Below are 55952 nucleotides of genomic sequence, written 5' to 3'. Positions count from 1 at the left end.
CCTGGTCGAAGCGGGAAACGGGACGACTGCCCGACGCCTCGGCGGCGGGGAGCCTGCTGCTGAGGGAGAGCGCGAGCCCCATGCAGGCGAGGAGCGGGGCGAAGAGAACCAGGGGTCGGGCGGCGTCGCTGCCCAGGGAAGGAAGATTGACCAGCGTGTCACCGGCTGCCGCGGTCAGCGCGGCGTAAGCCGCGAGAGCGGCGGCGAGGACCGGGATCCGTCGCGTTCTCAGCCACATGCGCATCGGATCACTCTTCCGTCTTGACGACGGTCGGCATGGTCTCTGGAGCAGGTTTGCACTGCTGAAGCAACGTGACGTTGCGCGTGAACCACGCCAGTTGGTGGTCAGGAGGCAGCTTCGTTTCTCTGTCCACGACGGTCATCACTTGGGGGTCGGCGGCCAACTTCTGACCGTGCTGGCTCTGGATCTCGTCAACGCTCATGCCGGCCGTGACCATGAGCCAGGCCGCGAGCGTGCCCGCATGGCCGCTTCGGACGTCGGACGTGTCGGGACACGGCGGGATTGGTGGCAGCGCCGACGCCGCGATGCTTGCCTTCATGTCCACGTCGCCCATATCCCGGTAGAGGAACAGTCTCCACGTCTGCGTATCGATGTCGGCTGCCTCGGAGACGAACGCGAGTTCCTTCGGCGGCCCCAGGCCTGCGTCGACGAGGCGCGGCACGACCTCTTTCGCGGCATCGGTCAGCGGCTTCAGGCTGTCGGCCGCCTCTACGGGGACGCAGATCCTGGGGGAATCGCCCGTGCACACGGGCGGGTCGGTGCGGGGGTGCAGCGGCGGGTCACCATTCCAGTCGCGCACGGGCAGTATGGCTGAGACCGTGAACACGCTCAGGCAGATCACGGATGCGGCAGTTGCGGCGCCGACGCGTACGACGCGGTGGCGACGCCACCGGGCGATCTCGGCACTGACCAGGACAGCGGCCAGGATGCCCGTGGCCAGCACCATCGGTACGGCGAGTGCCACCGGGTTCGTGGTGGTGGTGAGGTCCCCGTAGGGGGCGTCGAGCCATCCGGTGAGTTCCCGCAGCCACATCGGGTCGACGATCGTGACGGGCATCACGAGGCACAGGTAGTCGACGACGAGAATCAGTGGTGTGGCCAGAACGCGCGGCAGCAGCATGCCGAGCCCGTAGCCGAGGACGGTGTGGACGGTGATGAGGTACCCGGCCATGGCCAGCACGCCCAGGTGCGGCCAGTCATGTGCCGCGCCGGTCGCCAGGCGCACGGTCAGCAGGCACACCACGACCGCCGCCACTCCGAGGAGTGCCACGGGCCACAGTGCGCTGATCGCAATCGCGTATCTGCCTCGCACGGGCGCCAGCCGATGGACCTCTGCCCTCCTCAGCCGCCCGGCCTCCCAAGCCGCGAAGGCGGCGCAGGCGGGGGCGTAGAAAGGGAGGGTGTGCCCGACCAGAGCAGTGTTGCCGGCCCAGTAGGCCGGTGCGTTCGCGGCCTCATGACTGCTGACGAGCCACACCCACGCGAAGACCAGAGGAGCGACCCAGGCGACGCTGGTGGTCCGCAGTGCTGTTGCTATGCGCATGCGGCCCCCTCCTCCTGGACAGTGACGTAGTAGGCGGCTTCCGCGAGGCGGCCCGGCGCGGTGCCGTGCGGGGCCAGGGCATGGAACTCGCGTACCGCACCGGCGAAGCGGACGGTGCCGCCGTTGAGCACGACGACGTGGTCGTAGGTGTCCTCCAGATCGGCGACATCGTGAGTGGAGAGCAGTACATGCTGGTCGAGTCCGCCGAGGATCTCGTGGAAGACGCGTCGCTGGCGCGGGTCCATGCCGGCGGTCGGCTCGTCGAGCAGAAGGACTTCGGCCTCGTGCACCAGTGACTGCGCGACGCCGACCCGGCGCTGCTGCCCGCCGGACATCCGGCGGACCTTCCGGTCGGCGAAGTCGGCGAGTTCGACTCGCTGGAGAGCGCCGAGAGAGGCGTCCCAGGCGTCTCGGCGATTCATGCCTTTCAGCCAGCCGACATAGGCCACCTGTTCGCGGGCGGTCAGCCGGGGAACCGACTCGATGTGCTGGGGCAGCCAGGCAATGCGCCGGCGGTATTCGGCAAGGTCGCCGCGCCGGTCACTCCTCCGCCTGCCGTACGCGACGGTGCCGGACTGCGGGCGCAGCACTGAAGCAGCCAGGGACAGGACCGTCGACTTGCCGGCGCCGTTGGGGCCGAGGAACACGGTCCGGCCGGGCGGGAAGGCGAAGGTGAAGTCCTGGATGACCGGACTGCGGCGGCGATAGCCGAACGCGGCCGAGTGGAAGCCGATGGGCATGGTGCGTGCTCTCTGATGGGGGGTAGCCCGCACCGGCTCGGTGCGGGCCCTGACATACCTCAAATCACCACATGTGGACGCGTGTCACGTTCAGCGTCGGTCCGCTGCCGCTAGTCGTGCTTGAGTTCACCGCCTTGATCTGGAACATGAGGTCATTGCCCTTGCGCCCGGTCCACTCTCCGTGGGACTGGCCTCCGCTGAAGCAGGCGGTGAAGGTCTTTGTCTCCCAATACTCGTTCGGGGAGGTGTAGTTGTAGTTGATCAGCTGAACCTTGGTCGACTCGGTGACATAACCGTGGTCCGAGGTTTTGCAGTCGAAGAAGTCGATGATCGTCGGGGCTGTCGCGATGTCGGTCTTGCTGGACTGGAAGCCGGGCCGCACGCCCTTGAGGTAGCTGTCGATGGCCTGTACCGAGACTCCCCCCTCCCCCACGGCAAACGCGGCGGGTGCGACGACGAGCGGCAGCACGGCGGCACAGGCCACAACCGCCGCGGTCTTGCATATGCTGCGAGAAGAACGCATGGATCACTCCTAGGTGTGATGGCGTTTGCGAGGCCGATCGGCCTCGCCGCCCCTTCCGGGAGTACGGCCCGGAGGGGGCGCCCAAGCCTCCCCCGTGGTCCAGACCACACGGAAGCGCTTTCTGGCGAACTTGATACACTTGTAATCAACTTGCGCTCAAACATGGGTAGTTGCTTCACAGGAACTTGTTGATCAGCGCCGAGTGTGAAGCTGTCAGTAGCGGGCCTGGTGGACGCGTCGGCGCTCCTGTCCGAGATGGAATGCCCCGTAGGCGTCGATGTTGCCGTGGCTGTACAGGGCACGGAGTTTGAGGACGGCTCAGGCCCCTGAGAGGCCCATCAGGCGCCGGTGATGGCGAGGCGGCCGCCATGAGGTGGCGGCAGATGCCATCCTCCATGCCGCTGACGATCGGCCAGCCCCACGTCGAGCGCGGTGTAGTGAACGAGGAACTCGTCACCGAGCTCGTCCCGCTGCTTGAAGCCGTTCCGCCGGTGCGGGGCAAGCGTGGCCGACCCCGGCGACGTCCGGACGTGGTGCTGGGCGACCGTGGCTACGACCACGACAAGTACCGTCGTCTGGTCCGGAACCTCGGTGTGAAGCCGCTGATCGCCCGCCGGGGCACCGACCACGGCTCCGGGCTTGGAACCTAACGCTGGGTCGTGGAGCGCGCGTTCGCCCACATGCACTGGTTCCGCCGCCTGCGGATCCGCTGGGAGATACGCGACGACATCCACGAAGCCTTCCTCACCCTCGGATGCGCACTCATCTGCTGGCGACGCCTGAACTCAGCTGTCGCCCGCTAGTTGCAGAGTGCGGGTGACACCCGCGATGACGGCGGTCGTCAGCACCCAGCCGAAGGCGATCAGCAGGTAAGCCAGCCACTGGAGGCTGACGTTCGACCAGTACCAGGCCGCGCGCTGCCCCAGGCCACCAATGGGGATCAAGAGGTCGAGTGTGTGGACGAGGGGCTGGAAGGGGGCGCCTTGCCCTCGTTGGACCGGGTTGGGTGAGTGAGCGCCGAAGGACAGCGTGCCCAGCAAAGTCAGCGCGAGGAGCCGAACGCCGGCAAGCCAGGGGCGGTAGCCGTAGCCGACGGTGACGTCGAGCAGGTGCCCCCCACGCCCGCGCCGCCGGATGCAGCGTGCTGCGGCGGTGACGCTGCTTGGCCAAGAGCACCCGGCGGGCATCGTCGTCGTGGCCGGCCTTCCGGTACCAGCTCGTCAACTGCTCATAGGGCTGTGGGTTGTAGCCGGGGCTGCGTCGTATCCACTCCACTCGGTATGCCACAGAGTGTCGACGCCCCATCGCCTCCCGTCGTTCGCCCACCTCGACCGCCTTGATGGAGCCGTAGACGAAGCCGTCCGGCTCCACCACGTCCGGTCAGCTGTGCTCGTTGTCGTGGAGGTACGACTCCTGCGCGCCCCGCACGTCCACGGTGCTGGACGGCGGTCGGGCGAGGGTGAAGTCGAAGTCGGCCACCTGCATCAAGAGGCCGGCCAGGACCGTGCCGTCACCGCCGGGTGCTGCGTTCAGGACGGCTCCTTCGAAGGTCAGGTTGTTCGAGACCCGGACACCCCGCAGCCTCACAGTCCCATCCGCGGTGAAGGGGGGCGCGAAAGGTCCTACCGGCGGCCGGCAAGGACGAATCAGCCGTTGGCGAGCGCCTTCACCCGGTCCAGCGCCCCGTTGAACCTGTCGTGGTCGCCGACGGTCGGGCCGGACGAGGTGTACTGCCACATGGTGTAGTAACCCCAGCCGGCCGGCAGCGTGCCGGCGGTCGAGGCGTAGCGGGCGATCCACAGGGGATTCTTGCTGGCGAAGCCGCCGTAGTTGCCGGTGCACTGGGTCCACCAGCTGGTGGCCGTGTAGATCACGGCTTCCCGGCCCGTGCGGGCCTTGTAGGTCTTGAGGAAGTCGGCGATCCAGCTGACCATCGAGCTCGCCGACTTGCCGTAGCAGGTGGCGCCGTAGGGGTTCCACTCGATGTCGAGGACGCCCGGCAGGGTCTTGCTGTTGCGGGACCAGCTGCCGCCGTGGTCGACGAAGTAATTGGCCTGCGTGGCACCGCTGCTGGTGTCCGGGGTGGCGAAGTGGTACGCGCCGCGGATCATGCCGACGTTGTACGAGCCGTTGTACTGCTGCTTGAAGGAGGAGTTCGTGTAGTACGTCCCCTCGGTGGCCTTCGTGTACGCCCACTTCACGCCGCTGTTCCACAGCGTCGACCAGGCGACGTTGCCCTCGTAGGAGCTGACGTCGACGCCTTCGGTCTTGGTGGCCTTCCTGGTGGCGGGCGTGCCGCTGCGGCCGTCGTGCGCCAGGACACCCATGCCCATGTAGGCGGAGCCACGGGCGGGGGTGGTGTCGGCCGAGGAGGGTGCGGTGCAGAGGACCGAGAACGCTGCGAGCAGGGCTCCCGTGACGGTCAGCCGACCTACGCGGGCCGTTCCGGATCTGTGCACGGGCATGACGTGCCTCCGATAATTGGGTGGTGCTCGGTGGGGGGAAATGCGCGCATGCCCCACGGTCGCACGGAGGGAGAGCGGATCAAGGTCGACCCGCCGGGAGCGTGATGACGTGAACATGTGTCATCCCCGTGCAGTGGAAGGAGACGATGCCGCCACTCCACAGCAGCGACGCCTGACGACGTCGTGCGAATGCGGCACGGCCCATCTTTCGCACGCGTCCCTGGCTTCGTTCACTTCAAGCAGCAGCGTTTCTCGAATGACGCCACTGCCTGAACTTGGTGACGGACAGGCTGTTCTCCGGCCACGAGCCCTCGACGAGGGGGGCCAGGCACGACGAGACCCGTGCTGTACGTCGTTCTCCTGGGCGTCCGCGAGCGTGGTGTGACGATGCATTGCATGGGGTGAGACCGGGATCTTCCCCGCATCTCCGGGGCTGTCGTGATCGTTGCGACACGTTGCAGATGAGATCGGAGGAGACCCTTGCGGGCCTTTCCTGTGAGGCTGCCGTCCGGCGTTCGGTACTGGACGGTGGTGGACGAGGACTTCGTGGTGGTGCCGGAGGCGGACGTGTTCTTGCGGCACATGCGGTTCGGCCGAGACCAGGCGGAGCTGACGACGCGTACGTACGCCGGGCATGTCGCCCTGTACCTGTGCTGGTGCGAGCGGACCGGCCGCGATTGGCGGGTGACGGCGGAGGACCTTGGGCTGTTCCTGGTCTGGTTGAAGTTCGGCTCAAAGGAGGCGACCGGCGTCGACCAGCCGTCGGGGTGGGGGTTGGTGCTGCCGGGACCGGGTGCGGAGGCCGTCCGGCAGCCGGCCCGGATCGAGAACGTCCTGACTGGGGTGCGGCAGTTCCTGCTGCACGGCATCAGCGTGAAGGCCGTGCCCGCGCGCGCGATGTCCCAGCTCTACGAGGTGGCCGGGGACTGGGAGTTGCCGCCCGAGGCCCGCGGCGTGGAGGCGACGGGGTACCGGATGCGGCCGCGTCACCGGGTGAAGGTCCCGCGCAGGAAGGGCGAGCGGGCTTCGGACCGGGAGATCGTGGAGCTGTTCCTGGCGGCGCGCAACGCCCGCGACCGGTTCATCGTGCCTCCGCGTGATCACCGCGGTTGACGCCGTCCTGGACCGCTACCGAGACCACCTTCCCGTCTCCCTGCGCCAGCTCTACTACGTGCTCCTCAGCGACGGCGTGCTCGCCAAGACCGAGCGCGACTACAAGCGAATGTGCGAGTACGTCGGCATGGCCCGCCGCTCGGGCCGCATTCCCTGGGACGCGATCCGCGACGACACCCAGATCGCCGTGGAGGCGCCGCCCTCGTTCGCCGGGCCCGCCGCCCGAGTCCTCACGGACAAACGCGGATGATCGTCTTCCCCTGGCGTCGCTCGGTCGGGTTGAGGGCGGCGACGGCATCGTCGAGGGTCGCGACGTAGCCGATGTTCGTGCGCAATCGTCCGTCCCGCACCCGCTGGACGATCTCACCCAGTTGGGCACGATCGGACTCGACAACGAAGTCGATCGCCAGGCCGTGGGCGGGCCGCGCCTCAGGCGCCCCAACGACGGTTACCAGTGTTCCTCCAGCCCGGATCAGGCCTGCGGATCGCTTCTGGATGTCGCCGCCGATGACGTCGAAGACCAGGTCGACTTTGCCGACGTCTTTCAGGGTGTCGTCGTCGAGGTCGACGAACTCCATTGCGCCGAAGCCGAGTGCCTTCTGACGGTCAGCGGCACGTCCGGTGCCGATGACGTAGGCGCCGGCCTCTCGTGCGAGTTGCGTCACCATCGTCCCGACTGCGCCGGCCGCGCCGTGCGCGAGGACGCTCTGCCCCGCCTGGAGGTGGCCGTGCTGGAAGAGTCCCTGCCACGCGGTGAGGCCTGAGATCGGAAGGCTGGCGCCCACGGTGAAGTCGACGTCGCCCGGCAGTGGCGCGAGGTTGCGTGCCTCGACGGCCGCGTACTCGGCGAGGGTGCCGTCGCGATGCCAGTCGGTGAGGCCGAACACGCGCTGTCCCACCGAGAGACCCGTCGTGCCGTAGCCGAGGGCGGTGACCACTCCGGCCAGCTCATGTCCTGGGATCGACGGTGTTCGGTCGCGGTCAAGGCGATCGGTCCAGGTCGAGGGCCACGCCATCTCGGTCGGGACGAATCCCGACGCATGAATCTGAACGACGACATCGTTTATGGCCGGCTCCGGCTCGGGCCGCTCCGTCAGCGTCATCCCGGCCGTTCCTGCGGCCTGGTCCGTCACCGCGATCGCTTTCATTTGGACACCTCTCTGTATCAGTCCTCGCCCGCACGGCGCCTACGGTTCATGAGTGTTAGTGGTGTCAGACCTCGGCGTCTTACCCCGCTGATCGGCACAGGTGTGGAGCGAGGACATCGTTGTCAAGCGCCGCTTCGAACCGGCTCACCGCTGCCCCGGCACAGGTCCACCACTGCCGCATCTGCTCCGCCCATCGCGGAAGAGTCGGTGATCGCGTTGTTCGTGTCGGTTGGAGGGGGCAACTGTCATCCGGTTCCGGTCGATGCTGGTCCAGTCGCGTGTGCACACTGGCATGGTCACTGCTCCTCGGCTTGATCGCACGGCGTGCTCCTGCCGCTTCGGAAGCCGCCGGTCCGCCATGCTGAGGGCCGAGCCGGTGGTATTCGGGCCAGTGGCCTCCGGCTCAACCGTCTCTCGCCTGGTCAGCACGCTTGCCATGAGTGGGAAGCGCGCGCTGACCGCGATCCGCCAGGCCCGAGCCCACGTCCGTGAACATGTCTGGGCCCTGGCCGGGAGAGTCATGATGTATGGCGCGTCGGGTGGAGGGATGAGCTTCGTGGAGATCGGCCATGCGGGAATCGCGGAAATTGAATACTCGTATTTCAGCATCGGCGAGATGCAGGACCCCGGTTTCGAGCCGGTAGAGACGCAGGGGGATTTCTCCACCCCCGAGCCCGTCATTGTGGTACCGGGCCAGATCATCGTGGTCTCGCGCGTTCAGACGCACCGGGCACCCGTCGTGCTGGCGGTCGCAGCAGAAGGCGAGGAGCCGGTGCCAGGCGATGGCTGGCAGATGGTGGCTACCAAGTCCTATGCACCCGTTTATGCCAGGGCCCCGGCGTTTGCCTCGGATGTCCCGGTTGATCATGTGATGCCGTAGAGGGCATGGACGCGGTGCCGTTCGGTGTGGGCTCGGCGTCCGGCGGCGGTGTTGACGTACCCGGCGAGCTTGAGCGTGCTGCGGATCAGGTCGCGGACGGCGGCGAGCACGGCGGGCGTATTGCGAGTCCTGACCTGGGACTTGTCCTCGCCGAAGACGACATCACGCACCCAGTGCACGGTGTTCTCCACGGTCCAGTGCCCGCGAGCCCAGGCGGCGATCTCGGCCGCGTCGGCCTGCTCGGCGGGCAGGTCGGTGATGGCGTAGACGGTCTCGCTGGACCACTTCTTCGCCCCGTACAGGCGGCGTCTGCGCTGGATGCGCAGGACCTGACGGGCGTGCGGGAAGAGCAGGCCGTCCACGGTGACGACCTGCACGCGACGCTGTTCGTTGCGGCCGTGGCCACGGGTGTCGTCACGGTGGATCACGGGGACCTCTTTCCAGGGCAGCCGGTGGAGTTGGCGGGCCTGACCGCGCTGGTTGTTCTTGATCGTGAGGAGGTAGTGGGCGCCGCGTTCGTGCAGGTAGGCGGCGTGGGCGTGCTGAGCGTGGAGGGCATCGGCGGTGATGACCGCCCCGGCAAGGTCGGCGTTGTCGATCTGGTCGAGCAGGGGCTGGAACTCGGGGATTTCGTTCGTCTTCGCGCCGATCTCACGCGAGGCGAGGGTGATGCCGTCGCTGTGGCGGACCGCGGAGAGCACGAAGACCCGGCTGCCGTCAGGGCGCCTGGCGCCACGCAGGCACTTGCCGTCCACCGCGATCGCCTGGCGCCTTCGGCGCGGCGGATCTGCCCGGGCGGCAGCCCGGTGAGCCCGGCGCTGTTCGCGCTCTGGGCCGCCGTCGGGCATCACCGGTGTGGGAGTTGCGGACTTGTCGGGGAGCAAGGATGTCAGGTAGGCGTACCCGGCCGCGCTGAGCTCGGCTGGATCGAGGCGGCCCAACACGCTGCGCAAGGTCTTCTCGCTCGGCACCCGGTAGCGGCCCAGGAGTGGGTGGTAGGGCAGGCCGAAGGCGGCCAGTTCCTCGGGGGTTGCGCGCCGGCACCACTCCGCTGCCGCGGTGAGCGAGTCGTGGCCCGCGGGAGTCATCGCGCAGACCACCAGGGCCAACAGGGAGGAAAGCCGGTAGCGCACCCCGCTGGTTCCGCGCGGATCAGTGAGCGATTCGAACCCGGCGACCAGGCTGCGGACTTGATCCCGCGCGGCACCCTCACGCAGGGCTTCCAGACGGGGTGCGGGACACACGGGAGCAGTGATGGGGGATGATGGCGGGACGAACACGGCACCTTCGTGGATCTTGAAGCGTAGAGAACTCCATGATCCACAGGAGCCGTGTTCGCCTGCTTCTGGGGTTCGCTGCCAACATCAACCGACCCAAGTTCGGACGAGTCAGGCAAACGCCGGGGCCCTGGTTTATGCAGGTCGGATGTTCGCGTGCGACACCATGAACGGCCCCGCCTCACCTGCGCCCGAACCGGTTGAGGTGTTCGGTCAGCGCATCAAGCCGGGTGAGCCGGCCATTGATCTGGACTCATCGCGTGTGTACCGCGTCCGGGTCTGGGCGCGTGGGCGAGAAGACTCGCGGGAGCGGCACGAGGAGGCAATGGAGCGGGAAGAGTGGGGCGCGAGTAAGGGTTTCGAAGCGTATGCGGTCGCTTTCACGCCTCAGCGGAAGCAGGAGCCGCCGGTGCCTCGTAATGAGGACAGGCTGAGGGAGCGGTTCGCCAGGCAGCGGGCTGAGGAGGACGAGATCGCCCGTCTACTCGCCGGCCAGTAGTTAACCTCGCGCTTTCTTGAGGTGGGCTGTCCAATGGCTCATCAAGTAAGAAGCCGTTGTCCTACCGGATGTGATCACTGAGTTTCCGCTGTTCAGGCATGGTTCCGGTGTCGTCGTGGGAGCGTTCGGGCGATCAGTTCGTCCTCGACGATGCGGAGGTGGCCGGTGGCGTCGGTGATGGGTTTGCTGGAAGAGCGGGAGGCCGCTGCCCGGGTGCGGGCGGAGGAGCTTCAGACGGAGGCGGACCGGATCCTGTCCGAACTCGCCGTGGCCGAGGCGGTGTTGGAACGCCGGGCGATCGCTCGGGTGGAGCTGGCCGAGGCCCGGGCCGCCCCCGGTGCTGCGGCGGATACGGGCGTGCAGGAGGCGCCGGAGCCGGTGCCGGCGGCCAAAGCGGTGAGGGTCCCGGTCGCGGGGTCGATCGTGCCGCACTACGGGGAGGGGATGACAGTCGAGGCGCTCGCGCCGGATTACCGGCGGATCGTGGATCTGGTGGAGTCCGGCCTGGAAGGCGGTGAGGGGGTTTCGGCGAGGGAGATCGCGTCCGGGCTGGGGCTGGAGTTGGTGCCGGCGAAGATCGAGGGGGTGCGGTCCAAGACGAGGCGCCTGGCCGAACGGGGCTGGCTGGCCGTGTCGCCGTCCGGACGGTTCACGCCGCGGCAGCCCACCGTGCCTGTTCCTGCCGCCGCCGGGAAGCCGGGCGGGCGAGGCGACGGCTCATGAGCATGGCCTGCGAGAAGTAGATGAACGCCTCGCTGCTGGCGGGCAGTGTCTCGAAGTCCCGCACCAGGCGGCGCGAGCGCATCAGCCACCCCAGCGTGCGCTCTACTACCCACCTTCTCGGGAGTACCACGAACCCCTTCATGTCATCGCTGCGTTTGACGATCTGCAGCGTGAGCTGGAGTTTCTCCTTCGCCCAGGTGACCAGGCGGCCGGTGTAGCCGCCGTCGGCCCACACCAGCGTGATCTTGTGGAACCGTGCTCGCAGGCGGGGCAGCATGACGCGGGCGGCCTGGCGGTCGGTGACGTCGGCGGCACACACCAGCACCATCAGCAGCAGGCCCAGGCAGTCCGTGATGACGTGCCGGCACCTTCCGTTGATTTTCTTGCCGCCGTCATAGCCGCGTGAAGCGGCGGCCACCGAGGCGGCGCCCTTGACCGACTGCGAGTCGATGACCGCCGCGGTTGGCTCCTGATCCCGGTCTTCGGCCTCGCGGGCCCGGCCGCGCAGCCGGTCGTGGAACTCCTTGACCAGGCCGTGCTCCCGCCACCTGCGGAAGAAGGCTTACACCCGGTCCCAGGCAGGGAAGTCGGCGGGCATGGAGCGCCACTTGATGCCGTTGTCGGTGACGTACCGGATCGCATCCAGCATCACACGGTGGCAGTAGCCCTCCGGCTGCCCGCCCCGGCCCTCCAGCCAGGCCGGCACCGGCATCGCGTCCCGCACCACTGCCCACTCCGCGTCCGTCATGTCCGACGGATACACCGGCACCCGCTCCGGGCGATCGGCCGCGTTCCCGAACCTGTGCACGAGGCAGTCGCACGACGACACGCGGGAGTTGGACGAGACGGGGACCGTCACCCAAGACTGGAACAACAGGGCCTCCTGGCGCTCGAGTGGTCGCAAACCCGAGCTACAAGGGGCCCTGTACTCATGCATCCACCCGGCCGAGATCACCCGGCCAAGGACCGTGTTCGATCAGAACCTTCCTCATGATCGATAGAGATACGGCTTCTGATTCAAACCATTCCGCCTTTCCCTGTGACGCGCCTGTGACAGTCGGCGGACACGGTCATGACGTCCGGCGAGCAATCTGAAGAAACAAGGGCAAATCGCCCTAAACGGCCAGATCCCTCGCCGGAGGACAGCACCATGAGCGTCACCCTCGCCATTCCGCACATCGAAGCCCCCGCCCCTGCGCTGGCTCCGCGCGAGCGCGAGACGCTCCGGCACATCGCCGCTGGCCGCACCTACCTCCAGACCGCCCGCCACATGGGCCTCTCCACCCACACTGTGGACGCCTACCTGCGCCGTATCCGGGCCAAGCTCAACATCACCACCACCGCCGAACTGACCCGCGTGGCCATCGCCCTGGGCCTGTGACCCAGGGGGCCGCGACCGGCTCCCCGTCGACCCGCGCACGCCGGCGGCGGTGGGGGTGCTGGCGCAGTCCGCGGACCGGACGCCGGACGTCGCCGCCGCTTTGCGGTCAGCTTAGCTTAGGGTCCTGTTCGTCATCAGGAAAGCTGCACTCCTCAGGTGAAGAAGCCCGCGTTTGCGTGTCCGAGGCGACGGCCGCCACGTCGTCTCGCAGGCCGGTTCGGTCTTGCTCGTCGAAACAGTCCGCAAGAGTGAGCTTTACCAGGCAATATCCGCCGCGCTCGCGCCGTGGCGGAAGCCGCGGGCCGTCCACGATCCCGGCAAGATTCTCCTGGACCTTGCGCTGGCGGTCGCCCTCGGCGGGGACTGCCTTGCGGACGTCGCAATGCTGCGGTCCGAGCCGGCCGTCTTCGGTCCGGTCGCCTCCGACCCGACCGTCTCGCGCCTGATCGACACCCTCGCGGCCTCCGGCGACAAGGCGCTACAGGCCATGCACCGAGCCTGGGCCGAAGTCCGCTCCCATGTCTGGTCGTTGGCCGGACACAACGCCCCCGACCAGAGCCGTGAGGTGACGGTCGATCTCGCCGGCGTCCTGGTCCTCGCGCACTCCGACAAGCAGGACGCGACAGCGACCTGGAAGAAGACCTACGGCCACCACCCGCTCATGGGCTTCGTCGACCACGGCCCGGGCGGCACCGGAGAACCCGCCGCAGCCCTGCTCAGGCCCGGGAACGCTGGATCCAACACCGCCGCCGACCACATCACCGCCACCCGCCTGGCCTTGGCCCGACTGCCCCGGAAATGCCCGCGAGGACGACAGACGCTGATCCGCACGGACTCCGCCGGCGGCACCCACGAGTTCGTGTCCTGGCTCGCTCGGCGGCGGGGCCGATGGCTGTCGCATTCCGTCGGAATGACGATCACCGAGGCGATCCACCAGCACGCACTGAAGATTCCCGAGCCGGCCTGGACTCCGGCCGTCGAGACGGACGCCGAGGTAAGGGACGGTGCCTGGGTCGCCGAGCTCACCGGCGACGTGCTGGAAAACTGGCCGCCGGGCATGCGGTTGATCATCCGCAGAGAACGACCGCATCCCGGGGCCCAGTTGAGGTTCACCCGCGCCGACGGCATGCGTCTCACATGCTTCGCAACCCACACCACCAGTCGGCCGATCACCGAGCTCGAACTCCGTCACCGGCTACGAGCCCGCACGGAAGACCGCATCCGGGCCGCTCGGGCCACCGGCCTGCGCAACCTTCCCCTCCACGACATGGCCCAGAACAAGGTCTGGCTGGAGATCGTCCAGATAGCCCTCGACCTGCTCGCCTGGATGCCCATGCTCGCCCTGACGGGCAAGGCCCGGCTCTGGGAACCCCGCCGCCTGCGGTTCCGCCTGATCACCGCAGCTGCCCAACTCGTCACCACCGGCCGCCGGCGGATCCTCCGTCTCGCCCACCACTGGCCCTGGACACGAGAAATCACCGCAGCCCCGGCCCGGCTCGCCCTCCTCCCCAACCCCGGCTGACCCGCAACTTTCCCGTCCCTACGAACAGCACCATCACAGCCCGGAGAGTGGAACCCGGCGCCCACTCGACGCGACACTCGGGCGACCAGCCTGCCCGCGACCAGTCACGGAATGCGAAACGGGCCGCCCACTCCGCCGGCAGCCCGGCGAGAAAGATCGAGGCCCATCGGCGGCCCGTGGCGCTGGCCGAGGCCTTCCCGGGATCGGTCGGGGGCACGGCCGTGCTGGGCGAGGGCGACACAGGGGCCAACGATGGGACCGGGTCTGCGGGCATTCCTCAGCGCGTGCCTGTCGTCGCAGTGCTGTAGGCGTACAGGGCGACGACGCCGACCAAACAGGCGAGGATCGTCCAGGAGGTGAAGCTCATCCGTTTCCCTTTCCGCCCGGGCCGTTTCGGCTTCTCGGACTGCTCGGTCCGGCCGGGAGCCGCCGGGGCGGGCGGTGCGGCGTCGGCGGCGGTCTCGGCGAGCAGGCGGCGGCAGGCCGTGGCGAGCTCGCCGGTGCCAGCCATCCAGCCGATCACCCGCGTGCACCAGGCACACGGCGACTCGAGTTCAAAAGCTTGGTGGTCTTGTAAGGTCAGGCCGCCACCTGTGACACGCAGGACCTGGAACGCGCTGAACACAGTGGCCCCTGAGCGGGTCACGCCGCCGGCAGTCCGGGGGAGGTACGCGGGCGGCACCAAGACAGGGGCGGGCCCGTTCATCCCCCGTGGCGGGCCCGCCCCCCTGTTCACCTCGCAGCGATTCGAGCGGAGTTCACGTGTAGCGCTATGCCATGCCCGTGACTTTTGCGACTGTGACGTTCTCCTCCGCGTGAGCGGCCGGCAACACCTTGGCCCTCCCCTCCCCCGCTCAACGAAAGACCCCCACTTCGTGACCGTCTCCTTACCTGAGGTCCAGCCAGCCGGCCGGCATGCTGCCCTCCCCTCGGGCAGCCTGTTCCGGCGGGTCTACGCACCCCGCGCGTGCGACGCACTCGCCTACTCCATGGCGACCTATGCCATGCCGCTCGTCGTGCTGGCCACCACCGGCTCCGCCTCCCTGACGGGCCTGGCCTTCGCACTGGAATGGATACCCCGGGTGGCCGCGTTCGGCTTCGCCGGCACCCTGGTGGACCGCAGCGGCGCGGCGATCGTCTGCTTCATCGCCTCACTGACCCGCGCCCTGCTGGTGGCGGGCGCCGGTGTGGCGCTTCACCTGGTGCCGCCGGGCGCGGCCGAGACCGTCACCGTCATGGCACTGGCTGCGGTGACCGGGGCGTTGACACAGTTCAGCTTCATCGCCAACGAAGCGGTCGGCGCCGTCGTGAGCCGGCAATCCCAAGGGCAGTCCCACAAAGTGCAGTCGGTGCTGATCGGCATCGACCAGACGGCCACCCTCATAGGCCCCGCGCTGGGCGGCGTCCTGCTGCTCACCGGCCCGACGCGCATGCTCGTGTGCTTGAGCGTGCTGTCCTTCGCCTCCGGCGCACTCGCCCTGCAGACCCCGCCCACTCCCCTGCGCGCCGCCCGCCGTGGCGGACCGGCGCCGGGCGGTGGCCTGCGGGATGGATGGCAGACCCTGCGCTCCCTGCCGTCCCTGCGCCGGCTGGCGGCCGGACTGGCCTGCTCCAACCTCATGCTCGGGCTGCTGCAATCGGCCAGCCCCATCCTCGTGGAGGACCGCTTCGGCCACTCCCCGGCCGCCGCCGGCGCACTCTGGTCCATCGCCGCGGCCGCCACCCTGGTCGCGGTCGCCTGCTGCCGCGCCGGCCTTGACCGGCTCGGCCTGTGGGGGGTCGGCGTCATCAGCGCAACCATCGCGGCCGCCGCCTGCCTCGCCGTGCCCCAGGCCCCCTCCTACACCGGCTACGTCACCCTCATAGCCCTCTTCATGGCCGCCGACGGAGGACTCGCCATCGTCCTGCGCACCCTCCCCTCGCAGGTCATCCCACCCGCGGCCTTCGGCACGACCCTCTCCCTGACCATCCTGCTCCTGCTCCTGCCCTTCCCCCTCGCAGGCATCCTGCTCGCCCTCACCCCGCCGCCCTACCTGAACAGCCTCATCGGAGCATGCGCCCTGCTGCAGGCACTCACCCTGCTCGTCACCTTCCTACAACTACGCAACGACCCAGCCCTCCGAGCCAGAACATCGCCACCCCGCCACGAGGCCTGACCCGTCCATTCAGCCATCGAAGCGCCAGTTCGACGACAAGCACGCCGGTCCATTCCGGCCCGTATAGCGGGCCGCCCAGGACCCCGGCAGCACCGTCGTCTGGAGCGAAGCCCAAGCGTCAAGCCGTCCTCACCCTTCACCTGAAGACCCGCCGGGGTCGGGCCGCCTGCGCGGGTGGCTACCCGATCCAGATGATGTCCAGGACGGACAGGTGCCGGGTGAGCCGGTTGATCACGTAGACGACGGACAGCTGCCCTATGGAGGCGGCGCGGACGTCCTCGCCCTCTGGGTCGCCGGTGTTCCACTGGGGCCAGCCCCACGGGGAGCGCAGTGCGATGTCCAGGACGTCGCGGACCGTCTCCTTCGCGTGCTCGGGGAGCGGGGTGAGCGTCTTCGCGGCCTGCGGGGACAGGCGCACCGCCCAGGCTTCACCGGTCACCGGCGGGCACCGAGGACGTCGGGCAGGTCCACGAAGCCGCACTCGTCGCGGCGGGAGTCCATGTAGGCGTCGACGGCCGGAGCCGCGGCGAAGCGGACCTGCCAGGTGCGGACGACGTCGTGCAGGGGCGTGAGGCTGTAGGTGTGGCGGGAGTCCTCCAGAGCCTTGGCCCAGTCCCGCTCGAAGGCCGGCACCCACGTGTCGGCGCGGCGGTCCTCGCGCAGGTGGGCGGCGGCCGGGGCCGGCGGGGCGGGGGCCTCCTCGGGCTGCGCGCTCATCAGCACCTCCTGGCGGGTCGTATCGCCACCGTACGCGCGGTGCGGGGCGGCGGGAGCGGCCATGCCTGTTTTCCTTCCCCGTGCGAGCGCCGGTCGACGCCTGGGCGAGTTGGTCAGGGCTGGTCCGGGGCGATGATGTGCCCGAAACCGAGGGCGTGCGACCTGGCGCGATAGCCGAAGGCGTTGAGGATGCCGCCGAGCGCGAGGTGCATCGCCGCGCGGGTGGTCTCGTACCTGCAGACCACGTCCTCGCCCTGGCGGCCGGCCACTCCGGCGGACTAGTAGAGCCGGAAAAGCAAGAGAACAACGTCCCTTCCCTCACTCCTCGCACCACAGCCGAAAAATGACCGTCAGGAGACCGGGGCCCCTGCTACGGTGATCGGCATGAAGCGCGCTGCCATGACGACGACGCCGGAGAGTGTCCCGGCGCGCTGACAGACGACCTGATCCGAAGCCCCGGGGCAAGTGCCCCGGGGCTTCGCCGTAGGCCCGGTCACTTGCTCCGCAAACAGCAAGGAGACCGCGATGACCACCGTGCACGACCACCGCAAACTCGGCCGGGAACTGAACCTGTTCGACACCGACCCGCTGATCGGCGCCGGACTGCCCTACTGGCTGCCCGACGGCGCGGCCGTGAGGCACACCCTGGAGGAGTACATTCGTTCCGCTGAGCGGCGAGCGGGCTACCAGCACGTGTACTCGCCCGTGATCGGCAAGCGGGAGCTGTACGAGATCTCCGGGCACTGGTGGCACTACAGCGACGACATGTTCCCCCCGATGGACATCGGCGGCGAGCAAGTCGTTCTGCGGCCGAGCCTGTGTCCTCACCATGCGGTCATCTACCGTTCCCGCTCCCACAGCTACCGCGAACTGCCCCTGCGTATGGCCGAACTCGGTGGTATGTACCGCTCCGAACTCTCCGGTGTGCTCGGCGGACTGACCCGCGTCCGGGCCATCCAGCTCAACGACGCGCACATCTTCTGCACTCTGGACCAGGTTGCCGAGGAGGCGCAGGCGGCGCTGGAGATGATCCGCCGCGCATATGAGGCGCTCGGCATCAACGCGACCCGCTACCGGCTTTCCCTCCCGGGCCCCGGAGGCAAGTACGTCGCCGCACCCGAGGAGTGGCGACGGTCCACCGCCCTGCTGACCAACGTCCTCGACCGCTCCGGCCTGCCTTACGAGGCGGCCCAGGGAGAGGCCGCGTTCTACGGCCCCAAGATCGACGTCCAGGTCACCGACGGCGCCGGCCGGGAGTCCACTCTCTCCACCGTCCAGGTCGACTTCCACCAGCCCGAGCAGTTCGACCTGCGCTACATCGGCGCGGACGGCGCCAAACACCGCCCGGTCATGGTCCACCGCAGCATCATCGGCAGTGTGGAGCGAGCCGTCGCTCATCTCATCGAGCAGCACGGCGGTGCCTTCCCCGCTTGGCTCGCCCCCACTCAACTTGCGATCCTCCCGGTCTCCGACACCGAACTGCCGAACGCCGAAGCGCTCACCGAACGATGCACCAACCTCGGGCTGCGTGCTGAAATCGCCGGTCCGGAACGCGGCAGTCTGGGCGCCCGCATCCGAGAGGCCCGCCTGGTTCCCTACCAAGCCGTCATCGGCGCCAAGGAAGCCGCTGACAACCTCGTCGCACTACGTCTGCGTGACGGGCGACGACTCGGCCCGCAGCCGGTCAGCGACGTGCTGACCCACATCAGCCCCCTCATCGATGCCCACAGCACCGAACTGTGGGACAGGGCGCCCCGTTCGTAGCAGACGAAGCCAATCTCGACGTCCCCAAGGCAGAGGGAGGAATCTCGCCCTCCCTCTGCCACGTGGAGGACATATCCATCACGCAACCAACCTGGTCAAGCCGGTAAACGCCGCTTCAGCTGGCCATAAATCAGGGCTGGGGCCTGTTCTCGATCGTCTTGGCTCCGGTCAGGATGGCCGTTGTCCACGGCTGCCTGATGCTGATGCCGCGGATCCAGTCGCCCGCCGGCAAAAGCGTCGCGGTGGTCATGCCGCTCGCCCCCACACGGCCGTGCCCGGCCTGCCCTCCCGGCGTCCGTTGAGGGACGGGACCGTGGTGTGCGCGGCGGTGGCGGCGACCGCGCGGCCGGAGTGCTTGCCGTCGTGCAGGGCGGCGTCGGCAGCCCTCTGCAGCGCGGGCAGGTCGCGGGTGCCGAGGACGTCGGGGGTCGCGGCGCCGACCAAGGCGGCGACGTCGTCGGTACGGCCGTCGTCCAGGGTGACCGGGGTGTGCAGCATCCGGACCAACTGCTCCAGGCGCTGCTCGGTGCGGTCGGCGGGCAGGTCCAGGACCACGGCGAACTCATCGCCTCCGAGCCTGCCGACGGCGGCGCGCGGGCCGTCCCAGGCGGTGAGCCGGGCGCCGAATGCGGCGAGGTCGGTGTCCCCAGCCGGGTGGCCCATGGTGTCGTTGTGCTGGAGCAGCCCGCCCTCGCCGGTCAACTACAGGCCCCCGGCCTGGGCCCGGCTCACCAACCAGTCGATCAGCTGGTCGTCCACGGCCTTCGCCGACACAGCCGCTGCCGACTCGACAGCCTCGTGCTCGGCCACATTCTCACCGGTTCATCGATGCATCTTCCATGATCGGGAGTTACACCGAACGATTGGCTCTGTCCCGTAATCGGTGGTGACGCTGTGTAGTGATCACTGGAGGAGGATGCGGTGGCGGAGTAGGGGGAACCCGGCTCGGCCATGCATCTGCCTCATGATCCGTTTGGTTCGTGTGTTGACGCCCTCGGTGCGGCCGTTGTGGTACGGGAGGGTGAGGCCGGCGTCGACGGCGGCGCGGTCGAGCTCGAGGCCGTTCGCGAAGGAGTGCAGGTGGGGCAGGTCGGCGGTGCGAACCGTAGTGATCCAGTCGGTGAGCTTGGCGTCGTTGCCCTCCGCCGGGGCCAGTAGCTGGGCGAACTTGCCGGCGAGGGAGGCCAGTTCGTTCATCTCGGGGCAGGTTCCGGTGAGTTCTCGCAGTAGCGCGGTGTCCTTGTCACGCAGGTTCTCCGGGCGTGTGAGCAGGAGACGGGCGAAGCGCTGCGGGGTGGTGACCGGCTTGTCGCCCTCGGCGCGGCCCTGGGTGATGTAGCGGTGGAGCAGGTTGAGGCTGCCGGTGTAGCCCAACTCCCTGATCTCCCGGAAGAGCTGGAGGACGGGGACGGCCGGGTCCGCGGCGCGGCGGGTGCGCAGGTGGTCGCGGTAGGGGTCGACGAGCGTGGGCTTGTAGCGGGGTGCGCGGCGGTCCCCGGTGGGCTCCTTCATGCGGGAGTACCGCTTGACGGTGTTCAGGGCGACGTCGAGGCGGCGGGCGCATTCGAGCAGGCCGACGCCTTGGTCGAGCAGGTCGTGGACGCGCTGCCACCGCTCGCGGGTGGTCTGTTCGCGTACACCTCCGGGCCGGGCGGGGTTCACGGCGGTTGCCCAGCAGGCCGCGTGGGAGCGGACTTCGGCCAGGACCTTGCCGCACAGGTTGGACCAGAGGTGCCACCGGTCGCTGACCTGCACCGCTTCGGGCAGAGCCTGGCGGATCGCCTCAGCGTAGGTGGCGGAGCCGTCTCGGCACACGTACTCGACCCCGGGATGCTCGCGCAGCCAGGTGACCAGGGTCGGGGCGGTGCGGTCGGGCAGGACGTCGATCCGCTCGCCGGTCTCGGCGTCGATGATCACGGTGGCGTAGCGGTGCCGGCGCTTGAGGGCGAAGTCGTCGACGCCGATCACCCGCGGCACACATGGCGGTGGTGTCCGCAGGCGCGTGAGCAGGCGCAGAGCCGTCGAACGAGAGATGCCGCAGCCCCAGGCGCGGGACAGGCGGGCACCCGCTCGGCCCGCTAACTCCTTGACTACGAAGCCGAGTTGGCGGGCCAAGCGTGGGGTGCGGCGCTGGTAGCGCTCCACCAGGCCTGGCACCTGTTCGCGGAAGGTCTGCCGCGGACATCCCAGCACCGGGCAGACCAGACGCCGAACCCGCAGCGACACCACGACCCGCCGCCCGTCCACCGGCACGTCCACGAGCGTCGGGCCGTGCAGGCCGTGCACCTTGGCCGTCGGTGCCCCGCATGCCGGGCACGGCACCGGATCGTCCCGGGTCCGCGCAGACACCCGGATGACCTCGTCCTCGTCCTGTACACCCTCGACAACGAGGGCTGACAGCCCTGAAAACACCACACTCACAAGCTCGTTGACATCACGCACACCAGAACAACGACGGCCGTCACCCTTCGTCACCACCGATTACGGGACAGAGCCGAACGATTTACAGTCCCGCCCGCAGCGTCACCGCATCACATCCTCACTGTCAGGTGTGACGGTTTGTTCGGCCCAGATGGTCTTGCCGGTGGGGGTATGGCGGGTGCCCCAGCGGTCGGCGAGTTGGGCGACGAGGAGGAGGCCCCGTCCGCCTTCGTCGTAGACGCGGGCGCGGCGCATGTGGGGGGTGGTGCTGCTGGTGTCGGAGACCTCGCAGATGAGGGTGGTGTTGTGGTGGATCATGCGGAGCTGGATGGGGGGTTTGCCGTAGCGGATGGCGTTGGTGACGAGTTCGCTGACGATGAGTTCGGTGATGAAGGCGGTGTGGGTCAGTCCCCACGTGGTGAGCTGGGTGGTGGCGTTTTGGCGGGCGTGGGCGACTGCCGCGGGGTGGGGTTGCAGGTCCCAGGCGGCGACGCGGTCGGCGCTGAGGGCGTGGGTGCGGGCGAGGAGCAGGACGATGTCGTCGTCGGGGCGGTGGGTGAGGGTGGCGGTGAGGACGTGGTCGCAGACGGTGTCGAGGGTGTGGGCGGGGCGGACGAGGGCGGCGAACATGTTGTCGAGGGCTTCGTCGATGTCGTGGTCTCGGGGTTCGAGGAGGCCGTCGGTGTAGAGGGCGAGCAGGCTGCCTTCGGGTAGTTCGGTCTCGGTGGTCTCGAACGGTAGGCCGCCCAGGCCGAGCGGGGGGCCGGCGGGGACGTCGAGAAGGTAGGCGGCGGCGTCGGGAGTGACGACGGCGGGTGGGGGGTGGCCGGCCCGGGCGAGGGTGCAACGGCGGGTGACGGGGTCGTAGACGGCGTAGAGGCAGGTGACGCCGATGCCGCCGGCGCCTTCGGGGGCGCCTTCGGGGGTGGCTTCGTCGGCGGAGAGGCGGATGACGAGGTCGTCGAGGTGGGTGAGCAGTTCGTCGGGCGGCAGGTCGACGTCGGCCAGGGTGCTTACCGCGGTGCGCAGCCGGCCCATGGTGGCGGAGGCGCGGATGCCGTGGCCGACGACGTCGCCGACGACGAGGGCGACGCGTGCGCCTGACAGCGGGATCACGTCGAACCAGTCGCCGCTGACGCCGGTCAGGGGGTCGGCGGGCAGGTAGCGGGAGGCGATCTCGAGAGCGGCCTGCTGGGGCAGGGTCCGCGGGAGCAGGCTGCGCTGCAGGGTCATGGCGGTGGTGCGTTGGCGGGTGTGGCGCCGGGCGTTGTGGATGCTCAGGGCGGCCCGGGCGGTGAGCTCCTCGGCCAGCTGCAGGTCCTGGGGGGTGAAGGGGGCGGGGTTGTGGTGGCGGCTGAAGAGGGCGGCGCCCAGGGTGGTGCCTCGGGCGCGCAGCGGCACCACCATGAGCGAGTGTGTGCCCCACTCGCTCATCCGGGCCGCTCCTGGGTCCTCGCCGGCCCACCGGGCAAGGGTGGGGCCGGTCATCTCGTAGAGCGCCCCGCGGTCCTTTGCCAAGCATTGGGCCACCGGGGACAGCGCCGGGTAGGTGCTGGACTCGCCGACGGCGACCGGGGACTCGGGGCTTCCTTCCAGGACCGAGCGCACGGCGGCGCGGCGCATGGTGACCGACCCGGCCAAAGCGGTGGCGCCCGTCTCCTCACCGCGCGCAGGGAGCAGGTCGAGGGCGGCGAAGTCCGCGAGGCGGGGGACGGCGACGTCGGTGAGTTCCTGGGCTGTACGGGCGACGTCCAGGGTGGTGCCGATACGGGCGCCGGCCTCGTTCAGCAGCATCCGCTCCCTCTCCGCGTGCTCCTCGTGCCCCTGGTACGCGCTCAGGCACACGCCCCGCAGCCGGCCCGTTCCGTCGCGCAGCGCGGTCAGCGACACCAGCCGGCCACTTTCCGGGCCGTCAGCGCATCCGGCATGGGCGGCGGGGAGGAAGGCCTCGGTCCACTGCGGCTCACCGTCCTGGAGCACCCGGCGCATCCGCGCCTGGATCTCCTCGCCCGCGGGGTGCGGCGTGATGTCCACCAGGCGCAGCCCGCGCATCTCGGCCTCGGTGAGCGAGAGGGCGCGCTCCATGCCGGTGTTCGCCGCGATGAGCCGCAGATCCGTGCCGAAGACGGCCAGGATGCAGAGGGACTGGGCGAACGCCCACTCCTTCAGCTCCCTCAGCCCGCCCGGCTCCTCCGCCTGCCCCCGCTCGCCCGGTGTGCCTTGCGGGCGGTTTTCGGGGTGCGGCGGCGGGCTGGTCACGGCGCAGAGAAGGAGCCACTCGGTGGCCGCACCGCCGGTGGGGGTGCGGCGGTGGGCGAGCAGGTGCTGTTCGAGGCGGCGGCCGTCCTGGTGGCGCAGCACCACGGTGCCGTTCCACCGGTCCTTGCCGGCCGCCTGGTGCCCGGCCGCCCGGCGGGCGGCCTCGCCGGTGTCGTCGGCGAGCAGGCGGGTGGCAGGGCGGCCGATGATCTGTGAGGGCTCGTAGCCGAGCAGGCGCCGGGCGCCCTCGCCCCACCCCGTCACGATGCCGTGTTCGTCGACGGTGGCCGTGGCCGTGACGGTGGCGGTGCGGGGCGGCTCGAGCGGGGCGTCCGCCTCGCCCGGCCGTTCACCAGGAGGAGTGGGAAGGTGCTCCATCGGCGCTCATCTCGCCTCGCTCGTTCCGCGACCGCTGTTCCTGGGGGAACCTCCGCGGCCAGGGCCCTACTGACAAGCATGATCCTGCGGGGCGGGAAGCACCAACACGGCGCTCGGCGACGTGCCCGGGCCAGCGGGGGCGCGGACCGCCCGCCGTGGGCGGTCCGCTGTGTGCGGGGCCGGGTGCCGAGAGTGGTTCTGCACGTCACCGATATGGGCAGATAACGGAAATTTCAAGAAATGTGCGACGGCGTGGAACCGACCTGGGCCTGCCCGTGTCCGTTAGGGGCAAATGCCCACATTTAGGCATCCGTGTACTGCTCCGAAGATGTAGGCCGGGACGACCGGACCGATGCGCCGAAGGAAAGCCGCCATGAACCTCGCACCCGCCCTGTACGCCAAAACCCCCACCCCCGCCTCTGCCTTTGCGTGCGGGCCGGCCGCGCTGGCCCCGCGTGAGCGGGAGGCACTGCAGCACATCGCCGCCGGGCTCACCTACGTGCAGACGGCCCGGCGCATGGGGCTCTCGAAACACACCGTCGATGCGTATCTGCGCCGGATCCGAACCAAGCTCGGCATCAGCAACACCGCCGAGCTCACGCGCCTGGCCGTCTCCCTGGGCCTGTGACATCCTCCCCTCCCTGAAGGGAGGGGGATTCCTGGCTCAGGCTGCCTCCGGGAGCAGCGCCCCCAGAGGCCTTGCACCCTCAACACCAGCCAGGATGAGACCAGCCCGGACCAGCATCACGCGGGCGGAGTTCTTGTCCCTGAGGGACACGACTCCGCATGCGGTGCAGGTGTAGGTACGTTCCGAAAGAGGAAGTGCGTGCTTGGTTCTCGCTCCGCACGATGCGCAATCCATAGTGGTATGCGCGGGATGTACGAGGCGGACGTCCCGCCCGTGCTTGCGGCCCATCTCGATCAGGGCCATCTTGGTGGCGCCGATGGTGGCGTCGGCCGCCTTGCGGGCCATGGTGGTCTTGGCGAGGAACTTCGGCCGGAAGTCCTCCACGGCGATGGCGTCGTGGTCGCGGACGACGCGCTTGGCCCACTTGCGGGCGGTGTCCTGCCGCTGCCGTGCAACCTTCTTGGAGACCTGCGCGGCCTGCCGCTGCGCCTTCCTGTAGCCCTTGGACGCGGCCTGCCCCTTGGCGGGCCGGCGGCGGGCCATCATCCGCTGATACCGGGCCAGACGCTGCGCGGCCCGCCTGCCGTGTTCGGCGTGCGGGAGGTCGTGCGCGTCCGATGTGGTGGTGGCGGTCTCCTTGACGCCCCAGTCGATACCGAGAACGGCGCCGGTTTCGGGGATCGGTTGCACCTCGGTGGCCACGACGAACGACGCGTACCAGTGGCCGAGGCTGTCCCGGTACACCCGCACCGACGACGGAGCGGACGGCAGTTCACGCGACCACACCACGGTCACGGCGATGCCGCCCACAAGGTGCAGGCGGCCGTCCTTCAGCCGGAACCCTCGGGTGGTGTAGTTCAGCGTCGGCTCGGCATCACGCTTCCGCTTGTGCCGGGGCATGCCTGCGCGCTGCCTCACCGGCAGACGGTGCTCAATGTCCTTCAGCGCTCTGGAGCGGGACTTGGCGAAATCCCGGATCATCTGCTGCTGCGGGACGCTCGCGCCGTCCCGCAGCCACGGCAGCTTGCTGCGGGCTTCGGTCGGCATCTTGCGACCAGGAGCCACTCACGCCCCAATACCAGCAACGACAATCCCTACAGCGAGAGTCACTTCAAAACCGGGTCCACTTGTCGCTGAAGGTGTCCTTGCTGATCTCGCAGGAGGCGATGGTGTAGCCGCCCGACGCGGTGGACTGCGAGATGACCCTGCCATTGACCTTCAACTGGCAGGTGACATGGCCGCCCCCCTGAAGCTGCGCGGTGATCGCGTAGTGTTGCGAGTTCTCGAGCGGCCTGGTCACGCTCATCGGCACCTTGCCCTGGGTGGAGGACCCGGCCGGGCCGTACTGCACGTCGGCGCCGCTGGTGCCGGTGACGACGTAAGTGACGGTCTGCGGTGCCTCCTTCTGGGGGGCAGACTGCGAGGCGGAGGCCTTGGAGGCGTTGCCGGCGTCCGAGGGTGCGGCGGCCGGGCTCTTGGCAGTACCGCTGCTGGACTGGCCGCCGGTAGCAGCGGAGATCGCGCCGGCGATGACCAGGATGCCGACGACACCCAGGCAGCCGACTCCGGCACAGGTCTTGCCCTTGCTCTTCTTCTTGTGAGGTTCCGGGGCCTGCGGCTGGAACGACTGCTGCGGCCGGCCGGGCTGCTGGCCCCGAGAAGGCGTGGACATGCGCGGGTACCCCCCATGTGGTGGCTTGAGGAAGGGGACGGGATGAGACGGAATGCGTACGGGAGCATGTCCCGGTAGTGCTTGCGCACGTGCCGCAACCGGCGGGCCTCGCGGTGGAAACCGGGCATCGCCTGTATCACCGCCAGGCACAGCATCTCCGAGTGGCTGAGCTTCGGGGGCCGCCCAGGCAGACGCGCCGATCCCAGCCCACTCGTCGTCGATCTTCACGTACGGTGCGGTCACGAGGGTGTTCAGGTCCGTCGTCGCAGACGGATCCTGAGCACCCTCTCTTCGTGGCCGCAGGCATGTGGACAAGCTCGTCTAGGAGTACACCACGGTCTGCGAGGACGACGAGGACTGCGCGGACGAGTAGGCGATGGAGTCCGGCGTAGCCACGTACGACGTGGACGACGCGTCCGACGAGTCCGTCGTGACGTCAACATCATTGGCGTAACCGCTGACGGTCTTGGCCTCCTGCTGGGGCACTTGCGTGACCACGGCGCTGGTCTGGGCCGGGGCCGGAGCGGCGAACGCGGCGGTGGGGATCAGCGCGCCTCCCGCGGCCAGGGCAGCGGAAGCGGTGAGGATCGCCAGACGTCGTGTACGAGGTGTGCGGGCCATGCTCAATCTCCTTGGTGAGAAATGATGGGAAAGGAATGTGTCGAAACGGACCTGCCGGTTCTCCGGCGGGGCGGCCGCGGGACATACGTCCCGTCAACACCGTCCGGACCATCCCGGTGGGCCACCTGCTCTGCGTGAACCCATGCCTCAATTGACATCGGCCCGGCGCACCGCGTCATGTCCCTGGAATTCGGGGCTTGACAAACATTCCCGACCCACCGACCCTTCCCTCCGGGGAGGGGTGCACAGCGTGTCAGGGCGACGTGGGAACGGCGATCCGCCTCTTGAGGATCGTGCCGGTGGGCCCCTTCGGGAGGGCGTCGACGAGCCGGGCCTCGCGCGGGTATTCGTACGGCGCGCGACCGGGTCGCGGACGGATACCCTCAACTCCTCGGTAACGGAGGGGTGCTCGTACAGAACCGCCTCGATCTCCTGCGGGTGGACATCGAAGCCGTCGCGGATGATGAGGTCCTTCTTGCGGTCGACGGTGGAGAAGTAGCCGTCGTCGCCGGTGCGGAGCCAGCTCTCCACGAGGGTCTCCGCGGTTGCATCGGGGCGTCCCGGCCCGGCTGGCCGCTGGGGCACGGACCTTGACCTGGCACTTCCCGGCTCGGTGGCCCTGGCGCGACGCGCTGGGACGGCTGTGGACGGCAGCCGGTCACCGCCTGCGCACCTGACCGACCGCGCACCCTGCCTGCCGGTGACGTGAAGGACCTTGGAGAACCCGCCACCGGAACGGCCATCCGGAAATGCTCCCTGCCCGGATGCGGGATATCCATCTGGAAACCGATCACGTCACGTGATCAGGCCTTACGCGGTGGATCCAGGCTGAATGGCCGGGTTCTGGAACGCCATGAGCGCGGCGGGGGCGTCCTTGTCCGCCTAGGGGCGGATGGTCAAGCCGCCCTCCGCTTCCAGCGTGGGTTGCGGGCATCCGGTCGGCGTGCCCGCGGGCACCACATCGTGGATCAAGGAGGGTGTGGGGGAAGCAGGCCGGCGGTATGGGCGCGCGCCCAACCGGTTTTCGGAGTTGCACCCTGCCCTCGGCGGCATCCGGCGCCGTTGACGCGCCCACTCTTCCCCACCGGGGTGTCCTCGGCTCGGCAGAACGTGCGGGCACACGGCTATCAGCGGCCATTGAGATGCCCAGGTGGGCGGCCAGCGGTTATCCCGGTCCGTGGCCATCAGAAATCCATGCTGGTGGCCACGGTGTTTCCGGTCTCAGGGGTCAGTTCAAGGGGACCACTCCCTTGCCTGCGAGGGCCTGGGGTCGTAGAGCACACACGTCATGACCTGGCAGCCGTAGTGCCGGCCGGCTGCGACCATCTGCGGGCCGGTGGCGGGCTGTGAACGCGCCGCACCGCGTCGCCCTCGTCCACGCCGGAACCCGCTTCGAATGCGGTCAGCTCATCGAAGGCCTGCGCCCTCTCACGGCATGCCCAATTTCTCGGCGCTCGCGCTTTCCCGCTCCTGATCCCGACACCGCCGCGCGGGACATACGCGGGCTACACCCGTTCTGGGTGACTTGCCGTTCTTCGAGCGATATGCGATACGTGGAGAGAGCCCCTTCAGCGCTCGCCGAGGAACCCCTGCTGGCCGTCCTGGAAGAGGAGTGCCATGACAGGAGCGCAAGAGGCCGCCGGGCGCGTGATCACCGGACGTTACCGGCTTCTGCGTCGGCTCGGTACCGGCGGCATGGGACGTGTGTGGCTGGCGTACGACCAGGAACTGGCGTGCGAGGTCGCGCTCAAGGAGATCATTCTGCCGCCGGACGTCCCCGAATGCGAGGTGAGCTCCCGGATCGCGAGGGCCCGCGGCGAGGCCCGGCACGCCGCCCGGCTGCGCAACCATCCGCATGTCGTCACCGTGCACGACATCGTGGAGGAGGGCGGCCTGCCGTGGATCGTCATGGAGTTCGTGCCCGGTGCCATGGATCTGGAGGCGGTGGTGCGCGAGCGGGGGCCGCTGCCGCCCGGCAACGTCGCCCGGATCGGTCTGGCGATCCTCGACGCCCTGCTGGAGGGACACCGGCTCGGCGTCCTGCACCGGGACGTCAAACCGGCCAACATCCTGCTGACCCATCCGGGGCCCCAGCCCTCCTATCCGACGGAGAGCGGCGGCCAGGTGATGCTCACCGACTACGGCATCGCGCTGGAGCCGAGCTCCGGGGAGGACCGCCTGACCGCCACCCTGGAGATCCTCGGGACGCCGCGCTTCATGGCCCCGGAGCGGGCCAACAGTCAGCCGCCCACCCCTGCCGCCGACCTGTTCTCGCTCGGGGCCACCCTGTACTACGCCCTCGAGGGGGCCGGCCCCTTCGACCGCGACACCGCCCTCGCCACGCTGAGCGCCCTGCTGTTCGAGTCCCCGAGCCCGCCGCGCCGGGCGACGGAGCTGACCCCGGTCCTCCTCGGGCTGCTGGCCAAGGACCCCGCGGACAGGATGGACGGTGAGGAGGCCGCCCGGCGGCTCGCCTCCATCGCCGACCAGCCCCACCCGTCCCCTTTGCGGCAACCGGCTCCCTCACCAAAGGTGCCGCCGCCCGAGCAGCCCCCCGCCTCGAAGCCGCCGCGCCCCCAGGAATCGGCCCCGCCGACCGAGATCCTGTCGCCGGCCGAGCCGGAGGAACCGACCGGCCCGCCCCTACAACCGCTGCCGCACAAAGGGGACGAGGCCCGGCTGCGGCCCCGCCCGCCGCGGCCCGGAAACCGCCGGGCCAGGCTCATTGCGGGGGTGGCGCTGATGGCGCTTGCCGCGGCGGGCGGCGGCATCTACCTGGCACAGTCCCGTTCCTCGGGTCCCACCGCACCGTCCGTGTCCTCGATCCAGGTCGGCAAATCCCCGGGCGGGGTGGCGGTGTCGCCGGACGGACGCCGGGCCTACGCAACCAACTACTTCGGCCCGGCTTCGGTGTCGATGATCGACACCGCCGCCCACCACACCGTGGGCAACCCCATTCCCGTCGGCGACAAGCCGCAGGGTGTGGCGATCTCCCCGGACGGAAGCCGGGCCTACACGGCCAACTACGGCTCGGCCTCGGTGTCGGTGATCGACACCGCCACCAACCACACCGTGGGCAACCCCATCCATGTCGGCAAGGACCCAGTCGGGGTGACTGTGTCCCCGGACGGACGCTGGGTCTACGTGGCCAACTCCGGCTCGGATTCGGTGTCGGTGATCGACACCGCCACCAACCACACCGTGGGCAACCCCATACACGTCGGCGACAAGCCGTACGGGGTGGCGGTCTCCCAGGACGGAGGCCGGGCCTACACGGCCAACGCCGGCTCGGATTCGGTCTCGGTGATCGACACCGCCACCAACCACACCGTGGGCAACCCCATCCATGTCGGCAAGAAGCCAGCCGGGGTGACGGTCTCCCCGGACGGACGCCGGGCCTACACGGCCAACGCCGGCTCGGATTCGGTCTCGGTGATCGACACCGCCACCAACCACACCGTGGGCAACCCCATCCATGTCGGCCAGAAGCCAGTCGGGGTGGCGGTCTCCCCGGACGGACGCCGGGCGTACACGGCCAACTCCGGCCCGGATTCGGTGTCGGTGATCGACACCGCATCCAACCGCACCGTGGGCAACCCCATCCATGTCGGCGGGTACCCGGTGTGGGTGGCGGTCTCCCCGGACGGACGCCGGGCCTACACGGCCAACGAGGGCTCGGCCTCGGTGTCGGTGATCAAGTTCTAGCCTCCCCCTTTCGCTTGGGGCGGCGGAGTCGAGTGGGTCGCGGTGGGCCGGCGGTTTTCGGCTGTTGGCCGCCGGGCGGGCATGGCTGCGGCCCGACGCTCGGGTCGGGTTCTCCAAGGATCCTCAGGTCGTAGGCGGGCAGGGACGAGGTGTTTTCCTTGTGGATCTTCCTCTTCTCTGTCTGTGGGACCGTCGCGTGTAAGGGGTCCAGATGTCATCGATCACGTGGGTGGGCTGTCCGGACTGTCGCCACTACATGCGGCAGGGACACACGATCGCGGGACGGCCCCGTAAAGACCGCCCCACTGCCGCACCCGCCCCACTGCACTCCCCACCTCCAGGCCGTTGACAGTGGTCCGGCTGTAGCACCAAGCTGCAGCACTAAACTGACAAATCAGGAGTAATCCATCGCCCCAAGCCAAGGGAGATCATCATGGCGACCGTCCGGAAGCGCATCCGACACCTCGTCGGTGCGTTTTGCGTTGCTGCGCTGCTCGCCGGAGCGGTGGGCGTGACAAGTGCTGAGGCAATGCCTCAGACAACGAACGCCACGGCGGAATCGTTGAGCGCGGGCTGCGCGGGCCCCCAGAACCCGCCGGGCTGTTAGAAGCTGCCGGTGGCTGGTTGTGAGCGGGACGTGACCGACCGCTCCGGGTCGTCGGGCATGCAATGCCTTGACTGCTCCCCTCCCTGAGGGAGGGGATTCCTGGCTCAGGCCGCCTCCTGGAGCAGCGCTCCAGGAGGTCTTGTGCCCTCGACACCAGCCGGGTCCAGACCTGCCCGGACGAGCATCACGCGGGCGGAGTTCTTGTCCCTGGGACAGACGGCTCCGCACGCGGTGCAGGTATAGGTGCGTTCCGACAGCGGCAGTGCGTGCTTGGTTCTCGCCCCGCACCGCGGGCAGTCCATAGTGGTGTGCGCAGGATGCACCAGACGCACGTCCCGCGCGTGCTTGCGGCCCATCTCGATCAACGCCTGCTTGGTGGCGCCGATCGCGGCGTCGGCCGCCTTGCGGGCCATCGACGTCCGGGCGAGGAACTTGGGCCGGAAGTCCTCCACCGCGATCACGTCGTGGTCGCGCACGACCTTTTTCGCCCACTTGCGGGCGGTGTCCTGGCGCTGCCGGGCGATCTTCGCGTAGGCCTTGGCCCGCCACCTCTTCGCCTCCCGATATCCCTTCGACGCGGCCTGCCCCTTCTTCGGCCTGCGCCGGGCCATCATCCGGTCGTACCGGCCCAGCTCGGCCTGGGACCTCTGGCCGTGCTGGGCGTGGGGGAGGTCGTGGGCGTCGGAGGTGGTGGTGGCTGTCTCCTTGACGCCCCAGTCGATTCCGATCACCGCACCGGTCGAAGGCAGCGGCTCCAGCAGGGCGGGGACGACGAACGAGGCGTACCAGTGGCCGACGTGGTCGCGGTAGACGCGCACCGAGGAGGGTTCGGCCGGGAGAGGACGGGACCACACCACGGTCAGGACGATCCCGCCCGCCAGGTGCAGCCGCCCGTCCTTGAGCCGGAAGCCGCGCCGGGTGTAGTTCAGCGTCGGATCGGCCCCGCGTTTCCTCTTGCGCCGAGGCATCCCGGCCCGCCGCTTCAGCGGCAGCCGCTCCTTGATGCCCCTGAGTGCCTTCGTGCGGGATGCGGCGAAGTCGCGGATGATCTGCTGCTGCGGCACACAGGAGCCCGCGGCCAGCCACGGTGTCACCGCGCGGGCCCGGGTCAACATCCGGTCCAGCCGGGCAGGACCACACCCCTCACCCTCGGCGTGTGCCTTCCTGGAACGGGCCACGCACTCGTTCCACACCCACCGGCACCGCCCCCACTCCCCCTCCAGCGCAGTACGGGCCGTGGCCGACACCCGCAGCCGGTACGTGTACCGGGCATGTCCGCCCCCGTCGGCCTCCCGCACCCCCGCCACACCCACCCCCCGGCACTTGTCCCGATCACCCGGCACCCATCATGCGACCGTACGCACGACACCCGAACGCCCGCACCCCCCTTCCGATGCAATCACCCCGATCAGCGAACACCAGTACACGTGTTCGCGTTCATCCTGCTCCGCCAGGCAGGCTGCCAGGGCGCTCCGCGGGCCGCGGCCACCGCGTCGGTCGAGGACTTCGCGTCCCCCGTCTCGTCCGCGATCAGGATCCCGTCGCCGGCCTCGCCGCTGGACTGAACGGAGGCCGCCTGTGCGAGCACCGCCGGGCCGGCCGCCGGGCCGCCAGTACGGCCGTTGTCGCCGGTGCCGTTCGGGGGCGTACCGCCCGTCTTGCCGTTGCCCTGCCGGCCGCCGGAGAAGCCGCCGCCTCCGCCACCGCCGCCGCCGTTGCCCTTGCCGCCGAAGACCCGGCCGAGGCCGTTGCAGCCCATGATCAGGTCTCAGGCGGTGCCGTCCGTGGAGCCGCCGGTGTACGGCCGTTCCGAGGCGGGCACCAGTGGACGCGGCCGCCGTCCACCAGAAGCTGGAGATCGCCAGGGTCACGCCCGTGAGCACCAGGTTCATGATCCGCTTCACGAGCTTCGGTCTGGCCGCGTACAGGTAGACCGCGAAGACGCCGGGGCCGGTGCGGAGGCGGGGTCGCGGGGACCGTCCGGCTGGTCTACGGGGCCGGCGCCTCAAGGGGCCCGTTCCAGGGGCGGCAGGGCTGTCACGGGGCTGGGCACCGGGCTGGCCTGGGCGGGACGCGGCCTTGTATCAAGATCATGTGCGGGTGTCAAGTCACGGTATTCAGTGGCGTGACGATGCATGACCCGTTCGGGCTTACTCGAAACACGACCTCACCGATCCGGAGTGAGGCTCATCCACCGAAAGAAGGACAGGTCGTGTTTCGAACACGTAAGAGGATCGTCAAGGTCGCGGCCATCACCGTAACCGCCGCAGGGGCGCTCCTGGGCGGCGGCGCCGCCGCCCAGGCCGCACCCGCCACGACACACGCCACCACCGTGGCAAGCGCCAGCAGCTGGGGCGGCGGGGGCGACGACAGCGACAGTTGGGGCAGCTCCAGTAGCTGGGGCAGTTCGAGTAGCTGGGGCAGCTCCGACAGCAGCTGGGGTAACAGCTGGGGCAGCAGCTGGGGCAGCTCCGACAGTAGCTGGGGCAGCTCGAGCAGCTGGGGCAGCTCCGACAGCTGGGGGTAGCCGACCCGGGGCAGGCGGCACCGACGCTGCCCTGACCCCCGCGGCCACGAGGAACCACCGGTCAGATCGCCAAGGCCCGGGCGCGGGTGCGGCAGACACACCTCAGGTGTGAGATCGCCGCACCCACGCGCCCGGTGCCGGGCACAGGCCCAGCCCCCCTCTGTGCCCTCGGGCGCGCACCGGCCCACAGGCACCAAAACCCAACCCACCGAGTCAACCCAGAGACTCAACCCAGGCAAGAGGAACCCATGCGACCACTACTCCAAGGACCCGACCGGCAGGGGACGCCGGCCGGGACCGCCCTTCCCACGCTGGGCGGCCCCAACCCGACACCGACCGCGCACCAGGGTGCCACAGCCGCGATGCGGCCGCCCGGCCGTGCAGCCAAAACGGGACACGCCATGAAGACCGTGTGCGTCGGCGGTGGACCGGGCGCGTTGTACTTCGCGATCGCGGCCAAGCGCCGCGATGCCGGCCATGACATCACCGTCATCGAACGCGACCCGCCGGGGGCCACCTACGGCTGGGGCGTGGGGTATGGGGACGACCTGCTCGACCACCTCTACCGCAACGACCCCGACAGCGCCCAGGCAGTGCGTGCGGCCTCGGCCCTGTGGCAAGACCAGGAGGTCCGCCGCGGAAAACAGACCGCGTATCTGGGCCGGTACGGCTACAGCATCGCCCGCGCCACCCTGCTCGACATCCTCACCCGACGCGCAACCGAGCTGGGGGTGGATGTCCAGCACCACCGCAAGGTCGACGACCTGGCCGAGCTCGCCGACGCCGACTTGATCGTCGCCTGCGACGGGGCCAACAGCCGAGTGCGCCAGTTGCACGGCGACCACTTCGGCACCCGCCTGGAAGCCGGCCGCAACCCCTACATATGGCTGGGCACCGACAAGGTGTTCCCCCGCTTCACCTTCGCCTTCGAACCGACCCCGGCCGGGTGGATCTGGTTTTACGCCTACCCCTCGAGCGCGGAAATCAGCACCTGCGTCGTCGAGTGCGCCCCAGAGACCTGGCGGGGGCTGGGGCTCGATACGCTCGACACCGCCGACGGTGTGCGGCTGTTGGAACAGATCTTCGCCTCCGCTCTGGACGGCCACGCGCTGCTTGGCCAGTCCCGGGGGGAACCGGCACGCTGGCAGCACTTCACCGAGGTACGCAACGCCACCTGGTGCCACGACAACGTGGTGCTGCTGGGGGATGCCGCCCACACCACCCACTACACCCTGGGCTCGGGCACCCGGCTGGCGCTGCTGGATGCGATCGAACTCGCGCACAGCCTGTATACGGAGGCAGAGCTGCCTGCCGCTTTGCAGACCTACGACAAGCGCCGCCGGGCCGCGCTCCATCCCGTGCAGGCCGCGGCCCGCACGAGCATGGCCTGGTTCGAGCATCTCGACCATTACCTTGAGCAGGATCTGGTGGACTTCGCCTACGCGATGTCGGTACGGCAGGGGTCCCAGGCGCCGTGGCACTACCAGCTGCACAGGGCCACCCAGGTCCCAGTCCTGCGCCGGGTACGACGGGAAGCCGGCAGGGGCCTGCGGAAGTATCTGGCACTGCGGCGCGGGGAGACAGCCCTCAGCAAGGGCAGCGCCACCAGGAAGGCCACGACCACAGCAGCCCTGGCAACACCAGCGGGGCACCAGCAGTGACGGCACCGGACAGGGCAGCCCCAACAACCTGGACCACCGAACTTGTCGAGCCGTGATTCCTCATTCCCCCTGGCGATTTTTCGGCCGGGCCGACTCGATGCAAAACCCCGATGGACACGAACCCCACCGCAGTGCTTTTCCTCATCCCTCGCGATGCGGCCGCCCCGGCGCACGACGAAAATTCACCGACCCGTGTGCCCGGGCCGAAAACCCTGCACCCCGGAAAGAAAAGCCCATGAGCACTCACCCATGCACACATCACCCGGTGCCCGCGGCGGTCGCACCTGCGCAGGGCTTGCCCCCGAGACAGCCCAGGCCGGCACTCCGTTCCCGGTTCTTGCACACCGCCCTCGCTGCCACCGCCGTCGTCTTGACCCTGGCCCCCGCAACGGCACTAGCCGCGCCCCCCTCCGGGGGGCTTGCCCCCTCCGTAGGGTCCCGGCCCGGTCCGAGCGTTGCGACGATCGGGGCGCTGCCTGGCTCCTCCCGGGCCGACGTGCCCAGTCCCAGCGCGATCTCGCGGGTGATGACCACGACCCTCGAGACAGGCGACCCCTCGGAACATTTCGCGCCGTCCAGTGCCCCGGTCACGGTAGCGGACGGGTCCGGCGGTTATCTGACCGCGGTGATCGGCACCCGTTCTCCGAGCGTAGACGGGTACGGACAACTGGTCTTTTTCTGGCACGGCACGACGTTTGTCGGCTGGGACAGCAGCAGCGAAAGCCTGGCCATTCAAGCCATTACTCCCGGAAAACCGGGTACCATCCGAGTCACCTACGCCCATTACGGGCCCGATGATGGATTGTGCTGTCCCTCCCTGCCCGCGGTCACGATCGAACACCGGTGGAATGGGCACGGCTTCACCCCCTCCGGGATGCCACCAAAACGCGGAGGGGAAGTGGCGGTGAGACTGGAGGGTACCTGAACGGTCAGGGTGGTGTTCCGGCCAGGCAGCGTCAGATTAATTGCGTGTTCCGAGGCGGCCGCCCTCCCCGTATGGGCCAGGTCGGCGGCGGCGAAGCCTGCGACGGGAGTGGCGATCCACGAGCAGTGCGATGCCCGCGGTCTGGAAGTGCACGTCCTCGTCGACTTCGTTCATGTGCTCGAATATGTGTGGGGTGCGGCCTGGTGCTTCTTCGCCGCGGTTCGACCCCTGGGCCGAACCGCGGGTCGGCGGGCACGCGCTCGCCATCCTGCAGGGCGCGGCCGAGCACGTCGCCGACGCCCTCGAACAGCAGGCGGATGCCGAGCAGTTGAGCGAGCATAAGCGGGTCTTCGAAGTTGAGCGGTGCGCCTCGACTGGCCCGCTGATGATCCGTCACGGGCGGCGATGGAGCCGGTGACCCGGGTACAAAGATGTCGGCGGTCGTGAGTGATCATTTCTGTTCTCTACGCAGAACGATCAGTGGTTCGGCGTGTGGTCCTCGCTCGCACCGTCCGTTTGAGCCCGCTCGACAGCGGGGATCCACCAGGCCACTGATCGGTCGTCCGCCTCGGCGTGGTGGCGGCGTAGAACGCCCGCAGCCGTTCCTTGAACTCGTCGAGGAACGGCTGCTGGCGTTCTCGGCCATGTCCACGGCATCACGCCCTCCATCAACCCATGTCGTCAACAACCCCCGATGGCTTCCGTTTCGGAGGCGTAGAGCTGGGCGGGGTCGAATCCCATGCCGGTGAAGTGGCCCGCGAGTTCGAGCGAGAGCACGCCGTGGAGGCGGGTCCAAAAGGCGAGGGCTCGGCATAGCGCCGACGGCGAGGCCGGGTGCTCTCCGGCCCAGGACCGGTGCTCGGCGAGGTGCGCCTCGAGCGCGGACGGCGGGGTGGCTGGCGGTTGCTCGGCGGCGCAGGCGTCGAGGAGGCGGGCCATGATCTCGGAGGCGATGCGCGTGGTGTCGTCAGGCGCCTGGTACCCGGGCACGGGGGTGCCGTAGATCAGGAAGTACCGCTGGGGGTCGTCCAGAGCCCACCGGCGTAGAGCCTGCGCAAGGTCGCCGAGGCCGGCGCCCGTCTCGGCGCGAGCGCGGAGGGTGTCGGCCAGGCTGCGGTAGGCGTCCTTGACGAGTTCGCTGATCAGCTCGTTGCGGTTGGCGAAGTACCGGTAGAGGGCCGGGCCGCTCATGCCCATCTGCTTGGCGATGGCGTTGAGGGACAGGGCGGATGCCCCGGCGGCGGCGATCTGGGCCCATGCGTGCTGCTTGATCTCCTCGCGTACCTGGGTGCGGTACCGCTCCCTCGGAGTCCTCGCGTCCGCCTCGATCACGACTCGCCTCCCACTCTCCCGAAGCCGCACCATCACCTGCTCAGTTAGAGGCTATCACCAACGCTCTTGACTCTCACTCTCGATGGGAGTTATAACTTCTAACGAACGCAAATACATCTACCAACCAGAGGAGTCGATCATGGAAAGCGCCCACCTCGTTCAGGTCGTTCTGCCGGGCATCGTGGACCCGGAAGGCCTGCAGATCCGCCAGGCAGCCGTACCGGACGCCGGCCCGGGACAGATCGTGATCGCCATGGAGGCGACCGGGGTTTCGTTCGCCGAGCAGCAGATGCGCCGCGGGCGGTACTACGACCAGCCGCCGTTCCCGTTCGTGCCGGGCTACGACCTGGTGGGCCGGGTGCTGGCGACCGGTCCGGGCGTCGACCCGAACCTGGCCGGCCGACGGGTGGCCGCGCTGGTCAAGGTCGGCGCGTGGGCCAGCCATGTGGTGGTCGACGCCGAGGACGCGGTCCTGGTCCCCGACGGCCTCTCGGCCACTGAGGCCGAGACCGTCGTGGTCAACGGCATCACGGCCCGGCAGATGCTGCACAGCAGGGCCCGGGTGCGCGCGGGGCAGACCGTCCTGGTGCACGGCGCCGGCGGCGGCGTCGGCTCCGTCCTGGTCCAACTCGCCCGCGCGGCAGGCGTCAAGGTGATCGGCACCGCGTCGCCCCGGCACCATGAGGCCCTGCGGGAGCTGGACGTCATCCCGGTCGACTACCGTGACGGCGACGTGCCCTCCCGGGTCCGCGAGTTGGCGCCCGCCGGGGTGGACGCGGTCTTCGACCACGTCGGCGGACGGAGCGTCATCGACTCCTGGCACCTGCTCGCCCCCGGCGGCACCCTGGTCGCCTACGGCAGCGCCTCCACCCGCGACGACACCGGCTCCAAGCAGTGGCCGGTCATGAAGATCCTCGCCCGCACCTGGCTCTGGAACACCCTGCCCAACGGGCGCCACGCCCACTTCTACAACATCTGGGCGGGCCGGGCACTGAACAAGAATCGCTTCCGCGCCTGCCTGCGCGCTGACCTCACCGAGGTCTTCGCCGCCGTCCGCCGCGGCGACGTCACCGCCCGCATCGCCGCCCAACTCCCGCTCGCCAAGGCCGCCGAGGCCCTGCGCCTGGCGGAGTCGGGCACCGTCAGCGGCAAGGTTGTTCTGACCCCCTGACGCGCACCGTCCCAGGCCCGCTACGCCGACGACACAGTCACGGACGGCGATGGAGCCGGTGACCCAGGTACAAAGATGCCTGCGGTCCTGAGTGATCATTTCTGTTCTCTACGCAGAACGATCAAGCAGGAGCCACGGGCTTGCTCAACGATACGACGTTGCTCCTCGACCTCGACGGGGCGTCCGTCGTTCGGGTCGAGCGACTGGCCGACGGCAGACGCCGGGTCCACCTGATCACGTCCGACGAGACCGCCCGGGCCTGCCCGGCCTGCGGGGTCTTCGCCACCCGAGTCAAGGGCTCCACGACCACCCGGCCCCGCGACCTGCCCTACGGCGAGAGCGGGCTGGAGTTCCGCTGGCACAAGCGACGCTGGTTCTGCCGCGAACCCGCCTGCCCGCGCCGGTCGTTCACCGAACAGATCCCGCAGATACCAGCCCGTGCACGGATCACCACCCGGCTGCGGGCCTGGGCCGGACGCCGGGTGCGGGACGCCCCTGGGAACGGCCCGCCGCACCGCGCCGGCTCACCCCCGCCCGGGTCCGCCGGGGGTTTCGCGACGTCCACGCGACAGCAGCCCGCCCGGCGGCCGCACCAAAACCGTCCCGACCAGGCCCCGGACGGCCACCCGGCTCGAAAAACAAGCACCGAGCCAGGCATCACGACGTCGGCAAGACCGTCAAACGTGCCGAATCGATCAAGGAGCACCAAGCCCGCCCACGTTAAACGTCAAGCTCAGAACAGAACCTGACTGCTGCCTTGCCTGATCCGCGTGCTCGAGCGAGACAGGGCCATTCGTCCCGGCGGACCCACGGGGTGCTGTGGGCCGGTCACCCGTGCCGGCGCAGGTCGTGGAAGAAGTCCTCGATCACGTTGAGCTCTCCGGAGCGGGCCGTCTCGTCGTAGACGTATTTGCCGACAGCTAGGTCGAGTACTCCGAGGCCGAACGGTGAGAAGACCACGGGCCGGCCGGTGGGGGGCGTTACTCGTCCGCTCATGACGTCGGCGAGTGTGCCGTGCAGGAAGCCGCGGTTGCCGATGAGTTGTTCGGCCAGGTGTGGGGAGGTGTCGGCTTTGAGGCAGTGTTCGACGTCGTCGACGATGTTGGTCGAGGCGAGGATGATCTCCGGTGCCAGGTCGCGCAGGGACACATGCAGAACCAGTGGGTTGTGGTGGAACCAGGCCGGGTCGCTGACGTGTGGCTCGCCCGCAACGGTGGCGAACACGACGAGGTCGCTGGAACGGACGAGGTCCTCGGGGCTGTCATGTGCGGTGATCCGTGCGGCGCTGCCGGTCTGTTGGAGGTGGTCGCGGAATCCGGCTGCGCTGCGGTGGGACAGGTCGTAGGCGCCGATCTCGTCGAAGGACCAGCCCACGGCAGTCAGGAAGGTGTGGATGTAGCGGGCGATCAGGCCCGTACCGAAGAACCCGATGCGGGTGGGGCGTTGCCGGTTGCGGGTGAGGTGGTCGGCGGCCAGTGCTGCGGATGCGGCGGTTCGGGTGGCGCTGATGATGGAGCTTTCCAGACAGGCGAAGGGGTAGCCGGTGTCGTGATCGTTGAGGATCAGGACGGCGGACGCCCTGGGGATGCCGGCCTGGACGTTGTCGGGGAAGCTGGAGATCCATTTGAGGCCGTCCACCTGCGCCTGTCCGCCGATCGAGGCGGGCAGCGCGATGATCCGGGAGGTGGGCCGGTCGGGGAAGCGCAGGAAGTAGGAGGGAGGATTGACCGACTCCCCCGCGGCGTGCAGCTGGTAGGTGGCCTCGATGAGGTCCACGATCTGCGTTTCCCTGTCCTGCAGGGCGTGCTGGACCTGGGCGCCGGAGATCACTGCGAACGGGGGCACGGTGTGCGGCTGGGGCATGACGGGCTCCATGGCCGGGGAAGGGACGGTGGTCATGGGGCGCTCTTCTCGCCGGTCGGCGGGCACGCAAGCAGGCTCAGCGGCTCGGCCATGGCGACAAGCACCTCGCGTGGTCCGTGGAAAGCCTCCCTGCTGTGTGCGGTGCGCACGTTGTCGAGGAGCATGAGGTCGCCGGCCCGCCACGGTTCGCGGGCGGTGTGGGCGGCGTAGGTGTCGTTGAGGAGCTGAATGATGTCCGGGCCGATGGTGTCGCCGTCTCCGAAGCGGGTGTTGAACGGCAGCGCCTCGGCGCCGTGGACATCGATGAGGTATTCGCGGATCTCGGGATCGATCGTCCATTCGTTGAGGAAGGCGATCTGGTTGAACCAGCAGCGGCGGCCGGTGACCGGGTGGGCCGTCACGGCGGGGCGGCGCTGGCGGGTGCGCAGGCTGCCGTCGGGTTGCCAGTCGAATTCGATACCGGCTGTGCGGCAGTAGTCCTCGATGGCCCTGCGGTCATCGGTGCCGAAGGCCTCGCTGTAGGGGGCGCCGATCTCGTCGTTGTAGGTGCGGGAGAGCAGCCAGCCTTCTTGTTCGAAGCGGTGGACGAGATCGGTGGGCAGTGCCTGAAGGATGGTGGCGGCGTCGGCGACGGCGGTGGCTCCGCCGGTCGTGGGTGCGGTCAGACACGCGAACAGCATGAGGCCGGGGGGCTGAAGTGTGTAGCTGAGTTCGTGGTGCATGCACATCGGCTGGTTCGGCGGCCATGCGGAGGAGGAGTACAGGCCCGGGGTGTAGGTCCGGCGGGGGGCGAAGGATTCCTTGTCGGTCATCAGGGCCGGGGCCAGGCGGTGGAGGGCGTCGCCGGCTTGCTGTGCGTCGCGCAGGTGCAGGCCGCGGATGAGGAGCGCGCCGTGTTCGGTGACCAGGGTGCGCAGTGCGCGGTGGTGTTCCGCTGCCCAGGCGGGTGCGTCATCGGCGGTGTCCACGTGCAGGATCGGGGGTTTGCCTGGATTCAGCTCCACGTTGAGGAGGGACACGGGTGTCGGGTATGGCATGGTGCTGTTCCTTTCGATGCGGTTCAAGGAGAGGTCATTGGTGCGGTTGTATGGCGCTCGCGTCGGTGGTCGACCAGGGCGGCGAGGTCGGTGAGGACCGGGTGTGCGATGACGTCTTTGGGGGCCACGGCGCGGTCCAGAGCCACGGCGAGTTTCACCGCCGATAGGGAGGTGCCGCCGCGGTCGAAGAAGTGGTCGCGGCGTCCGATGTGGTCCTGGGGCATGCCGAGGACGTGTCCCCAGGCGGCCGCCAGCCGCTGCTCGGTGGGTGTGGCCGGCGCCTCGTGATCGTCCTCGCTGGTGGCGAGTTGTGTGGCGAGCGCCGTCAGTGCCTTCTTGTCGATCTTGCTGTTGGCGGTCAGCGGCAGGCTCGCGCGCCAGTGGAAGGCCGCCGGGATCATGTAGGTGGGCAGAGAGGCACCCAGCAGGTCGTTGAGGGTCCCGGGGTCGGCGGGCTTCTCGGCGGAGTAGAAGGCGACCAGATGCTTGCTCTGATCGGCGCGTTCGGCCACCACCACCGCGCCGTCGCGGATACCGGGGAGGCAAAGTAGCGCGTTCTCGATCTCGCCGATCTCGATCCGGAACCCGCGGATCTTGACCTGGTCGTCGCGGCGGCCGAGGAACTCCAGTTTCCCCGAAGGATGCCAGCGCCCGTAGTCGCCGCCGAGATAGAGCCGTGTGCCGGCGCGTAGCGGATCGGGCAGGTAGGCCGCTCGCGTGCGTTCGGGATCGTTGATGTATCCACGGCCGACGCAGACCCCGGAGAACGCGATCAGGCCCGGGGCGCCCAGTGGCACGGGTGCGAGGTGTTCGTCAACGATGTAGATGTGCACGTTGTTGACCGGGCGGCCGAGCAGGATGCGTTCCGGTGTTCGGTGCATGACGTCGTGATTGGTGTCGTCCGAGGTCTCGGTGAGCCCGTAGGCGTTGACCAGCGCGATTTTGGGCTGGGCGGTGAACCAGCGCTCGGCGATCTCCTGCTTCAGTGCCTCTCCGGTGACCGACAGGTATCGCAGGTCGGGCAGTGCCCGGGGGCGCTGTTCGAGCTCGGTCAGGACGGCTTCGAGGTAGGAGGGCACGAGCTGCAAGACGGTGGCCCTGCCGTCGGTGACGGTGTCGAGGAATCGGGGGACGTCGAGGATGGCGTCCTGTTCGACCAGCAGGGTTCGCCCGCCGGTCAGCAGGGCGCACAGCAGCTGCCACAGGGAGATGTCGAAGCACTGTGGCGCGGTCTGGGCGACCACCTGTCCCTCGCCGATGCGGAGGTCGTCGATCTTGGCGTAGAGGTGGTTGAGCAGGCCGGCGTGTTCGCACATTGCGCCTTTCGGCTCACCGGTCGAGCCGGAGGTGAAGTAGATGTATGCCAGTTGGTCGGGCGTGACGTGGATGCCGGGATCGTCGTCTGCGTGGGTTTCTTCGCAGGCCGCCTCGACGAAGAGCTTCTCGGTGCCGGGCCGGGACTTGAGTGCCTGGTCGAGGGTGGTGGTGCTGCCGGGTTCGGTCAGCACCAGGGTGCAGTCGGCGCGGGCGAGAATGGCAGCGATGCGTTCGGCCGGGAAGTGCGGCTCGATGGGGAGGTAGGCGCCTCCGGATTTGAAGACCGCGAGGACGGCGGCGAGCCAGTCCAAGTTGCGTTCGGTCACCACCGCGACGACGTCCTCGGGGGCGAGTTGGCGGCCTGTGAGGGCGTGGGCCAGCCGGTTTGCCCGGGCGTTGAGTTCCGCATAGGTCCACTGCCGGTCGGCGTGAACGGCGGCGATGGCATCGGGGTGCATCCGCACCCGGTCCTCGAAGAGTTCATGTACCCTCGCGCTCGGCAACTGCCTTGTCGGTCCGGCCCCTCGGTCGAGCTGGAAGCGCAGTTCCTCATCGGACAGAAGGCTCTGGCGCGCGTGTTCTGCGTCGGGGTTGGCGGTGATCAGCGCAAGCGCCCTCACGTGGTAGTCGGCGATGCGGGCGGCGCTGTCGGCGTCGAGTGTGTCGGTGCGGTAACGCAGTCGCAGCACGAGTCGGGCGTTGTGGGGCCGGATGCCCACCCGCAGCGTGGTGTCCCCGGTGAGGTCGCCGTCGGTCGTGGTGGGATCGAGAACGGTCTCGAACAACGGTCCGGTCAGGCCCAGTTCGCGCTTGAGATGGTCGATGTCCGAGGCCGGGACGTCCTGGTGCGTGAGCAGTTCAGCCCTCGCCTGGTGGGTGGTGTGCAGCAGTTGCCTCCATGAGGCGGGTGCGGTGGTGAGCCGGCAGGGCAGCAGGTTGCCGGCGTGGGTGACGTAGCCGGTGGTGATCTGCTGCTCGGCGGACATGGCCGCGAGCACCTTGGCGTGCGTCGCCAGCACAAGCGAGTCAAGCGGTATCGCCAGTTCGTCGGCCAGTCGGCACAGCCCGGTGACGATGTCTTCGGGGACGTGTGTCTCGTAGTGGCTCACGCCGGGCGCCGGGTGGAGGGTCCAGCGTGGGACGGGGGTGAATCCGCCGGTTGTCAGTACGTCGCGCCAGTACTCCAGGCCGTTTCGGGTGGAGTTCGGGTGTGTTGCCATCGGTTCGTTTCCTGTCCTTGTGGCTGGTGTCGCGGTGTCAGTTGCGATGGGCTCGGGCGGCGTCGGCTTGCGGGCGGTCCTTGAGGGGGATTTCGCCTCCCGGCATGTCCTGGGCCGGGTTGCCCGCCCACTGGGCGTGCGGGGGGATTTCCTCGCCCTTCATGAGGAAGGAGTCAGGGGCAAGTACGGCGCCGTCGCCGATCGTCACGCCGTAGTGGACGAAGGCGCCGACCCCGAGGGTGCAGCCGCTGCCGAGGGCGCTGCGGTCGGACTTGAAGGCGCCGTCCTCCTGTGAGTGGCACTGGATCACGGTCCCGGCGTTGAGCGTGCTGTCGTCGCCGATGGTGACGAGGGTGCGCTCCGGGAGGAAGCAGCCGTCGTCGAAGACCCGTTTGCCGATCCGGGCCCCCAAAAGCCGCCAGATGACGTTCTTGAAGGGGGTGCCGTTGAAGACCTGGATGTAGTCGACCGACGCCATCTTCCAAAAGCGTTCGTGGTGCCAGAAGCCGGGCTCGTAGATGGAGCAGTACAGCGGCTGCTGCGCTTTGAAGCCGGTGGAGGCCCGTTCGATCAGCGCGAAGTGGACGACGGTGTACGTGAAGGTGAGGACGGTGGCCAGGGCGATCGCCGGTGCACCGAGCGAGGGGTAGAGGTTGGCCGCGCCCATGGTGACAAGGGTGATCACGAAGAGGTGGCTCCACCTCGCCAACAGGTACAGCCCGGCGGTTGCGGCATTGTGCCTGTTCTTGGCGGCCAGGCGGCGGCGCAGCTCATCGCCGGTCCGCAGATGGTTGAACCTGTTGTCCCGCAGCACTGTGCGCGGTATCTCGAAGCTGGGTGAGCCCAGCAGGCCCACGCCTTCACGCACCGGGCCATCGGTGGGGACCATGACTTTCGTGGCGAGCAGGCAGTTGTCGCCGGTCTTGCCCTGTGAGGGGTAGGCGACGCGGTTCCCGAGGAAGTTCCGGGGCCCGATCGACGCGCGGGACAGGCAAAAGGACGTGCTGGAGAAGTCGGCGTTCATGAGGGACAGACCGTCGGCGATCATGGTGCCGGTGCCGACAGAGCTCAGGTACGGGTTGTCGTGCTGTACCTCGGTGCCGAAGTTCGACCCGGTCTGCTCGATGCGGGACAGGTCGTATCCGAGGTAGCGCAGGTAGTGGACGATGCTGGAGCTGTCGCCGAAGAGCGTGGTGAAGAACTTCCTGTTGGTCATCAGCGCGATCACCCGCTGGATGCCGTATTGGAAGCCGTACAACGGATAGACCTTGCCGGGCTTGATGGCCCTGTTGAGGACACGCGGCACGGTGCCCAGAACCAGGAGGCCGGCGAGTGTCGAGCCGCAGAACATGGTCAAGGAGATGATCAGGGCATCGACGAAGAACGCCGGGCCGGCCACCGGCCGGGGGTTCACAAGCGGGTGAAGCAGCGGGACGCGGGCCAGCAGGGCGCTCACGGCGCCCATCGTCAACGGCAGCCATATCACCAGCAGACTCAGCAGTTGCAGAACACCGTACGCGGCCCTCGTGCGGGTGGCGCAGTGGGCTGGGCCGACCCTCCCGTAGTCCACGTCGGTCGGCTGCGCCGGCGAGCCGTGCCAGCGTTCGCCGGCGGGCACCACCTGGCCGCCGTGCAGGCAGGAGGCGTGGCCCAGCTGGGCGCCGTCGCCCATCTCGGTTCCGATGTCGAGGACCGTGTGCTCGCTGATGAGCACATTGCTGCCGAGCGTGACCCGGCCGGTCTGGATCAGCCCGCCGTGGGCGCGGTAGCAGGACAGCAGCACGTCCTTGCGGATGACCGTACCGTCACCGATGGTGAGCAGGTCGGCGCAGACGGGGATCGTGCGGGTGAGGATCGTGACGCCGGTGCCGATCCGCGCGCCGAGCGCCCTGAGGTAGAGCACATACAGCGGTGAACCGACAAGCAGCCGCAGGGGACTTGTGCGGATCAGGGTCTTGACGACCCAAAAGCGCAGATACTTCATCCCCCACAGGGGGAACTCGCCTGCCCGCCAGCGGCCGATGAGTGTCCATTTCGCCACGATCGGAAAGGCGCACAGCCCCAGGAAACCCCCGCCGGCGCACAGAGCCGACCGCAGGTAGAGGTCGAACAGACCCGAGCCTGCACAGATCCATGCGTAGCCTGCGGCGGCGGCAAAGGCGGTCAGCAGGCAATAGCCCAGGAAGAACAGGGATTGCAGCATTCCGCAGGAGATGTATCGCACTGTGGCGGCCGGGGCCCTTGCACCGGCCGGTGTCCGCGTGACCAGCGTCTGCGCCGGTGCCGACGCCTCCACGAGCGAATCCGGGGACGGGACGGGAGCAGGCGCGGAGCCCAAGAGCGCGACGGCCAGGCTCCGGATGGTGGGATACCGGTAGATGTCCTTCATCGACACCGCCGACAGGTCCTCCCGCTTCCTCACCCGCGCACAGAACTGCGCCATCACCAGGGAATCTGCGCCCAGGTCGTTGAAGAAGTGACTGTGGGGCGGCACCTGCTCCACACCGACGACGCCGGCCAGCACCTCGGCCAGACGCCTCTCGGTGCCGGCCGCCGAACCGGCCGCCCCGTCGTCCTGGAAGGCCGAGATGTCAGCCGGATCAGCCGCAGTCGCGTCCGCCTTTTTGTCTAGCACGAGAACTCCTCGAGGACGTTTCCTGAGCGTGTACGGATTCGTGACGCCCGGCCTCTTCAGTAGGCCCGTCCGGAGAGCTCCTGTCCTGCCCCTGAATGTCGGGACTTGACATCGAAGCCTGGCATTGATAGTGAGCCGCTTTATGCTCGCCGCGCTGTGGCCCCTTGATCTCTGCGCACGTCGCGCTGCTCGCGACCGCGTTGCACGGCACCCGATCAATCCACGGGTGAATCGCCCGGCAATTGCATCGCACGCCACCGTCCCGCACGGCGCTTTACGGGCAGGGACTGCGGGGCAGGACACAGGGCGCCAACCGATGGCGACCGGGCCTGGAAAGCGGCCATTGATCCGGTACCGCAACAACCGGACCCCGTCGCGCCATATATGCGCGCACAGGGCGCCTGTCAAGTCCCGAATTTCGGTGGCATGACACGGCTGCTCCGATTTGGGCGCACTGGAGGCATTCCGGCGAGACGCCACGCGCCGCCGAATTTCTCCCTGTACGGCACAGAGACGGATCGACTACAGGAAGACCTCCTGTAGCCGCGAGGAGACAACATGCCTGTCATATCCGCCCCCCAGGCCTTCAACGAGGACGATCTCTACGTCGACCTTGAGAAAATCTTCGAGTACCCGTTGTTCCTCAAGTGCGAGGGATTCAATTTCGCCGGCTCGATCAAGCTCAAGGCCGCCATCGAAATGGTCGAGACTGCCGAACGCGACGGACTGCTGACGCCGGACTCGGTACTGGTCGAATCATCCTCGGGCAACCTGGGCGTGGCCCTGAGCGTGATCGCGGCCAACAAGGGATACCGGTTTCTGTGCGTGACCGACTCCCGCTGCAACCCGGCGACCAGGATGATGATGGAGGCCTTGGGCAGCCAGGTCCACGTCATCACCGAACCCGACCCCGTCGGCGGGCTCCTCGGCGCGCGCATCGACCACGTCCAGGCGCTGTGCGCCTGCGACGAGCGCTATGTATGGCTCAACCAGTACGTCAACCCCAGCAACAGCACGGCCCACTACCAACACACCGCCCCGGCCATCGCCCGACAGTTCCCGCACCTGGACGTGCTGTTCGTCGGGGCCGGCACCACCGGAACCCTGATGGGCTGCGCACGCTACTTCCGCACATGGCACCGGCCAGTACGCATCGTGGCCATCGACACCATCGGCTCGGTGACCTTCGGAGGCGTCCCCGGCCGCCGGATGATTCCCGGGCTGGGCACCAGCATGCGCCCCCCGCTGCTGGACGAGTCCTATGTCGACGATGTGGTGCGCGTCGAAGAGGCCGACACCATCCGGGCCTGCCACCGGCTGGCCAGGCGCGGGTTTCTGTTCGGGGGTTCCACCGGGACGGTGGTCAGCGGCGCGATGGCTTGGCTGGCTCGACAGGAGGGACCGGAGCTGACCGCTGTGGCCATCGCCCCGGATCTGGGTGAGCGGTACCTGGAGACCGTCTACCAGCCCACCTGGGTACAGGACCTGTGCGGCGATGACGTCCTCATCTCCCGGTCGCCGACCACGGCGCCTCAGACAGCCTGACCTCGACCAAGGACCGCCGCCTGTTCGACGCCTGCTCAGGTCACGGCGTATCTGTACTCGCTGATGAGACCGCCGAGGATCCGGGTGCGCAGCAGCTTGTGGGCGCCGCTGTCTATCGCGGTGGCCTGTTTCCGGGCATCGGGTGGTAGCTGGTTGCGCGCCTGGCGGAGCCGATGCACGTTGTGGTGCCTCTGGCAGGCCGCAAGCACCCACCGGGCATGCACCCTTCCCCTGACCAGGATGCGGCCGACCCAAATCCCCGTACTCCCACCGCCGTGCGGGACGGAGTCGTCAGCTTCGAGCATCCGGTACACCACCAGCACGAGTTCGCCGCGTATCGCCGCCGACCATGACCGACGGAGCAACGGCTTCTCGATGGTGGTGTCCAGTGGATCTCGGCACGGCAGCGCCGGCCCGGGCTACGCCGGTGCCCCCGCACCCCTGCATGGATGGATCCAGGCTCAGGGTGGCTGACTCACTGCCAGAAACACTCATCGATCACGATCTGAGGATCGGTGGCCCTCCGGGTGAAGTGGTACCGGAGCCACCCCCGGCCGTGATCGAAGTAGATGACGTGCTCGCCACCGGGGCGAGTGGACTGGACGGGTTCGACACTCATTCCGCCCGGGAGGTCGCGGTCGCTGTCGATGCTCCGGAAGTACGGGTCAGCGGAGGTGACGAGTTCGGCGCGGGCCTCGTTGACCAAGACACGGGCCTCTTCGGGGAGGGCGTTTCTGTTGTCCTCGGCGTTCTTGGTCCAGTCGGCTTGCCAGGGCGGCCCCATGAAGTCGTCGGTCACTGGCCGGGCTCTGCCTTCGCTGCCGTGCGGCGGATGCGTCCGGCTTCTTCAATGAGTGACTTGGCGCGGGCGTAGTCAGGTTCCCTGCCGGCCTCGTCCTCCAGACCGTGCACCTTCGCTTCCAGTTGGGGGTCGCGGGCGAGGGCGAATTCGCCCCACCAGCGGGCCATGAAAGCGGGGACCGGCGCGAGGTCGTAAGCGTCGGCGATGTCTCGGCGCCAGTGTCGATCGAAGTCGACGAGGAGTTGCGGCGCATGCTGGGCGATGGCGGCGCGGAGCGCCTTCGGTGTCCTGTCGGGCATGGGTGGCACGGCCCCAGAGCCCAGGGTGGCGGTAGTCATGAACGGCAGTTCCCCTACTTGGCGGTCGGTCAGGCGGCAGTTGGCTTCATCCGGCCTGGGACACTGCCGTCAGGCTCTTCGGCAGCTGGTTTCTGGTTGTCCTTGGTGGCGCCTTCTGTGAACCGCTGCCTGGCCCGGGCGAGGCTGTTGTCACGCAGGGTGTAGATCATGCTGGAGTCCTTGTAGCCCAGCATGCGGGCAAGTCTCACGACGCGTCCGTACGGCAGCTTTCCGCCGACGGGGGCGGTGACGGCGGCACGAACGTCGTCTTCGAGTTGTTTGCGGAGCTGGGCGAGCTGCATTTCCGCGCGGGTGATCTCGGCGCGGGTATTGCGGACCTTCTGGACGTCGGGGTCCTGGTCGTCCTTGTTCTGCATCGCCGACATGCTTCGCATCATGACACCGCAGACCATGGTTTGCAACACTGTAGATCTCGACACTATGGTTTCGCAGTCCATAGTATCGTCACCTGCGCGATCGGCGCGTCGGCGGTGAAGTCCCGCTGGAACAGACCCGTGTCCGATGGCTCCGGCATCGTCGTGGTGACCTTCTTGCGCGCTGCACCCCGACGATGCGGAACTTCCGCATCACGCGGGCGACCATCTTCTCGTTGATCATCATGCTGGCGTCCCGCATGGGACGCGAGGTGGACGGCCCGTGTCAAGGCCAGCGCGGAGCGCCGCCGAAGGCGCCCTTCACCGACCTGACCAGTCGCACACTCAGCCGTCGGGCGGCCCGTCACAGCCTCAACCCAGGTGGGGAATTACGCGATGCTGATCATGGAGATCGTGGGGAATTTTATGACCGCTCACACATACTCGCCACCATGCCCCGGAACAGGCAAGATCGGCCGAGGTAACGAAGCACAACTAGTCACCGCGGAATCGGCGGCAGTTGGCACGTCAATCACGGGGATTAGGCCATAAGTGGACATACTGGCCGGCGCTCGCTACGGTCGAATTAGAGACGCCACAACTGCGAGTAGTAGTCGGTCCGCAGGGAAGTTGGCGTCGGAAGCCGGAATCCACCGGCCTCATGGTGCCAGAGAGTGTAGATGCCGCTCCCTGATCAGCAACCGCGCGAAGGATGTGCTTGGCCAGGTCGAGGCACCATATGTCGTACCGCTTCAAGGAAGAGGCTAACTATGCGCGCGAAGCGAACCGTCGCACTCGTGGCGAGCCCCCTCGTCGCAGCCGTGGCCCTGGCGTTCTCGCCCGCAACCATGGCACAGGGCTCGACCAACACCACCCACGCCGCGCCCGTGTCTGTGACTGAGGCCCCGAAGCCGCCCCTGGGGGCGAAGGAGGGCAATCGCGATGGACGGATAGCCGGGCAGGCCGACGGCCCAGACTGCGCATACAAGCAGTCCTGGGCGCCGAAGACGAAGAACTCGAAGTACATGCAGGCTTACACGGCCGCTTACGAAAGGAACTACGACAAGCTCTGCACTGAGGAGTAGAAAAGGGACTTCGCGAAGTCCGGCAGGATGCGCCGGATGTCCCAAGCCCCAAAGACCAGGCTCCGCCGCTCGGCTGGCGGAGCCTGCCGCGTGAGCGCGGGCTCATAGCCGGGCACACTTCCTGGGCGGGCCAGCAGGGATGGCGCGGGATCTGAGACTGGACGAGGAAAGCCCTACTCGTCACCGCTTTCGGGGCTCCATCTGCTCCGGCGTCGCCACACAGCGGAACCCAGTGTCGTCGTCATGCATCATCTCGTTGGCGTCGTTGGAAATAGCGTGAGCCCCCCGGAAGAGAGGGCTCGTAAAGGCGCTGCCTCGTAGTTCGTAGCGCCCGCGTGCGACCGCCGTTGCGAGCCATTCCCACACGTTGCCCACCATGTCGTAAACCTCATAGGGCGACACACCGCTGTGGTACCGAGAGACGGACGTTGTGTGCTCCACGCCGGCCTCTCTAACGTTGCACTTTGCAGCGGTCTTCTGATCCCCCACGGTCGCACGTACGGAGCCGAAGGCGAGAACACCTACCGCGGGAGGGAGATGCGCGTCGGTGGCTGTCGCGTTGCGCGCGGCCCAGCGGCATGCACACACGCAGACTCGGCCCTGAGCCACGGGCGACCAGCAGCTCTGGCGCCCGAGGACAGGGCTGCCCGGGTGCCCGAAGGGGCGCGAACAATCAACCCGAGTGCGGCCCGATGCGTCGCACACGGCGACCTCCCCCGCCCGGTGCCGTCGTCGAGGAGTCGGGCGAGGGCGTCGGCGAGGGTGCAGCGTTCGCATAGGCGCCCGCCGAGCAGCAGCCCCTCGAAGCCGCAGCGGTCGCAGAAGAAGTCGCGGTGATGCCCGCGCAGTGGCGGCAGATTGGCCTGCCAGCAGTGTCCACTCCGTGCGGCTGGTGCCGGGGTTCACGAGGGTGCGGGTCCTGACGCGGAGTGACGGGGCTGCTTGGCTTCCTGATCGCGTTCGCGGGCCGCGGCCTGCTGTTGAGTGCGGTAGCGGTGGAGTGCCGGCTGGTCGCCCATGTGTTCGGCGGCCGCCGTTACGGCATCGAGGACTCCGTCCCTCCAGAGTCGAGGAATCCCTCGCCCGGTGCGCTGGCGAGTTGGTCGCGCAGGCTCCGGTTCTCCTCGGTCCGTGGGCGGGTGTCAGCAACGGCGAAGGCTTCGCAACTCCCCGGCCCCATCCCCTGTCAACACACCAGCCCCGCCCGGCAATGTGCTCCTGGCGGGGCTGGTCAGCATGGGGGCCGAAAAGATCGGTCGTCTGCGCGGCAAAAGGCATTGCAAGGCTTCAGCCGAAAGCCGTCTGCGGCTCGATTCCGCGTCGTCGGCGCATGGACCGACCCTAACTGCCTGGACGGTACCTCCGTTCGATGTGACCCTTGAGGTCGTCCGCATAGAAGTAGACCGGCCGCAGGTCACCCTTGGCGTAGCGTTCGGCCTGGTCGTCGAAGTGCGGTGAATCGGGGTGTCCGCTCGCGCCGCCCGCCGTCACCGCCCAGGCGCGCAGTCGCGGCCCGAACTCCACCACCGCCACGAAGCTGTTGCCGCTGGTGCCGTAGTAACGCTTCGTTCCCGGGTAGGCCTTCGCTCCGAAGGAGGCGAGGGAGCCCCAGCGCGATGAGGCGAAGGGCACCGGGATGCTCGGCTTGGTGTCGCTGAACTGCTGAACGATCGCTGCGTCGTTGCGTTGGTAGCGGTTGATGTCGCCCCAGGGCACCTTCCAGCTGCCGAAGTCCCGTGCCAGTCGCCGTGTCGCGGTCTCGAGCGCGTCGAGTCGCTGCGCGTCACTGGCGCGGTCGGCCATGTAGTCCCACACCGACATTCCTGCGTCCGCCGCCGCCTGGGACGTGAGCGCCCACAGGTCTTCACCCCAGAACACGGCCATCGACGTCGCGGTCGACTCCGCGGCCCACCGGTGGTCCCAGTCACGCAGCAGACCGACCGGGCCGGCCAGCGCCGCCTTCTGTCCGTTGTCCTCGGGCAGTTGGTTCCACGCTGCGACGAGCCGGGGAACCAGCCGCGCGAAAGCCGTCAGGTACGGATCGAACGCGGCCTCGATCAATATCTGCGGGGTGAAGTCGTCCCGCGCGGACAGCACCCGCTCCGCTTGTGGTCCGCGCGGGTTCTCGCCGACCCTGTCGAAGTACCGTGGGCAGTCTGCCGCGTTGGGACTGTCCGCACCGGCGGCGGTCCACGGCCAGTTGTTCGTGTTGAACGCCCAGCCGTTCTTCGGGTTCACGACGTGCGGCATGCTGTCCAGGCTGTGCAGTCCGTGCCAGTCGGTCGCCGGATCGCTGCCGTCGACGGGCCTGCGATAGTCGAAGCGATCGTCTCTCACCGGCATGAACTGCGGCATCAGGAAGGCGATCTCACCCTTGGAGTCCGCGAAGAGCGTGTTGTTCGAGCTGTTCGCCTTCAGGCCCGCCACCCGGAGGTAGTCCGCGTAGTTCCCCGTCGTGGTGCGCAGGAAGCTCTGCTGGAGCGCCTCGACGGGCTTGTTCATCAGCGCACACGCGATCCACTTGCCGTCCGCCTCGCGCACGATGGGGCCGTGATGGGTGGCGAACGTGGTGAAGCTGCGTTTGTCCTGTCCGCCCTCCTCGGTACGGAAGGACAGGGTGATCGTCGTCGTTGTGACAGGGCGCAGCTCGTCGCCGTAGCGGTAGTAGCGGATTCCGTCGGCCCCCGTCACGATCGTCTCGGTGAACTCGTCGATGTTGTCGACGCCGCTCGTCGTGTGCATCCACCCCGTGTGCGCGTTGAAGCCCTGGTAGATGAAGAACTGGCCCCAGGTGGCGGCACCGTAGACGTTGAGCCCCTCGCCGCTCGTCACATGCTGTTCCGAGCGGAAGAAGAAGCTGGTGTGCGGGTTGATCAGGAGCAACGCGTGGCCGTCACGCGTGTGGCTCGGCGCGATCGCGAAGCCGTTCGACCCCGTGGGTTCGCGCAGCACCAGACCGCGTTCCTCGTCGGTCATCGGCACGTGCCGCTTGTCGTAGAAGGCTTCGAGCTGGGTGAGCAGCACCGACTCGATGTCGCCGCCGATGCTGCCCTCCGAGAAGCTCAGCGGCATCCACGGCTCGAACCGGTCGAGCACGCGCGGACGGACCTCGGGGTGTGTCGCGAGGTAGTAGTTGAGCCCATCCGCCCAGGCCTGCATCAATGTACGCAGCCACGCGGGAGACTTCGCATAGTCCTTCTTCAGCGCCTCCGGGTCGAGGAAGAGCCGCTGGCGCAGGTCCTGCCAGATGGCGCTCTCTCCCTCGGCCTCGGCGAGGCGGCCCAGGGCGACGAGGTAGTTCCGTTCGATCCGGTTGAAGTCGTCCTCTGCCTGCGCGTACATCATTCCGAACACCGCGTCGGCATCGGTTTTGCCCACGATGTGCGGAATGCCCCAGTCGTCCCGCGTGATCGTCACGTGGGCGGCGTGTCTGTTCCAGCGGGCCTTTTCGGGCAGCGTCTGCGGCGGTGCCGCTGCCGCGACCGCGGACGGCACTCCCGCCGCGACCGCGGCCAGTCCGGCTGCCGTGCCCAGCACACGCCGCCGACTCACTCCCGTCTTGCGCACATCACCCACGAGCTGCTCCACCTTCCATCCGAAAAATCAACGGATCGTGCAGTTCACACACTCGCAAGGAAGGTGGTCCACGCGCGGGGTCGACTACGCCTTCGGCCGTCGGCGCGCACACGCGCCACATCACTGCAGCGCCGCCCCTCCACAACGGACACTCGCACCGGTGGACCGCAGCCCGACCACCGCAACGGCAGCAACCACATGTGATGCAACACCACAGCAGCAGACACAGACCTCCCTGTGATCACTCACATCCGCAGTCTTGTCCGCCACACAGCCCACTGACAAGACCGCGATCGACAGTGAACAGAACACCGTCGCGCATCGCCCCGCCCAGTGGTCAACTCCGTGACAGCTCCTGGTATTTGTGCGGGCGACGAGCGGCGGCCCGGTCTGCTCGGACCGCGATCCGGAAGGCGATCGGCACGAACTTCACCATGCTGGGCCGCGAAAGCGCCAGTGCCGGGTCGCAACGTTGCGCAGTCTCCCGATGCCTGATCGGGACGTCCCGCACCGCGAGGCACGCACGGTCGGATACGCCTCCCCGGTCACGTAGACGCTGCGCTTTCCATCCTCAACCCCCGTGCCGTCTCGTGGGCCCGGGCGGACGTAGACCGCGATCGGTTCAAGAACTGCAACGCCTCCCAGGACGTGGTCAAGTGCAAGATGCCCTGACCTCCGGCACCCATGGAGTGACGAGGCCACGCATCTGACGAGGAGCCTCGCCGCCGGCGCCAAGCCGGTGGCGGGGGTTCCCGCATGTCGGATACGGCGCTGCCGTCAGCCGCGGGCCGCCAGCCCGTCAGACACGCGTGCAAGGTAACCGGCGACGGTTTCCCCTCCCGGCGTGGACACGTCCATCAAGCCCCAGCGGCCGACCCTCCCTGTCTCGCTGTCGAGGAAGAGCCCGGCGAACGCGTCCTCCGGATTGTCCGCCGTGAAAGGTATCCAGGTACGGGGCCACTTACCGGACGAGGTCATCGTGGCGTGCACGGCGAGGGCCTGGTCAATCTGGAGCAGCCCTTCGCCGTCGAGGAAGGCGTTCACGTCCTCCCACTCCTCCCCATCCCCGACCAGCAGCGCCGGCAGCGGCCGACCACCCCGTTCCCACAACCACTGGATCTGTTGTGACAGCGAGGATCCGAGCATCTCCGCGTAATCCGGCTCCTGGGCGAAGTCAGCTGGAGCTGGCGGCTCCCGGTACAGCTCGCTCTCCGCCCCCTGTCCCACAGCCATCGCAACCTGGTGGGCAGAGGCAAGGCCAGCATCTCTTGGTATCCGACCATGACCTGACACGCCGTCAGGTGTACCCGGGCGTCTCGTAGGTGCCGTCGTGCAGCAGCCACAGTGCTTTCAGTTGGTCCGGCAGGGGGCAGCCGACGACCCGCTCGGCACTGTTCAACTGTTCGCAGGTCGCGGGCGGTCGGAGCGTCGTGCGCGACATGGGGGCGCGCGCCTGCAACCACGTCTCTATGCGGTCCCACGCCGCTGTCACGGCAGTCCCGCCGGCCAGAACGTCGTTGCCATGCATCATGCAGGCAAAGATAGCCGCGGTCTCTGCAGCCCTCCATCAAGTCCCGTGGCCGACACCGGGACACGGATGGCGAGATCCGGTAACCGGCCTCTGCGTGATCCGGAGTGCCGCGACCGCAGCAGGCGGTGCCCTGGTAGCCCACGGCGGCTTCTGGGGGCCCTACCCCTTGATCGTGGACACCCTGATCATTGGATCGTGAAGATCCATAGGACAGGAGTTCCCGTTGGGGACGTCGAAGTACTCGCCTGA

General features: G+C 68.5%; 51 protein-coding genes and 5 pseudogenes (1 of these 56 running past the window's edge). 20 read left to right on the top strand and 36 right to left on the bottom strand.

Annotation, left to right across the window (positions count from 1 at the left end; genetic code table 11):
• The 4 genes from ACIQFZ_RS34755 to ACIQFZ_RS34740 form a co-directional block, all read right to left on the bottom strand.
• Nucleotides 1–244, bottom strand: the 5' portion of a protein-coding gene (locus ACIQFZ_RS34755; protein WP_376654276.1) for a hypothetical protein. It extends 347 nt beyond the left edge of the window; the window shows 244 of its 591 coding nt (coding positions 1–244); the start codon lies at nucleotides 242–244; its stop codon lies off the left edge, out of view.
• 4 nt (nucleotides 245–248) lie between these two features.
• Nucleotides 249–1565: a hypothetical protein gene (locus ACIQFZ_RS34750; protein WP_402693078.1), complete on the bottom strand. Its 1317-nt coding sequence runs from the start codon at nucleotides 1563–1565 to the stop codon at nucleotides 249–251.
• On the bottom strand, nucleotides 1556–2305 hold the full coding sequence (locus ACIQFZ_RS34745; protein WP_365434449.1) for an ATP-binding cassette domain-containing protein: 750 nt from the start codon (nucleotides 2303–2305) through the stop codon (nucleotides 1556–1558). The genes ACIQFZ_RS34750 and ACIQFZ_RS34745 overlap by 10 nt, the downstream gene beginning before the upstream one ends.
• A 64-nt stretch (nucleotides 2306–2369) precedes the next feature.
• Nucleotides 2370–2828: a hypothetical protein gene (locus ACIQFZ_RS34740; protein ID WP_365434452.1), complete on the bottom strand. Its 459-nt coding sequence runs from the start codon at nucleotides 2826–2828 to the stop codon at nucleotides 2370–2372.
• A gap of 440 nt (nucleotides 2829–3268) precedes the next feature.
• Between ACIQFZ_RS34740 and ACIQFZ_RS34735 the strand changes: the two are divergent.
• Nucleotides 3269–3631, top strand: a pseudogene (locus ACIQFZ_RS34735) (transposase); the annotation flags it as partial.
• Here the strand turns inward: ACIQFZ_RS34735 and ACIQFZ_RS34730 are convergent.
• The 3 genes from ACIQFZ_RS34730 to ACIQFZ_RS34720 form a co-directional block, all read right to left on the bottom strand.
• Nucleotides 3614–3772: a hypothetical protein gene (locus tag ACIQFZ_RS34730; RefSeq protein ID WP_402693077.1), complete on the bottom strand. Its 159-nt coding sequence runs from the start codon at nucleotides 3770–3772 to the stop codon at nucleotides 3614–3616. The pseudogene ACIQFZ_RS34735 and the gene ACIQFZ_RS34730 sit on opposite strands and share 18 nt — an antisense overlap.
• A 436-nt stretch (nucleotides 3773–4208) precedes the next feature.
• Nucleotides 4209–4415, bottom strand: coding sequence for a hypothetical protein (locus tag ACIQFZ_RS34725; protein ID WP_402693076.1), 207 nt, complete (start codon nucleotides 4413–4415; stop codon nucleotides 4209–4211).
• A 59-nt stretch (nucleotides 4416–4474) separates the two neighbouring features.
• Nucleotides 4475–5293, bottom strand: a complete 819-nt coding sequence (locus ACIQFZ_RS34720) for a lysozyme (protein WP_402693075.1) — start codon at nucleotides 5291–5293, stop codon at nucleotides 4475–4477.
• Between the two features lie 480 nt (nucleotides 5294–5773).
• Between ACIQFZ_RS34720 and ACIQFZ_RS34715 the strand changes: the two genes are divergently transcribed.
• Nucleotides 5774–6406, top strand: coding sequence for a hypothetical protein (locus ACIQFZ_RS34715; protein ID WP_402693074.1), 633 nt, complete (start codon nucleotides 5774–5776; stop codon nucleotides 6404–6406).
• Nucleotides 6390–6656: a hypothetical protein gene (locus ACIQFZ_RS34710; protein ID WP_376654272.1), complete on the top strand. Its 267-nt coding sequence runs from the start codon at nucleotides 6390–6392 to the stop codon at nucleotides 6654–6656. The genes ACIQFZ_RS34715 and ACIQFZ_RS34710 overlap by 17 nt, the downstream gene beginning before the upstream one ends.
• Here ACIQFZ_RS34710 and ACIQFZ_RS34705 read toward each other — a convergent pair.
• Entirely contained in the window at nucleotides 6637–7554 is a 918-nt protein-coding gene (locus ACIQFZ_RS34705; protein WP_376654271.1) for an NADP-dependent oxidoreductase, read from the bottom strand. The two genes, ACIQFZ_RS34710 and ACIQFZ_RS34705, sit on opposite strands and share 20 nt — an antisense overlap.
• 355 nt (nucleotides 7555–7909) lie before the next feature.
• On the opposite strand from ACIQFZ_RS34705, the pseudogene ACIQFZ_RS34700 reads away from it, so the two are divergent.
• Nucleotides 7910–8068 (top strand): annotated as a pseudogene (locus ACIQFZ_RS34700) (IS1380 family transposase); the annotation flags it as partial.
• 350 nt (nucleotides 8069–8418) lie between these two features.
• Here the strand turns inward: ACIQFZ_RS34700 and ACIQFZ_RS34695 are convergent.
• Complete coding sequence (locus ACIQFZ_RS34695; RefSeq protein ID WP_402693073.1) at nucleotides 8419–9714, bottom strand: ISAs1 family transposase; 1296 nt, start codon at nucleotides 9712–9714, stop codon at nucleotides 8419–8421.
• A 661-nt stretch (nucleotides 9715–10375) separates the two neighbouring features.
• On the opposite strand from ACIQFZ_RS34695, the gene ACIQFZ_RS34690 reads away from it, so the two are divergent.
• Nucleotides 10376–10933, top strand: a complete 558-nt coding sequence (locus ACIQFZ_RS34690) for a hypothetical protein (RefSeq protein WP_402693072.1) — start codon at nucleotides 10376–10378, stop codon at nucleotides 10931–10933.
• On the opposite strand, the gene ACIQFZ_RS34685 is transcribed toward ACIQFZ_RS34690, so the two are convergent.
• Nucleotides 10860–11441, bottom strand: coding sequence for a transposase (locus tag ACIQFZ_RS34685; protein ID WP_383135156.1), 582 nt, complete (start codon nucleotides 11439–11441; stop codon nucleotides 10860–10862). The genes ACIQFZ_RS34690 and ACIQFZ_RS34685 overlap by 74 nt on opposite strands.
• A gap of 54 nt (nucleotides 11442–11495) precedes the next feature.
• The gene (locus ACIQFZ_RS34680) at nucleotides 11496–11681 is read right to left on the bottom strand and encodes a transposase (RefSeq protein ID WP_383063575.1); all 186 of its coding nucleotides are present in this window, start codon (nucleotides 11679–11681) and stop codon (nucleotides 11496–11498) included.
• A gap of 402 nt (nucleotides 11682–12083) precedes the next feature.
• Between ACIQFZ_RS34680 and ACIQFZ_RS34675 the strand changes: the two genes are divergently transcribed.
• Entirely contained in the window at nucleotides 12084–12314 is a 231-nt protein-coding gene (locus tag ACIQFZ_RS34675; RefSeq protein WP_365431907.1) for a helix-turn-helix transcriptional regulator, read from the top strand.
• A gap of 172 nt (nucleotides 12315–12486) precedes the next feature.
• Nucleotides 12487–13836 (top strand): IS1380 family transposase, encoded by a 1350-nt coding sequence (locus ACIQFZ_RS34670; RefSeq protein ID WP_402693071.1) that lies wholly within the window; start codon nucleotides 12487–12489, stop codon nucleotides 13834–13836.
• A gap of 277 nt (nucleotides 13837–14113) precedes the next feature.
• Here ACIQFZ_RS34670 and ACIQFZ_RS34665 read toward each other — a convergent pair whose 3' ends face one another.
• A complete protein-coding gene (locus ACIQFZ_RS34665) occupies nucleotides 14114–14347 on the bottom strand; it encodes a hypothetical protein (RefSeq protein WP_402693070.1) in 234 nt (77 codons plus the stop codon).
• A 364-nt stretch (nucleotides 14348–14711) separates the two neighbouring features.
• On the opposite strand from ACIQFZ_RS34665, the gene ACIQFZ_RS34660 reads away from it, so the two are divergent.
• On the top strand, nucleotides 14712–15992 hold the full coding sequence (locus ACIQFZ_RS34660) for an MFS transporter (RefSeq protein ID WP_402693069.1): 1281 nt from the start codon (nucleotides 14712–14714) through the stop codon (nucleotides 15990–15992).
• Between the two features lie 178 nt (nucleotides 15993–16170).
• On the opposite strand, the gene ACIQFZ_RS34655 is transcribed toward ACIQFZ_RS34660, so the two are convergent.
• From ACIQFZ_RS34655 to ACIQFZ_RS34645, 3 genes are read right to left on the bottom strand one after another with little or no spacing between them, the layout of a single operon-like run.
• Nucleotides 16171–16431 (bottom strand): hypothetical protein, encoded by a 261-nt coding sequence (locus ACIQFZ_RS34655; protein ID WP_402693068.1) that lies wholly within the window; start codon nucleotides 16429–16431, stop codon nucleotides 16171–16173.
• A complete protein-coding gene (locus ACIQFZ_RS34650; RefSeq protein ID WP_365778546.1) occupies nucleotides 16428–16772 on the bottom strand; it encodes a DUF6247 family protein in 345 nt (114 codons plus the stop codon). The genes ACIQFZ_RS34655 and ACIQFZ_RS34650 overlap by 4 nt, the downstream gene beginning before the upstream one ends.
• Before the next feature lie 50 nt (nucleotides 16773–16822).
• Nucleotides 16823–16978 (bottom strand): hypothetical protein, encoded by a 156-nt coding sequence (locus tag ACIQFZ_RS34645; RefSeq protein ID WP_365430128.1) that lies wholly within the window; start codon nucleotides 16976–16978, stop codon nucleotides 16823–16825.
• Between the two features lie 265 nt (nucleotides 16979–17243).
• Here ACIQFZ_RS34645 and thrS point away from each other — a divergent pair, with 265 nt between their 5' ends.
• On the top strand, nucleotides 17244–18473 hold the full coding sequence (thrS, locus tag ACIQFZ_RS34640; protein WP_402693086.1) for a threonine--tRNA ligase: 1230 nt from the start codon (nucleotides 17244–17246) through the stop codon (nucleotides 18471–18473).
• A 246-nt stretch (nucleotides 18474–18719) separates the two neighbouring features.
• Here thrS and ACIQFZ_RS34635 read toward each other — a convergent pair whose 3' ends face one another.
• From ACIQFZ_RS34635 to ACIQFZ_RS34625, 3 genes are all read right to left on the bottom strand, one after another.
• Nucleotides 18720–19175: a diguanylate cyclase domain-containing protein gene (locus ACIQFZ_RS34635; RefSeq protein ID WP_402693067.1), complete on the bottom strand. Its 456-nt coding sequence runs from the start codon at nucleotides 19173–19175 to the stop codon at nucleotides 18720–18722.
• A 201-nt stretch (nucleotides 19176–19376) separates the two neighbouring features.
• Complete coding sequence (locus tag ACIQFZ_RS34630) at nucleotides 19377–20885, bottom strand: ISL3 family transposase (protein ID WP_402693085.1); 1509 nt, start codon at nucleotides 20883–20885, stop codon at nucleotides 19377–19379.
• Nucleotides 20886–20996: 111 nt separating this feature from the next.
• Nucleotides 20997–23531 carry a SpoIIE family protein phosphatase gene (locus ACIQFZ_RS34625; protein ID WP_383064103.1) on the bottom strand — a complete coding sequence of 845 codons (2535 nt, stop codon included), beginning with the start codon at nucleotides 23529–23531 and terminating at the stop codon, nucleotides 20997–20999.
• A 373-nt stretch (nucleotides 23532–23904) separates the two neighbouring features.
• Between ACIQFZ_RS34625 and ACIQFZ_RS34620 the strand changes: the two genes are divergently transcribed.
• Complete coding sequence (locus ACIQFZ_RS34620) at nucleotides 23905–24159, top strand: helix-turn-helix transcriptional regulator (protein ID WP_365778550.1); 255 nt, start codon at nucleotides 23905–23907, stop codon at nucleotides 24157–24159.
• A 36-nt stretch (nucleotides 24160–24195) separates the two neighbouring features.
• Here ACIQFZ_RS34620 and ACIQFZ_RS34615 read toward each other — a convergent pair whose 3' ends face one another.
• The 3 genes from ACIQFZ_RS34615 to ACIQFZ_RS34605 all read right to left on the bottom strand — a co-directional run bounded on the left by ACIQFZ_RS34615 (nucleotide 24196) and on the right by ACIQFZ_RS34605 (nucleotide 26452).
• Nucleotides 24196–25206: an RNA-guided endonuclease InsQ/TnpB family protein gene (locus ACIQFZ_RS34615; protein ID WP_402693066.1), complete on the bottom strand. Its 1011-nt coding sequence runs from the start codon at nucleotides 25204–25206 to the stop codon at nucleotides 24196–24198.
• Nucleotides 25207–25270: 64 nt separating this feature from the next.
• Nucleotides 25271–25831, bottom strand: a complete 561-nt coding sequence (locus ACIQFZ_RS34610) for a hypothetical protein (RefSeq protein WP_402693065.1) — start codon at nucleotides 25829–25831, stop codon at nucleotides 25271–25273.
• A 321-nt stretch (nucleotides 25832–26152) separates the two neighbouring features.
• A complete protein-coding gene (locus ACIQFZ_RS34605) occupies nucleotides 26153–26452 on the bottom strand; it encodes a hypothetical protein (RefSeq protein WP_383064029.1) in 300 nt (99 codons plus the stop codon).
• Nucleotides 26453–28069: 1617 nt separating this feature from the next.
• Here ACIQFZ_RS34605 and ACIQFZ_RS34600 point away from each other — a divergent pair.
• Nucleotides 28070–30157 (top strand): beta-propeller fold lactonase family protein, encoded by a 2088-nt coding sequence (locus ACIQFZ_RS34600; protein ID WP_402693064.1) that lies wholly within the window; start codon nucleotides 28070–28072, stop codon nucleotides 30155–30157.
• Nucleotides 30158–30868: 711 nt separating this feature from the next.
• Here the strand turns inward: ACIQFZ_RS34600 and ACIQFZ_RS34595 are convergent.
• Together ACIQFZ_RS34595 and ACIQFZ_RS34590 are read right to left on the bottom strand one after the other, a co-directional pair.
• Nucleotides 30869–32071, bottom strand: coding sequence for an RNA-guided endonuclease InsQ/TnpB family protein (locus ACIQFZ_RS34595; RefSeq protein WP_402693063.1), 1203 nt, complete (start codon nucleotides 32069–32071; stop codon nucleotides 30869–30871).
• A gap of 341 nt (nucleotides 32072–32412) precedes the next feature.
• Nucleotides 32413–32713 (bottom strand): annotated as a pseudogene (locus tag ACIQFZ_RS34590) (hypothetical protein); the annotation flags it as partial.
• Between the two features lie 263 nt (nucleotides 32714–32976).
• Here ACIQFZ_RS34590 and ACIQFZ_RS34585 point away from each other — a divergent pair.
• The 4 genes from ACIQFZ_RS34585 to ACIQFZ_RS34570 all read left to right on the top strand — a co-directional run bounded on the left by ACIQFZ_RS34585 (nucleotide 32977) and on the right by ACIQFZ_RS34570 (nucleotide 36295).
• Nucleotides 32977–33291: a hypothetical protein gene (locus tag ACIQFZ_RS34585; protein ID WP_383061069.1), complete on the top strand. Its 315-nt coding sequence runs from the start codon at nucleotides 32977–32979 to the stop codon at nucleotides 33289–33291.
• A gap of 401 nt (nucleotides 33292–33692) precedes the next feature.
• Complete coding sequence (locus ACIQFZ_RS34580) at nucleotides 33693–34952, top strand: FAD-dependent monooxygenase (RefSeq protein ID WP_365431411.1); 1260 nt, start codon at nucleotides 33693–33695, stop codon at nucleotides 34950–34952.
• Between the two features lie 526 nt (nucleotides 34953–35478).
• A complete protein-coding gene (locus ACIQFZ_RS34575; RefSeq protein WP_402693062.1) occupies nucleotides 35479–35877 on the top strand; it encodes an LppP/LprE family lipoprotein in 399 nt (132 codons plus the stop codon).
• Between the two features lie 130 nt (nucleotides 35878–36007).
• Nucleotides 36008–36295: a hypothetical protein gene (locus tag ACIQFZ_RS34570; protein ID WP_383061066.1), complete on the top strand. Its 288-nt coding sequence runs from the start codon at nucleotides 36008–36010 to the stop codon at nucleotides 36293–36295.
• Between the two features lie 263 nt (nucleotides 36296–36558).
• Here ACIQFZ_RS34570 and ACIQFZ_RS34565 read toward each other — a convergent pair whose 3' ends face one another.
• Nucleotides 36559–37209: a TetR-like C-terminal domain-containing protein gene (locus ACIQFZ_RS34565; protein ID WP_376654297.1), complete on the bottom strand. Its 651-nt coding sequence runs from the start codon at nucleotides 37207–37209 to the stop codon at nucleotides 36559–36561.
• 139 nt (nucleotides 37210–37348) lie between these two features.
• Between ACIQFZ_RS34565 and ACIQFZ_RS34560 the strand changes: the two genes are divergently transcribed.
• The 3 genes and pseudogenes from ACIQFZ_RS34560 to ACIQFZ_RS34550 all read left to right on the top strand — a co-directional run.
• Complete coding sequence (locus tag ACIQFZ_RS34560; RefSeq protein ID WP_365431420.1) at nucleotides 37349–38380, top strand: medium chain dehydrogenase/reductase family protein; 1032 nt, start codon at nucleotides 37349–37351, stop codon at nucleotides 38378–38380.
• A 140-nt stretch (nucleotides 38381–38520) separates the two neighbouring features.
• Nucleotides 38521–38763: pseudogene (locus ACIQFZ_RS34555) on the top strand (transposase family protein); the annotation flags it as partial.
• A gap of 107 nt (nucleotides 38764–38870) precedes the next feature.
• Nucleotides 38871–39104: pseudogene (locus tag ACIQFZ_RS34550) on the top strand (transposase); the annotation flags it as partial.
• Nucleotides 39105–39208: 104 nt separating this feature from the next.
• Here ACIQFZ_RS34550 and sbnB read toward each other — a convergent pair.
• The 4 genes from sbnB to ACIQFZ_RS34530 are packed head-to-tail and all read right to left on the bottom strand — an operon-like array spanning nucleotide 39209 to nucleotide 46452.
• Complete coding sequence (gene sbnB / locus ACIQFZ_RS34545; protein ID WP_402693061.1) at nucleotides 39209–40279, bottom strand: 2,3-diaminopropionate biosynthesis protein SbnB; 1071 nt, start codon at nucleotides 40277–40279, stop codon at nucleotides 39209–39211.
• Nucleotides 40276–41280 (bottom strand): TauD/TfdA family dioxygenase, encoded by a 1005-nt coding sequence (locus tag ACIQFZ_RS34540; RefSeq protein ID WP_402693060.1) that lies wholly within the window; start codon nucleotides 41278–41280, stop codon nucleotides 40276–40278. The genes sbnB and ACIQFZ_RS34540 overlap by 4 nt, the downstream gene beginning before the upstream one ends.
• 23 nt (nucleotides 41281–41303) lie before the next feature.
• Nucleotides 41304–43817, bottom strand: a complete 2514-nt coding sequence (locus tag ACIQFZ_RS34535; RefSeq protein WP_383061063.1) for an amino acid adenylation domain-containing protein — start codon at nucleotides 43815–43817, stop codon at nucleotides 41304–41306.
• Between the two features lie 37 nt (nucleotides 43818–43854).
• On the bottom strand, nucleotides 43855–46452 hold the full coding sequence (locus tag ACIQFZ_RS34530) for a Pls/PosA family non-ribosomal peptide synthetase (protein WP_402693059.1): 2598 nt from the start codon (nucleotides 46450–46452) through the stop codon (nucleotides 43855–43857).
• 558 nt (nucleotides 46453–47010) lie between these two features.
• Here ACIQFZ_RS34530 and sbnA point away from each other — a divergent pair.
• Entirely contained in the window at nucleotides 47011–47997 is a 987-nt protein-coding gene (sbnA, locus tag ACIQFZ_RS34525) for a 2,3-diaminopropionate biosynthesis protein SbnA (RefSeq protein ID WP_365429647.1), read from the top strand.
• Nucleotides 47998–48032: 35 nt separating this feature from the next.
• Here the strand turns inward: sbnA and ACIQFZ_RS34520 are convergent, their stop codons facing one another.
• From ACIQFZ_RS34520 to ACIQFZ_RS34505, 4 genes are all read right to left on the bottom strand, one after another.
• On the bottom strand, nucleotides 48033–48362 hold the full coding sequence (locus ACIQFZ_RS34520; RefSeq protein WP_402693058.1) for a hypothetical protein: 330 nt from the start codon (nucleotides 48360–48362) through the stop codon (nucleotides 48033–48035).
• A gap of 110 nt (nucleotides 48363–48472) precedes the next feature.
• Nucleotides 48473–48796 carry a hypothetical protein gene (locus tag ACIQFZ_RS34515; RefSeq protein ID WP_402693057.1) on the bottom strand — a complete coding sequence of 108 codons (324 nt, stop codon included), beginning with the start codon at nucleotides 48794–48796 and terminating at the stop codon, nucleotides 48473–48475.
• The gene (locus ACIQFZ_RS34510) at nucleotides 48793–49137 is read right to left on the bottom strand and encodes a DUF6247 family protein (RefSeq protein ID WP_365777955.1); all 345 of its coding nucleotides are present in this window, start codon (nucleotides 49135–49137) and stop codon (nucleotides 48793–48795) included. The genes ACIQFZ_RS34515 and ACIQFZ_RS34510 overlap by 4 nt, the downstream gene beginning before the upstream one ends.
• Before the next feature lie 29 nt (nucleotides 49138–49166).
• A complete protein-coding gene (locus tag ACIQFZ_RS34505) occupies nucleotides 49167–49523 on the bottom strand; it encodes a hypothetical protein (RefSeq protein WP_383061058.1) in 357 nt (118 codons plus the stop codon).
• A 758-nt stretch (nucleotides 49524–50281) separates the two neighbouring features.
• Between ACIQFZ_RS34505 and ACIQFZ_RS34500 the strand changes: the two genes are divergently transcribed.
• A complete protein-coding gene (locus tag ACIQFZ_RS34500) occupies nucleotides 50282–50596 on the top strand; it encodes a hypothetical protein (RefSeq protein WP_365777953.1) in 315 nt (104 codons plus the stop codon).
• Nucleotides 50597–50776: 180 nt separating this feature from the next.
• Here the strand turns inward: ACIQFZ_RS34500 and ACIQFZ_RS34495 are convergent, their stop codons facing one another.
• The 4 genes from ACIQFZ_RS34495 to ACIQFZ_RS34480 form a co-directional block, all read right to left on the bottom strand.
• Nucleotides 50777–51373, bottom strand: a complete 597-nt coding sequence (locus ACIQFZ_RS34495; RefSeq protein WP_402693056.1) for an SUMF1/EgtB/PvdO family nonheme iron enzyme — start codon at nucleotides 51371–51373, stop codon at nucleotides 50777–50779.
• A 564-nt stretch (nucleotides 51374–51937) separates the two neighbouring features.
• A complete protein-coding gene (locus ACIQFZ_RS34490) occupies nucleotides 51938–54172 on the bottom strand; it encodes a penicillin acylase family protein (RefSeq protein ID WP_402693055.1) in 2235 nt (744 codons plus the stop codon).
• Between the two features lie 777 nt (nucleotides 54173–54949).
• Nucleotides 54950–55318, bottom strand: a complete 369-nt coding sequence (locus ACIQFZ_RS34485; protein ID WP_402693054.1) for a hypothetical protein — start codon at nucleotides 55316–55318, stop codon at nucleotides 54950–54952.
• Nucleotides 55319–55469: 151 nt separating this feature from the next.
• Complete coding sequence (locus ACIQFZ_RS34480; RefSeq protein ID WP_402693053.1) at nucleotides 55470–55703, bottom strand: hypothetical protein; 234 nt, start codon at nucleotides 55701–55703, stop codon at nucleotides 55470–55472.
• Nucleotides 55704–55952 lie beyond the last annotated feature (249 nt).

Origin of the sequence: Streptomyces sp. NPDC093064, from assembly GCF_044754605.1 — a bacterium.
Taxonomy (GTDB): Bacteria; Actinomycetota; Actinomycetes; order Streptomycetales; family Streptomycetaceae; genus Streptomyces.
Note: the sequence above shows the minus strand (reverse complement) of the source record. Positions and strands in the feature narration are given on the sequence as shown.

What these genes read in the sequence shown, in the direction of transcription:
- ACIQFZ_RS34750 (WP_402693078.1), bottom strand. Translation starts at nt 1,565, where the DNA reads ATGCGCATAGCAACAGCACTGCGGACCACCAGCGTCGCCTGGGTCGCT.
- ACIQFZ_RS34745 (WP_365434449.1), bottom strand. Translation starts at nt 2,305, where the DNA reads ATGCCCATCGGCTTCCACTCGGCCGCGTTCGGCTATCGCCGCCGCAGT.
- ACIQFZ_RS34740 (WP_365434452.1), bottom strand. Translation starts at nt 2,828, where the DNA reads ATGCGTTCTTCTCGCAGCATATGCAAGACCGCGGCGGTTGTGGCCTGT.
- ACIQFZ_RS34720 (WP_402693075.1), bottom strand. Translation starts at nt 5,293, where the DNA reads ATGCCCGTGCACAGATCCGGAACGGCCCGCGTAGGTCGGCTGACCGTC.
- ACIQFZ_RS34705 (WP_376654271.1), bottom strand. Translation starts at nt 7,554, where the DNA reads ATGAAAGCGATCGCGGTGACGGACCAGGCCGCAGGAACGGCCGGGATG.
- ACIQFZ_RS34680 (WP_383063575.1), bottom strand. Translation starts at nt 11,681, where the DNA reads ATGACGGACGCGGAGTGGGCAGTGGTGCGGGACGCGATGCCGGTGCCG.
- ACIQFZ_RS34675 (WP_365431907.1), top strand. Translation starts at nt 12,084, where the DNA reads ATGAGCGTCACCCTCGCCATTCCGCACATCGAAGCCCCCGCCCCTGCG.
- ACIQFZ_RS34665 (WP_402693070.1), bottom strand. Translation starts at nt 14,347, where the DNA reads ATGGCTGGCACCGGCGAGCTCGCCACGGCCTGCCGCCGCCTGCTCGCC.
- ACIQFZ_RS34650 (WP_365778546.1), bottom strand. Translation starts at nt 16,772, where the DNA reads ATGGCCGCTCCCGCCGCCCCGCACCGCGCGTACGGTGGCGATACGACC.
- ACIQFZ_RS34625 (WP_383064103.1), bottom strand. Translation starts at nt 23,531, where the DNA reads ATGGAGCACCTTCCCACTCCTCCTGGTGAACGGCCGGGCGAGGCGGAC.
- ACIQFZ_RS34620 (WP_365778550.1), top strand. Translation starts at nt 23,905, where the DNA reads ATGAACCTCGCACCCGCCCTGTACGCCAAAACCCCCACCCCCGCCTCT.
- ACIQFZ_RS34615 (WP_402693066.1), bottom strand. Translation starts at nt 25,206, where the DNA reads ATGCCGACCGAAGCCCGCAGCAAGCTGCCGTGGCTGCGGGACGGCGCG.
- ACIQFZ_RS34610 (WP_402693065.1), bottom strand. Translation starts at nt 25,831, where the DNA reads ATGTCCACGCCTTCTCGGGGCCAGCAGCCCGGCCGGCCGCAGCAGTCG.
- ACIQFZ_RS34605 (WP_383064029.1), bottom strand. Translation starts at nt 26,452, where the DNA reads ATGGCCCGCACACCTCGTACACGACGTCTGGCGATCCTCACCGCTTCC.
- ACIQFZ_RS34600 (WP_402693064.1), top strand. Translation starts at nt 28,070, where the DNA reads ATGACAGGAGCGCAAGAGGCCGCCGGGCGCGTGATCACCGGACGTTAC.
- ACIQFZ_RS34580 (WP_365431411.1), top strand. Translation starts at nt 33,693, where the DNA reads ATGAAGACCGTGTGCGTCGGCGGTGGACCGGGCGCGTTGTACTTCGCG.
- ACIQFZ_RS34575 (WP_402693062.1), top strand. Translation starts at nt 35,479, where the DNA reads ATGACCACGACCCTCGAGACAGGCGACCCCTCGGAACATTTCGCGCCG.
- ACIQFZ_RS34570 (WP_383061066.1), top strand. Translation starts at nt 36,008, where the DNA reads ATGCCCGCGGTCTGGAAGTGCACGTCCTCGTCGACTTCGTTCATGTGC.
- ACIQFZ_RS34560 (WP_365431420.1), top strand. Translation starts at nt 37,349, where the DNA reads ATGGAAAGCGCCCACCTCGTTCAGGTCGTTCTGCCGGGCATCGTGGAC.
- sbnB (WP_402693061.1), bottom strand. Translation starts at nt 40,279, where the DNA reads ATGACCACCGTCCCTTCCCCGGCCATGGAGCCCGTCATGCCCCAGCCG.
- ACIQFZ_RS34540 (WP_402693060.1), bottom strand. Translation starts at nt 41,280, where the DNA reads ATGCCATACCCGACACCCGTGTCCCTCCTCAACGTGGAGCTGAATCCA.
- ACIQFZ_RS34535 (WP_383061063.1), bottom strand. Translation starts at nt 43,817, where the DNA reads ATGGCAACACACCCGAACTCCACCCGAAACGGCCTGGAGTACTGGCGC.
- sbnA (WP_365429647.1), top strand. Translation starts at nt 47,011, where the DNA reads ATGCCTGTCATATCCGCCCCCCAGGCCTTCAACGAGGACGATCTCTAC.
- ACIQFZ_RS34510 (WP_365777955.1), bottom strand. Translation starts at nt 49,137, where the DNA reads ATGACTACCGCCACCCTGGGCTCTGGGGCCGTGCCACCCATGCCCGAC.
- ACIQFZ_RS34505 (WP_383061058.1), bottom strand. Translation starts at nt 49,523, where the DNA reads ATGTCGGCGATGCAGAACAAGGACGACCAGGACCCCGACGTCCAGAAG.
- ACIQFZ_RS34500 (WP_365777953.1), top strand. Translation starts at nt 50,282, where the DNA reads ATGCGCGCGAAGCGAACCGTCGCACTCGTGGCGAGCCCCCTCGTCGCA.
- ACIQFZ_RS34495 (WP_402693056.1), bottom strand. Translation starts at nt 51,373, where the DNA reads ATGCGAACGCTGCACCCTCGCCGACGCCCTCGCCCGACTCCTCGACGA.
- ACIQFZ_RS34485 (WP_402693054.1), bottom strand. Translation starts at nt 55,318, where the DNA reads ATGCTCGGATCCTCGCTGTCACAACAGATCCAGTGGTTGTGGGAACGG.
- ACIQFZ_RS34480 (WP_402693053.1), bottom strand. Translation starts at nt 55,703, where the DNA reads ATGATGCATGGCAACGACGTTCTGGCCGGCGGGACTGCCGTGACAGCG.